The organism is Pseudomonas sp. MWU347 (assembly GCF_017947305.1).
Lineage (GTDB): Bacteria > Pseudomonadota > Gammaproteobacteria > Pseudomonadales > Pseudomonadaceae > Aquipseudomonas > Aquipseudomonas putida_A.
This window is the reverse complement of sequence record NZ_JAFGZB010000010.1, coordinates 226557-284227: the sequence shown is the minus strand read 5'-3', so window position 1 is coordinate 284227 and position 57671 is coordinate 226557. Positions and strand designations below refer to the sequence as shown.

The 57671-nt window shown below is 60.3% G+C and carries 44 protein-coding genes (1 of these 44 only partly in view); 25 read left to right on the top strand and 19 right to left on the bottom strand.

Translation table 11 applies throughout. The features are described from left to right. Window positions 1-79: 79 nt before the first annotated feature. Window positions 80-1531: a pyruvate kinase gene (gene pyk, locus KCG87_RS22045; protein ID WP_003227610.1), complete on the bottom strand. Its 1452-nt coding sequence runs from the start codon at window positions 1529-1531 to the stop codon at window positions 80-82. Window positions 1532-1764: 233 nt separating this feature from the next. Between pyk and KCG87_RS22040 the strand changes: the two genes are divergently transcribed. The 3 genes from KCG87_RS22040 to KCG87_RS22030 all read left to right on the top strand — a co-directional run bounded on the left by KCG87_RS22040 (window position 1765) and on the right by KCG87_RS22030 (window position 3166). After that, window positions 1765-2115, top strand: a complete 351-nt coding sequence (locus KCG87_RS22040; protein WP_135296436.1) for a hypothetical protein — start codon at window positions 1765-1767, stop codon at window positions 2113-2115. 76 nt (window positions 2116-2191) lie between these two features. Then, complete coding sequence (locus KCG87_RS22035) at window positions 2192-2578, top strand: hypothetical protein (protein ID WP_095137006.1); 387 nt, start codon at window positions 2192-2194, stop codon at window positions 2576-2578. Window positions 2579-2806: 228 nt separating this feature from the next. Then, window positions 2807-3166: a PilZ domain-containing protein gene (locus KCG87_RS22030; RefSeq protein ID WP_095137007.1), complete on the top strand. Its 360-nt coding sequence runs from the start codon at window positions 2807-2809 to the stop codon at window positions 3164-3166. Between the two features lie 147 nt (window positions 3167-3313). Here the strand turns inward: KCG87_RS22030 and KCG87_RS22025 are convergent, their stop codons facing one another. Further along, the gene (locus KCG87_RS22025) at window positions 3314-3688 is read right to left on the bottom strand and encodes a DUF6124 family protein (RefSeq protein ID WP_095137008.1); all 375 of its coding nucleotides are present in this window, start codon (window positions 3686-3688) and stop codon (window positions 3314-3316) included. Window positions 3689-4179: 491 nt separating this feature from the next. Between KCG87_RS22025 and KCG87_RS22020 the strand changes: the two genes are divergently transcribed. From KCG87_RS22020 to KCG87_RS22005, 4 genes are read left to right on the top strand one after another with little or no spacing between them, the layout of a single operon-like run. After that, entirely contained in the window at window positions 4180-7704 is a 3525-nt protein-coding gene (locus KCG87_RS22020; protein ID WP_210558816.1) for a carboxypeptidase-like regulatory domain-containing protein, read from the top strand. After that, window positions 7701-11327 (top strand): Tc toxin subunit A, encoded by a 3627-nt coding sequence (locus KCG87_RS22015; protein WP_210558817.1) that lies wholly within the window; start codon window positions 7701-7703, stop codon window positions 11325-11327. Before KCG87_RS22020 ends, KCG87_RS22015 begins: the two co-directional genes overlap by 4 nt. A 46-nt stretch (window positions 11328-11373) precedes the next feature. Continuing rightward, window positions 11374-15450 (top strand): neuraminidase-like domain-containing protein, encoded by a 4077-nt coding sequence (locus KCG87_RS22010; RefSeq protein ID WP_210558818.1) that lies wholly within the window; start codon window positions 11374-11376, stop codon window positions 15448-15450. Then, complete coding sequence (locus tag KCG87_RS22005; protein WP_210558819.1) at window positions 15443-19780, top strand: hypothetical protein; 4338 nt, start codon at window positions 15443-15445, stop codon at window positions 19778-19780. The genes KCG87_RS22010 and KCG87_RS22005 overlap by 8 nt, the downstream gene beginning before the upstream one ends. On the opposite strand, the gene KCG87_RS22000 is transcribed toward KCG87_RS22005, so the two are convergent. The 6 genes from KCG87_RS22000 to KCG87_RS21975 are packed head-to-tail and all read right to left on the bottom strand — an operon-like array spanning window position 19777 to window position 26496. Beyond that, window positions 19777-21108, bottom strand: coding sequence for a DUF58 domain-containing protein (locus tag KCG87_RS22000; RefSeq protein WP_210558820.1), 1332 nt, complete (start codon window positions 21106-21108; stop codon window positions 19777-19779). The genes KCG87_RS22005 and KCG87_RS22000 overlap by 4 nt on opposite strands. Further along, on the bottom strand, window positions 21105-22106 hold the full coding sequence (locus KCG87_RS21995) for a MoxR family ATPase (protein ID WP_007965902.1): 1002 nt from the start codon (window positions 22104-22106) through the stop codon (window positions 21105-21107). Before KCG87_RS21995 ends, KCG87_RS22000 begins: the two co-directional genes overlap by 4 nt. Continuing rightward, complete coding sequence (locus KCG87_RS21990) at window positions 22103-23266, bottom strand: DUF4350 domain-containing protein (protein WP_210558821.1); 1164 nt, start codon at window positions 23264-23266, stop codon at window positions 22103-22105. The genes KCG87_RS21995 and KCG87_RS21990 overlap by 4 nt, the downstream gene beginning before the upstream one ends. Beyond that, complete coding sequence (locus KCG87_RS21985; RefSeq protein ID WP_210558822.1) at window positions 23263-24810, bottom strand: DUF4129 domain-containing protein; 1548 nt, start codon at window positions 24808-24810, stop codon at window positions 23263-23265. The genes KCG87_RS21990 and KCG87_RS21985 overlap by 4 nt, the downstream gene beginning before the upstream one ends. Continuing rightward, entirely contained in the window at window positions 24797-25774 is a 978-nt protein-coding gene (locus KCG87_RS21980) for a stage II sporulation protein M (protein WP_210558823.1), read from the bottom strand. Before KCG87_RS21980 ends, KCG87_RS21985 begins: the two co-directional genes overlap by 14 nt. Beyond that, on the bottom strand, window positions 25771-26496 hold the full coding sequence (locus tag KCG87_RS21975) for an RDD family protein (protein ID WP_098965287.1): 726 nt from the start codon (window positions 26494-26496) through the stop codon (window positions 25771-25773). Before KCG87_RS21975 ends, KCG87_RS21980 begins: the two co-directional genes overlap by 4 nt. 181 nt (window positions 26497-26677) lie before the next feature. Here KCG87_RS21975 and sbcB point away from each other — a divergent pair, with 181 nt between their 5' ends. Next, window positions 26678-28108, top strand: a complete 1431-nt coding sequence (gene sbcB / locus KCG87_RS21970) for an exodeoxyribonuclease I (RefSeq protein ID WP_210558824.1) — start codon at window positions 26678-26680, stop codon at window positions 28106-28108. 103 nt (window positions 28109-28211) lie between these two features. On the opposite strand, the gene mvaT is transcribed toward sbcB, so the two are convergent. Then, window positions 28212-28589: a histone-like nucleoid-structuring protein MvaT gene (gene mvaT, locus KCG87_RS21965; RefSeq protein ID WP_003227581.1), complete on the bottom strand. Its 378-nt coding sequence runs from the start codon at window positions 28587-28589 to the stop codon at window positions 28212-28214. Between the two features lie 338 nt (window positions 28590-28927). Here mvaT and purU point away from each other — a divergent pair, with 338 nt between their 5' ends. Beyond that, window positions 28928-29776: a formyltetrahydrofolate deformylase gene (gene purU, locus KCG87_RS21960; RefSeq protein ID WP_003227580.1), complete on the top strand. Its 849-nt coding sequence runs from the start codon at window positions 28928-28930 to the stop codon at window positions 29774-29776. A gap of 88 nt (window positions 29777-29864) precedes the next feature. Continuing rightward, window positions 29865-30041 carry a hypothetical protein gene (locus tag KCG87_RS21955; protein WP_167734172.1) on the top strand — a complete coding sequence of 59 codons (177 nt, stop codon included), beginning with the start codon at window positions 29865-29867 and terminating at the stop codon, window positions 30039-30041. Here the strand turns inward: KCG87_RS21955 and KCG87_RS21950 are convergent. From KCG87_RS21950 to KCG87_RS21935, 4 genes are all read right to left on the bottom strand, one after another. Further along, window positions 30004-31023: a lysylphosphatidylglycerol synthase transmembrane domain-containing protein gene (locus KCG87_RS21950; RefSeq protein WP_134787191.1), complete on the bottom strand. Its 1020-nt coding sequence runs from the start codon at window positions 31021-31023 to the stop codon at window positions 30004-30006. The two genes, KCG87_RS21955 and KCG87_RS21950, sit on opposite strands and share 38 nt — an antisense overlap. Beyond that, entirely contained in the window at window positions 31020-31796 is a 777-nt protein-coding gene (locus tag KCG87_RS21945; RefSeq protein WP_134787190.1) for a DUF2334 domain-containing protein, read from the bottom strand. The genes KCG87_RS21950 and KCG87_RS21945 overlap by 4 nt, the downstream gene beginning before the upstream one ends. Then, window positions 31789-32880 carry a glycosyltransferase family 1 protein gene (locus KCG87_RS21940; RefSeq protein WP_210558887.1) on the bottom strand — a complete coding sequence of 364 codons (1092 nt, stop codon included), beginning with the start codon at window positions 32878-32880 and terminating at the stop codon, window positions 31789-31791. Before KCG87_RS21940 ends, KCG87_RS21945 begins: the two co-directional genes overlap by 8 nt. 285 nt (window positions 32881-33165) lie before the next feature. After that, window positions 33166-35055 carry a methyl-accepting chemotaxis protein gene (locus KCG87_RS21935; RefSeq protein WP_027612519.1) on the bottom strand — a complete coding sequence of 630 codons (1890 nt, stop codon included), beginning with the start codon at window positions 35053-35055 and terminating at the stop codon, window positions 33166-33168. A 186-nt stretch (window positions 35056-35241) separates the two neighbouring features. Between KCG87_RS21935 and KCG87_RS21930 the strand changes: the two genes are divergently transcribed. Continuing rightward, window positions 35242-36729, top strand: coding sequence for a helicase HerA-like domain-containing protein (locus KCG87_RS21930; protein ID WP_210558825.1), 1488 nt, complete (start codon window positions 35242-35244; stop codon window positions 36727-36729). Window positions 36730-36856: 127 nt separating this feature from the next. Here KCG87_RS21930 and KCG87_RS21925 read toward each other — a convergent pair whose 3' ends face one another. Then, a complete protein-coding gene (locus KCG87_RS21925) occupies window positions 36857-37312 on the bottom strand; it encodes a DciA family protein (RefSeq protein WP_096795098.1) in 456 nt (151 codons plus the stop codon). Window positions 37313-37619: 307 nt separating this feature from the next. On the opposite strand from KCG87_RS21925, the gene secA reads away from it, so the two are divergent. The 4 genes from secA (at window position 37620) to KCG87_RS21905 (ending at window position 43449) form a co-directional block, all read left to right on the top strand. Next, window positions 37620-40355, top strand: coding sequence for a preprotein translocase subunit SecA (gene secA / locus KCG87_RS21920; RefSeq protein WP_027612522.1), 2736 nt, complete (start codon window positions 37620-37622; stop codon window positions 40353-40355). 122 nt (window positions 40356-40477) lie between these two features. Then, window positions 40478-41695 (top strand): bifunctional glutamate N-acetyltransferase/amino-acid acetyltransferase ArgJ, encoded by a 1218-nt coding sequence (gene argJ, locus KCG87_RS21915; protein ID WP_210558826.1) that lies wholly within the window; start codon window positions 40478-40480, stop codon window positions 41693-41695. A gap of 180 nt (window positions 41696-41875) precedes the next feature. Then, entirely contained in the window at window positions 41876-42508 is a 633-nt protein-coding gene (locus tag KCG87_RS21910; protein WP_210558827.1) for a glutathione S-transferase family protein, read from the top strand. Continuing rightward, a complete protein-coding gene (locus tag KCG87_RS21905) occupies window positions 42505-43449 on the top strand; it encodes a Nudix family hydrolase (protein WP_134787188.1) in 945 nt (314 codons plus the stop codon). The genes KCG87_RS21910 and KCG87_RS21905 overlap by 4 nt, the downstream gene beginning before the upstream one ends. 123 nt (window positions 43450-43572) lie before the next feature. On the opposite strand, the gene KCG87_RS21900 is transcribed toward KCG87_RS21905, so the two are convergent. From KCG87_RS21900 to KCG87_RS21890, 3 genes are read right to left on the bottom strand one after another with little or no spacing between them, the layout of a single operon-like run. Further along, on the bottom strand, window positions 43573-44157 hold the full coding sequence (locus tag KCG87_RS21900; RefSeq protein WP_135296427.1) for a cob(I)yrinic acid a,c-diamide adenosyltransferase: 585 nt from the start codon (window positions 44155-44157) through the stop codon (window positions 43573-43575). Window positions 44158-44160: 3 nt separating this feature from the next. Then, window positions 44161-46197, bottom strand: coding sequence for a HAMP domain-containing sensor histidine kinase (locus tag KCG87_RS21895; RefSeq protein WP_096795093.1), 2037 nt, complete (start codon window positions 46195-46197; stop codon window positions 44161-44163). Between the two features lie 45 nt (window positions 46198-46242). Further along, window positions 46243-47160: a putative 2-dehydropantoate 2-reductase gene (locus KCG87_RS21890; protein ID WP_210558828.1), complete on the bottom strand. Its 918-nt coding sequence runs from the start codon at window positions 47158-47160 to the stop codon at window positions 46243-46245. Between the two features lie 140 nt (window positions 47161-47300). Between KCG87_RS21890 and KCG87_RS21885 the strand changes: the two genes are divergently transcribed. Together KCG87_RS21885 and KCG87_RS21880 are read left to right on the top strand one after the other, a co-directional pair. Continuing rightward, on the top strand, window positions 47301-47786 hold the full coding sequence (locus tag KCG87_RS21885) for a YajQ family cyclic di-GMP-binding protein (protein WP_003227548.1): 486 nt from the start codon (window positions 47301-47303) through the stop codon (window positions 47784-47786). A gap of 151 nt (window positions 47787-47937) precedes the next feature. Beyond that, on the top strand, window positions 47938-48780 hold the full coding sequence (locus KCG87_RS21880; RefSeq protein ID WP_027612528.1) for a mechanosensitive ion channel family protein: 843 nt from the start codon (window positions 47938-47940) through the stop codon (window positions 48778-48780). Between the two features lie 244 nt (window positions 48781-49024). Here the strand turns inward: KCG87_RS21880 and KCG87_RS21875 are convergent, their stop codons facing one another. Further along, window positions 49025-50383, bottom strand: a complete 1359-nt coding sequence (locus KCG87_RS21875) for an OprD family porin (protein ID WP_098965276.1) — start codon at window positions 50381-50383, stop codon at window positions 49025-49027. Window positions 50384-51280: 897 nt separating this feature from the next. On the opposite strand from KCG87_RS21875, the gene KCG87_RS21870 reads away from it, so the two are divergent. Next, complete coding sequence (locus KCG87_RS21870; RefSeq protein ID WP_027612530.1) at window positions 51281-51706, top strand: HIT domain-containing protein; 426 nt, start codon at window positions 51281-51283, stop codon at window positions 51704-51706. Between the two features lie 3 nt (window positions 51707-51709). Continuing rightward, on the top strand, window positions 51710-51916 hold the full coding sequence (locus KCG87_RS21865) for a SlyX family protein (RefSeq protein ID WP_210558829.1): 207 nt from the start codon (window positions 51710-51712) through the stop codon (window positions 51914-51916). Between the two features lie 73 nt (window positions 51917-51989). On the opposite strand, the gene KCG87_RS27585 is transcribed toward KCG87_RS21865, so the two are convergent. Then, window positions 51990-52592, bottom strand: a complete 603-nt coding sequence (locus KCG87_RS27585) for a cold-shock protein (RefSeq protein ID WP_027612531.1) — start codon at window positions 52590-52592, stop codon at window positions 51990-51992. Window positions 52593-52902: 310 nt separating this feature from the next. Between KCG87_RS27585 and KCG87_RS21855 the strand changes: the two genes are divergently transcribed. The 6 genes from KCG87_RS21855 to ruvC all read left to right on the top strand — a co-directional run. After that, a complete protein-coding gene (locus KCG87_RS21855; RefSeq protein ID WP_007912745.1) occupies window positions 52903-53373 on the top strand; it encodes a Dps family protein in 471 nt (156 codons plus the stop codon). Between the two features lie 186 nt (window positions 53374-53559). Further along, window positions 53560-53895, top strand: coding sequence for a ribbon-helix-helix domain-containing protein (locus KCG87_RS21850; protein WP_027612532.1), 336 nt, complete (start codon window positions 53560-53562; stop codon window positions 53893-53895). A gap of 133 nt (window positions 53896-54028) precedes the next feature. Next, window positions 54029-54250 (top strand): zinc ribbon domain-containing protein, encoded by a 222-nt coding sequence (locus KCG87_RS21845; protein ID WP_003227532.1) that lies wholly within the window; start codon window positions 54029-54031, stop codon window positions 54248-54250. Between the two features lie 100 nt (window positions 54251-54350). Next, window positions 54351-56126 (top strand): aspartate--tRNA ligase, encoded by a 1776-nt coding sequence (aspS, locus tag KCG87_RS21840; protein WP_003227530.1) that lies wholly within the window; start codon window positions 54351-54353, stop codon window positions 56124-56126. A 127-nt stretch (window positions 56127-56253) separates the two neighbouring features. Then, window positions 56254-57000 carry a YebC/PmpR family DNA-binding transcriptional regulator gene (locus KCG87_RS21835; protein ID WP_007912738.1) on the top strand — a complete coding sequence of 249 codons (747 nt, stop codon included), beginning with the start codon at window positions 56254-56256 and terminating at the stop codon, window positions 56998-57000. A gap of 158 nt (window positions 57001-57158) precedes the next feature. Further along, window positions 57159-57671 carry the 5' portion of a crossover junction endodeoxyribonuclease RuvC gene (gene ruvC / locus KCG87_RS21830; protein ID WP_103303956.1) on the top strand. 15 nt of this gene lie beyond the right edge of the window, so 513 of the gene's 528 nt are visible here — the first part of the coding sequence; the start codon lies at window positions 57159-57161; its stop codon lies beyond the right edge, outside the window.

The window sequence follows — 57671 nt, the reverse complement described above, 5'->3', positions numbered from 1 at the left end:
GATTCGCCCGACAGGTGTTAACGGTAATAAAAAAGCCCCGGCATTCGCATGCCGGGGCTTTTGGTTTTCAGCGAATCACTCAGACCTGCGGGTCGCCAACGTGCAGGATCTTCATGCCGTTGGTGCCACCGGTGGTGTGGTAGCTGTCGCCCTTGGTCAGGATGACCCAGTCGCCTTTTTCCACAACGCCGCGCTTGACCAGCTCGTCGATCGCTTTCTGGCTGACTTCGTTCGGGGCCAGCGAAGCCGGGTCGAACGGAACGGTGTACACGCCACGGAACATCGCCGCGCGGGCCTGGGCTTCGCGGTGCGGGGTGAACGCGTAGATCGGCACCGAGGAACGGATACGCGACATGATCAGCGGGGTGTAGCCGCTTTCAGTCAGTGCGATGATCGCTTTCACGCCCGGGAAGTGGTTGGCGGTGTACATGGTTGCCAGGGCGATGCTTTCGTCGCAGCGCTCGAATTCCTTGCCGATACGGTGGCTGGACGTCTTGCTGGTCGGGTGCTTTTCAGCGCCGACGCAGATGCGCGCCATCGCCTGCACGGCTTCCAGCGGGTACAGACCGGCAGCGGATTCGGCCGAGAGCATCACGGCGTCGGTGTAGTCGAGCACGGCGTTGGCCACGTCGGACACTTCGGCGCGGGTCGGCATCGGGTTCTGGATCATCGACTCCATCATCTGGGTCGCAACGATCACCGCCTTGTTGTGGCGGCGTGCGTGCAGAATGATCTTCTTCTGAATGCCCACCAGCTCGGCGTCGCCGATTTCCACACCTAGGTCGCCACGGGCAACCATCACTGCGTCAGACGCCTTGATCAGGCCGTCGAGGGTTTCGTCGTCGGCCACGGCTTCGGCGCGTTCGATTTTCGCCACCAGCCAGGCAGTGCCGCCGGCTTCGTCGCGCAGTTGACGGGCGTAGTTCATGTCAGCCGCGTCACGCGGGAAGGACACCGCGAGGTAGTCGACTTCCATTTCGGCGGCGAGCTTGATGTCGGCCTTGTCTTTTTCAGTCAGGGCTGGTGCGGTCAGGCCGCCACCGCGACGGTTGATGCCTTTGTGGTCGGACAGCGGGCCGCCGATGGTCACGACGCAGTGCAGCTCGGTAGCGGTGGCGGTTTCGACGCGCATCACTACGCGGCCGTCGTCGAGCAGCAGCTCGTCGCCCACGCCGCAGTCTTTCACCAGATCCGGGTAGTCGATGCCGACCACTTGCTGGTTGCCTTCGGTCAGCGGATGGCTGGTGGAGAAGGTGAACTTGTCACCGATCTTCAGCTCGATGCGCTTGTTGGCAAATTTGGCGATACGGATTTTCGGGCCTTGCAGGTCACCCAGCAGGGCGACGAAACGGCCGTGCTTGGCCGCCAGGTCACGCACCAGCTTCGCGCGAGCCTTGTGCTCGTCGGGGGTGCCGTGGGAGAAGTTCAGACGGGCAACGTCCAGACCAGCCAGAATCAGCTGTTCGAGAACTTCCGGCGAGTTACTGGCCGGGCCAAGGGTAGCGACGATTTTGGTACGACGGACGGACATGCAAAGACTCCTGAGTTCAAGCGCTAGCAGAGGCTACTATGCTCTTGGGGTGTAGTCATTGTTCGTTTGCACTACTTATTGTTTTCTTTATTGAACGTGGTTTTTTTCAACGACTGTGACCGGCAACCGCTACCGCTGGTCGGTACTGGTATTTCTAACAGGTGGCACGCGGTTTTTCGATCGATATACAGATTGAATCCCGCCAATGGTGGCGGGGCTGCGAGGCTAACGACATGACAGCTGAAAAAGAAACACACCAGGCGCTGGAACCGCCAGTGATTGAAAGCCCAAAAGATGGCGACAAGCCAGGTGTCCGTTTTCGAGTGGAGGGAACAGGAACACCCGGAAATTTCTCGATCGCCTACAGCACCAGGGATCCCTTGAATCCGCTGTTTGGCCAATTGATCAGTAGCAACGGGAGATGGAATACGTTCCTGGATCTGAGCAAATTCGGTTTTTATGTCGTTGAAAGAAGCCCGGACGGCACGGTTTCGCCAAGGTCACCGGTAGTGACCATCCATCTGGAGTCAACCCCATCTGCACCGAAGGGCGATGCCAACTCTCCCGAGGACGCCCCGCACTGATACCACGCTGTCGAGGGCGGCATTGAAGATTTTTCGCGCAAGGTCGATACAGACCTCAAGACAGGAGAACCTCCCCATGCGATTGTTGCCCATTGCCGCCCTTGCCCTCAGCGTCCTCGCCGTCACGGGCTGCACCCGTTGGTCGATGAACCATCATTTGAACAACGCCTACAGCGCCTACGACCGGGGCAATTGCGAGCAGGTGATGCTCGAACTGTCCAAGGTCGAACGCGCCAGCCGGGCCCGTCCGTATGTGTGGCCGGAAGTGTCGATGATGCGCGGCCAGTGCCTGGAACGGCAAAAAATGTACATCGACGCGGCGCAGACCTACCAGTTCATCATCGCCTCGTACCCCAACAGCGAATACGCCTTCCGCGCGCGCGCCCGCCTGGAAACCCTGCAGAGCCTGGGACATTACCCGACTCGCAGCGCAGCGGCAGTACCAAGTCCGCAACGTTTCTGATGCTGGTTGTCATACAAACGCTGGCCGACTGTACAAGCTGAGCTATAGTCCAGTGATCCGGTTCAGAGCCTGATTTTGGGCCGGGGGAACACCTGCGACTGGTAGAGGTTGAGGTGATGGCGTATTGGCGACCGTCACACCGGAAGCGGGGAGAGCGCGTCTGCAGGGCAGGCACGTTCCGAAGCAAAGGTGCGGCTCTGTGATGGAGCCTTGCATGGCGTACTGCGCATGTTTACCGATCGTCGAATTGAACGGCACCAGTTGCCGTACTTCCTGCGGGTGTACAACAGCGTCACCGACAAACCCATCGGTTTTCTGGGCAACGTGTCTGAGGACGGGCTGATGCTTATCAGCCAGTTGCCGATGATGATTGGCGTCGATTTCAGTCTGCGTCTCAAACTGCCATTCAGCGACGGCTGCCAGCAGGTCATCGACCTCACGGCGTGCTGCCTGTGGTGCCACGAAGACGCGACGCCCCTGCATTACGACGCCGGGTTCAGCCTGCAGCGTCCGCCCCCGGAATATGCGCAACTGGTCGAGGCGCTGCGTCAGTACTTCAGCTTCCAGCCATTGCCGGCCTCGGCCTGACTTCGGCGACGCTCGCCTAATTGCTATTGCGGGCAAGCCCGCTCCCACAGTGTCCGGGGTTGATCAAAGCATTTGTGCACACCACAAATCACTGTGGGAGCGGGCTTGCCCGCGAAGGCATCAGCCCGGACAACGCTTCTCCAAAGGCTAACCCACAGCAATCGCCCGCTCACTGTCCAGCGTCTTCTCCGCCAGCAATAACCCCATCTCGCTCAACTGATAAATCGCCATCGCCAGATGCCGTGGTTTGTCTTCCAGGCTGTCCGCCAGATCCAGCAACAGAATGCTCACCGACGAAAAGGTTTCGTAGGTCTGGATGGCGATCGCTTCGGGGTTGATGTCAGGCGCGACCCGGAACATCTGCATGCCACGATCCACTGAATTGCGCGAGGGCGGTTCGGGTTTGAGGTAGTGGTCGAGGGCGCGCTCGGCGGCTTCGTGGAGCTTTCGTGAATCGGCGGATTCGTAGGGCGAGGTATCGGCAGGATTTGTTTCGGGCGGATTAGGGGTTGCTTTGAACATGATCGTATTGCCTCTAAGTAGGGCCACGACCGATTCGCGACTAAACGAATTAGGGTGGCGGCTGCAAGCAGGTTAGTCGACCGGGAGGCATACGAAATACCGGCGCGCCCGAGGGCGCCCTGCGAACAGCCACCATCGAGTGCGGGGATAGGGAATACCCGACTTGATGACGCTTGTGCACATTCGTATACCCCCCGGGCGACTAAACCCGACCACTGATTGGCAGCGGCACGGACCACGTTACGGGGCATCGGCAAAGCGCACAAGCCGGCGGATTCTGGCGGATCTGTAGGCAAAGGCGCAAGGCGTTGTAGTTTGCTGCGCGTGTCGAAGTAGGGCGTGGAAAGACTTAGCTGTTCTAGTAATCAAGCAAAGTTTTTTTAGATGAATTGGATCTTTTGGACTGTCAGTTCTGACAGTGGTCGCGTGCAATGAGCACACGTATGTTGATCCCACAACGTGAGCGACCCATTGCCCGGAGCATTGCCGACATGAACGAAACCGTCGAGGACGACGAGAAAGGACGAGCCTGGCTTGATACCGAAAAGGTTCAGACCACTGTCGCTCAGGTCACGAAACTGGCAGACGGATCACTCAAGGAACTGGGCGACGGAGCGCAGTTTTCCGAGGTGTTCTGGGCGGATGCGGTCGAAACATCGCTTTACCAGACTCACCCCCGCGTGCCGCAGCTGCAAACTCAAATGGTGTGCCGGTACAAGTTCGAATCAGGCCGCATCTATGTGAAGACCTTGCGTTACAAGATGACCACGCGCTCCGGGAACTGGAATCGCGCCAATATAGATGTGGGTCTTCAAGCTCGTAACTGGGTTCGGAAGGACTCCCCTGACTCCATGCTTCAGGACACCCAATGGCACGATTACGAAATTTTTCTCGACTCCCCGCTCGGTCCTCCTGATTTTGGCGTGTCGCTGGCAATCCGGGTTAACTACGACGGATCCAACAACGATGTTGAACCCCACGAAGGGTGGGGCCTTGATATTTATCCAGCACAGAAACCGATTATCGAGGTTCCCACTTCCGGAACCTCGATCGATGTCGAGAAGCCGTTCACTGTATCCGGTAGAAACGGGCTTGTCCCCGGCACAATTCATTTGAGGTGGCAGTTTAACAATGCTGAAATTCCAGTGGGTACTGCTCCTGTCCAGAACAACGGGGGGTGGAATACCTCCATCGTGTTGCCGCCCGGCGTTTTGGATTTCTACGCCGTACAAATCATTGGCAACCAGAACTCCGGTAAGTCCAATACCGTTACCCTCAAAAGGTACGTGGCACCACGTATCGACTCTCCGGCAAACACTGCGGTACTCAAGTCGGCCAGTGGATTGCTGATCAAAGGCCGAGGCACGCCAGGCAATGTCATCGATGTGATGACCCCGGGGGGCGCCGTGTTACACGCCACGACAACCGTCAAGCCTGACGAAACGTGGGAAGCATCATTCAACCATTCCAACTACCCTGACGGCGGTCGCGTCGATATCACGGCTGGCCACAGAGACATGAATGATTGGACCGCTGCGCAATTCTTCACCTTGCTTCTGCAGCCGACAATCACGACGCCATCCGAATCAGCGGTGACCGATCCGAGAGGTCCGATAGAAGGGGGGAGAGCTGTTCCAGGTGCGACCGTCGAAGTCCTCAAGGATTTCGAACATTCATTCAAGGTCGGCCAGGGCATTGCTGATGCCAACGGAGGATGGAGGGTTACAACGTTCACCCGCGACATGCCGCCGGGCCGCTTTACGGTTGTGGCGCGCCAAACGGTACCTGGCGGCACTTCGGAAGTGAGTGTGGCCCGTTCGTTCAAAGTCCGCCCCCCAACACCGAGCACAGTCAACTTCACCTACCCGTCCCTCACCTCCATCGAGTTTTCCGGCGCAGGCTTTACCGGCGCCACGGTCGAGATCACGATTGTCCGAGGTCCGACAGGAGCTACGCCGCCACCTGCCGTTGTCGTGACCGCAGGCAGTTGGAGAACGACTTCACAGTACTGGCCCATCGGCGACTACGATCTGAAGATCGTGCAGAAGGTTGACGACAATGCTGGTGGCTGGATTCCCTCGCATGAACACCATTTCAAGGCCTCATCAAAGCTTCCACCGCCCTCTGCAGTGAGATACACCAACGACCTCTACACTCCGACATTCATCGGCGAAGGTATTGCAGGGGCATCTGTCGAGGTCACCGACAAGGCGACCGGCGCTGCGCTCGCTCCATCGACGCAGGTCACGAATCAGGGCTGGTTGACCCGTGCCTTCGAGGCGTGGGCACCGGGTTCGACCCGCACCGTGCGTGTGGTGCAGAGGCTCGGTGCGGCGGTGTCGGACGCTGTTGAGCTGGTCATCAATATCGAACGTTTCCCACCGCCGACCGAGCTGGCTTTTACCGTTGTCGACTACAAGCCGCGTATCACTGGCAGAGGGATAGCCGGCGCCACAGTGCAAGTGACGGACAAGCAGAGCGGCGCCGCCATTGCACCACCCGCGCCCGTGACGGGCCTGGGCTGGACGGCAGAGGCATCGACACCCTGGCAGCCGAATACCAGCAGAATCGTCCTGGTGGTGCAGTCCAGAGACGCTTTCGCCTCCGATCCGGTGGAAATAACCATCTCTGTGCCGCTGCTGGCACCCATCATCACTGCCGTCGAAGACGATGGACTCTCGCCGAAAATCTCCGGCACCTGCTGGCCCGGCGCGACACTGAGCCTGAAGTACAGCGACAGTGCGACCGAGCACAAACCTGATGGAAGCAGTGGCACATGGACCTTCAAGCGCGACGCCGGGTTTGCTCCGGACGAGCAGCACACCGTGACGGTGATCCAGACCGTCGCCGGGCACCCGTCGCCGCCAGCCTCGCAAACGTTCTCGGTCAGCCCTGAGAAACCGGATATCACCGCGCCGGATGAAAACGCAGACACCCACTACGACATGAACGTGCACGGCATCAACGGCTATAACGGTGCCACATTGCAACTGCGGGACGCGCAATTCGGGCGGAATCTGGGTGAGCCGAAACGGCTGACCGCTCATGGCGACTGGTTCATCGAGCTGAAAAAACTCGAGTTCCGCAAATACCAGATCGATGCCGTGCAAACCATCGCCGGCAGACCCTCTCTGCCCAGCGCTGTGCGCAGTTTTTTTGTCGTGCTGGTGCCGCCGGTCATCACGGTGCCGCAGGAGCATCAATCGCTGGCGCGCACCTCGACGCTTCGTGGCACCGGCGAACCCCTTGGCCACGTGACGATCTGGCGTGAAAGTCCGAGCGAAATCCTGCTCGATAAAATCTCGATAGGCGCCAAGGGCGATTGGTTTGCCGACGTAACGTTGCCGGTCGGCAACTACAAGGTAAAGGCCCGGCAATTCTTCGACGATCATGAGTCGAAGGAAAGCCTTGCGCGCAGTTTCAAGGTGGTGCCCGCCGCGCCGGTTATCGAAAGCCCCGGGCGAGGTGTGCACGTCGGTCGTCGGGTTGTTGTGTCCGGCTTCGGCTACCCCGGTGACACAGTGCTGGTGACGCTGACGGGCAGCAAGGGTTCGGTACGCGTAAGCGCTCCGGTGCTCGAGGATCGTACCTGGTCGCTGACGCTTGAAACGGAGCAGTCCGACGGCACTGCGCAACTGGTGGCGGTGTCGTCGTGTGATGGCTTCGAGTCTGCCCCCTCGGCTGCACATCCAGTGGAGCTCGGCACTTACCTGCCCGCTATCGATGAGCCGACGCCGGGAAGCTGGAAAGAAAATCCGCTTCGCTTCCTCGGTAAAGGCCGCACGGGCGTGGGGCGCGTGGTGACCTGGTACGACCCTGATCAAGTCTTGAGCGAAGACATTGCCGTCACCGATCAAGGCTGGCGCGGCGAGGCATCGCACGCCTTGCGTCCAGGCGGCCACTGGTGCCGATTCCAACAGACCATCACCGACGCTGCGGATGGCTCGACCAAGTCCGACTGGGTCGAAAGCAAGCGTTTCGAGGTGATTTCGATTCCACCGGGAGCAAGACCATGACCGAGCCTGTGATCCGTCCAGTGCAGCAGTTGCTGAGACAAGTGTTCAGCGATGAACAGCGCGAAACCTATACCGATTTTTGCAATTACCTCGAAAATGGCGGTTCGATTTTTCCGTTGGTTGAGCAAGGCGTTCGGGGACTGGTCAGCCACTACCGGATGAATCCCGACGACGCGCGGGCCTTTTTACGCAGGGCCAACAGTCTGGCGGTGTTTGTCCGGCGCCAGTTCATCGAACATTCGTTGCGCGGTTCGCAGGCCCGGGTCACGCGCCCCGACAGCGGTCTGTTGTCGATGGTCGCGGGGCCGAGCTACGAGAGTTTGTTCTCGACCCATTTCGATGGGTTGTGCCCACCGCAGGCCCTGGAGTCAATCGCATCTCCGGTGGCTTACCTGATCGAGTTGTTGCGCTGGATCGAGGAGAAAATCCACGCCATTGGCGGCGAGGAAAAACTCGATTTGCATGAGCGCCGTCGGGATCTGAAAAAGCTGCTGGTCGACTTCAATGCCGTGCATCAGGCAGTGTCGGCGCTGGACATCATCGTCCCGGTGCTCGAAACGTTTATCGAGGAAAACGATAGCGCTCCGGATCTCGAAGAGGCACTGATACAGACCCGTTATCCCAACGGTCTGCCGTACTACCAGCATTGGGTCACGCTTGATTTTGTCGCCCGTGAACATGGCTTGTCGGTGGGTAATATCGCCCACATGGTGGATCTGGCCTATCCCTATTTCCTGCAGCCTGAGGCATGGGACAACGATGCCGGGCGCGCCTTTACCCATGCGTCGCGGCTGGGGCCTTATCAGCGTGAATTGCTGACAGAGGCTCCGATAAAAACTGGCGATACCGACGCAAGGGACGAATATTACCAATGCAACTTTGGAGCACCTGGGACCGATTGGCTAAATCTCAATCAGGTGAAATTCTTTGGCGAGCGGACGGGGCTGGACACCCGGGATATCGAGGCGTTGCTGTCGATTCGCGAATTCGCCCCGACGCGTTCGGCCAATGTAACCGTGTATGACAGCGTGCAACCGGGTGCTGACGAGAGCCAGCGATCCGGCTCGGTCTATCTAAACGCCGCGACCATTCCGGCGCTCGACATTGATTACAGGGAAGACAGCGAAGCCTTTCTGCATCGTTTGACACAAGACCCGACCATCATTGACCGCTACGAACGAATGAATCGCAAGTTGCGCCTGGATCGATGGCTGGAGCTGCCCAGCGAGCAGGTGGATGCGTTGTTGACGGCGGCGATCAGGGCAGAGGCCCGTCATGCGACACCGGCAAATCCGTGGTGGATTTCTACCCATCAGGTGCATGCGCTGGGCCTGTTTCAGTCGCTGCGTGAACGCTATGGCTGTTCGGCAGAGGATTTCGCGGCATTTATCGATGAAATCTCGATTTACGGGCGTGCCAATGCCCTGTCACTGTTCGATCGCACCTTCAACGGCCAGGGCAATTATCGCCAGCCCCTGGTGCTGGACGGCGCAACGTTTGCGACGCTGCCGGCGCAGGGTGTCGCGGAGCTGACAATCAGCCAGTTGTGCAGCGGATTGGGCATCGATCTGCAGACTTATGCCTACCTGGCAGTAGCGATCGAACGGGCGCACGGGTTCAGCGGCACGCTGAGGCGCACCACGGCAGTCATATCGAGTTTCTACCGGTTGGTGAAGTTGCCACGGTTGCTGGGGATCACCCCGGTCGAAGGCGTGCTGATGCTGACGCTGTTGGGCGGCGAGAGCTGGGTCGACGGGCTGGCAGGTTTGCCGCGGGTGCACGCACGGCTCAATAGCGAAACCACACCGGACGTGCTCAATCTGATGTATGCCCTGCACTCCTGCGTGTCGTGGTGCAAGGATCGCGAACTCCCCGTGCTGTGGATGCTGCAGCAAGTGGCACCGCTGCAGGCCCTGGCGGTTGCCACACAGGCTGAGCAGCAGTTGTTCGAGCAGATCCGCAACCTGCTGCCTGCCGCGCTGTTCAACAATGCCGGGCTGTCGATGGCTGGCGTTCCCTCGCTGGAGGGGCTGGACTGGCTGCGGTTGTTGACCGAACTGGTCGACCCGACAGGTCTGGTCATCGACCTGCAATTACCCGAGACCGACTACCTGAGCCTTGCCCGGCTAAAGTTCGACCAGGCAATCAGGGAGGGGCTGGGCGAAAACGACGCCAGTGTGCGGGGCATTCTCGTCGAGCGAATGCTCGGCGTGCTGTTGAAGGCGCGGGAGGCGCAGGTCTCGGTCGCCCGGGAGTGTCTGGCGGTGTACACCGGCCTTGATACCGAACGCGGGTTGCTGATGCTGACCTGGGCGCAGTCCACGGTTTATCAGTTGTTGTCGCAGGTCAGCGCGCGTGCCGATGCAACTGAGGCACTCAGTCCCGCTGCACGCACCGCAGAGCAACCCGACCCGCTGCTGAGCTTGCTGGCGGATGTGCGACGTCGCAGTGCTGTGGCGAGCAAGCTGGAACTGTCTGCGGTGTTGCTCGAAGACTTTCTGCAATACGGCCACGAGGCCTGGATGGCTCAGGACGATCGGCACCTGCTGTCGATCCGTACCCTGTATTACCTGACCGCGCTGGGACGGGCCTTCGAGTTGAGCGAGCAACCGGCCGGCAAACTGCTCGACTACCTGCGTCAGGTCAACGCATTGCCCACGCCCCTGACAGGCCATGCGCTGCGGCTGGCACAGGAAGCGGCAGCGTTGCGGCTGGCGGCGTTTTTCGACTGGAGCGTGCAAGAAGTGCGTGAGTGCGTCAGTCGCATCGACCCTGCGCTGAAGATCCTCAAGACTTTGCCCCAGCTCGATTTGCTGATGCGCATCCGCGTGTTGGCCCGGCACAGCGGCATGGACGCCCTGACGATTTTTCTCGTGGGAAATCTGCCGGAGGACGTAGACAAGGACGCTTATCGAATTGCCGCAGAGCGCGCGCTGCTGAGCCTTTCAGATAACCGCGAGTCGGTGGTTGCCTTTGCCGATGAGGTGGCGCAACCACTGGTCACCATGACCTGTGTTGTGGACAAGACCGAGGTGGTGGCCGGTAAACCCGGCGAGAAAGTCCTGTTGACCGTGACGTTGACGGACGCCGATGACAAGCCACTGAGTGGCGTCAATGTGTACTGGCAAGTGAGCCTCGGCACGATTGTGGCCAAGCCCACTGAAGTCAATGGAACGGTGACGGTCGAGTATCTGCCGGGCGAGGTCATGGGGCAGGAAACGCCACTGTTCTGGCTTGACCTGATCGACGCGCAACAGGCTCCGACTATCAATATCTCCGATGACGCCGTGACGCTGTCCTTCCCCGCACCATTAACTGCCCAGGTGCCGCAGCAGCCGATTCCGGCGGGGCAGGAAGTCGAGCTGTACGCCACGCTGCGCGACGCCTATCAAAACCCCGGGCGCAACCGTCTGGTGCGCTGGTCCGCCGAACCTGCGAGCGGCAGTAGCGGCTCGGTGGTGATTCGCCCCGGGCAGAATTACGCCGACTTCGAGGGTGTTACACGGGTTTACGTGTCGAGTTCCTCCGGCGGCAAGTTCATTTTCAGCGCGCATTGCGATGCCAGCGAAAGAGAAACAGTTTTTGACCCTATCACCTTCACCGAAGCACTGACTCACCAATGACCGTGTTGGTTGACGCAGCGTTCACCTCAGGATGCAGGACAAGACCATGACTCAACGCAATCTGGCTCCATTGTTGGAAAAACGCCGCGCAGCACTGGTCGATTACTGCATCGGTCAGGCTGCCAGGACCCGCTACGCCTTCGTGAAAACGCCGCAGGATCTGTTCGAGCTGTTGCGCATGGACCCGCTGGACAACTATCCGGTGCAAAGTTCGTGGGTCGCCGAGGCGACCAGTTGTGCGCAGCAATTCATTCATGCGGCGTATCGCAAGCTTGAGCCGGGCTATAAAAACAAGGCTTTTCCGGCGCAGGACCTGAAACTCTGGGAGCTGTACAGCAATTACCCCGACTGGGCGGCGCTGGCGTTGATCGCGGTCTATCCGGAAAACTTCATCAACCCCTTCGTGCGGCAGCGCAAGACCCGCCTGTTCAAGGCACTGGAAAATGATTTGAATCAGGCGCGGCTGACCGGCGATTCGGTGCAGCGTGCCGCGCAGCAATACCTCAAGGCATTCGAGCAGACCTGCAACCTGGATGTCATCAGCGCCTGTCTGGATGGCGACTTGGCAAGCGATGCCACTTACTATTTCGTCGGCCGGCAGCGGGTGCAGCCGTTTCAGTATTTCTGGCGCAAGGCCGACATCGAGCTCACCGCTTCCGGCAATCCGGTCAACCCGGCGGCATGGAGTGAATGGCAACCTGTCGACATTCCGGTGGGAAACAGGGTTCTGGATATGCGGCCGCTGTTTTGGGGCGGGCGCTTGTGTCTGGTGTGGGCTGAGTGGCGCGATCCGGTGGGTATCAAGGGGAGCGAGGGCTATTTGGCCCCCAGACTGGATATCAACCTGGCGTTCATGAGCCAGAACGCAGAATGGTCGGCACCGCTGAGCTTGTATAGCGCTGATCAGGACACCAACAACAGCGACAGGAGCCTTGATTCCCGGCTGATTGCAACAACGTTTTCCGATGCAATTCACCCCAAGGGTCGCCTGGCCGTATTGCTTATCAGCCCGGCGGGTCTGAGGGTGAGCACCACCCGTGATGTGTTCTTTCGTCCGTTGCCTGAAGACGACGGCAGCTGGCTTGTATATCTGGCCAGTCATCGCTTCACCGATGTCCTGACCTTGCAGCATGCACTGACGCCGAAAAATCAGCCGGTGGTCGAGATCAAGAGTGAGACCTCGGGGGATCTGACGGCTTATTACGGGCTGCAGGCGGTGTTTTCGGAGGTAGGAACAGACGACTTTCTGTGGGTTAGAGGCCTGTGCCGGGCGCGGTCTCCGGTTGGAGGCGCGGAGATCGATTTTACCTTGAAGCTGAACAATCCGGCCGGGGATGACCCGACAGAAACCAAAGGCCAGCAGCCCGTCGCGGGTGGTTGGGCTACTGAGTGGATGAAACTGCAACGCGCGAAAGGCGGATTTACCGGTCTGCCCGAATTTACCTTGAGCGGCACAGGCCAAGGCAGCAAGACCTTTACAGTCTTACTCACCAAGATCACCCGTTTCGTACCGCCGACTCTGGAAAAGAACGCGTTGGATGCGGCGCAGTTCATCGGTTTCAGGCAGCCCGGAATGTTGCAGCGCGCGCGCTTGAACTCGCTGTTCGGCCCGGAGCTGGTGCAACTGAGCAATATTTCCGTGGATGCCGTACTCGACTGGGAGACCCAGTTCCTGACGGAGCCGCCTCCAGCCTCGGGGCCGATCGCCGAGCCGAACGGGGCGTTCGACGGGGCCAACGGTCTGTATTTCTGGGAGCTGTTTTTTCATCTGCCGCATCTGGTGGCGGCCCGTCTGCGGGCCGAGGATCGCTACCTGGAAGCGCAAAGCTGGTCCCATTACGTGTTCGATCCGCAAGATTCGCGAGACCCGGAAAAACCAGGGAATGCGCCACCGAGGCCTGAATACTGGCGTTGCCGGCCTTTGGCCGCTGTGGGGAATGTGGGCGTCGAAGCCTTGCTGCCGACCGATCCGGACGCGATTGCCTATGCCGCACCCCAGCACTACCAGATTCTGGTGTTCACCGAGTATGTGAAGAACCTTGTGGCGTGGGGCGACTGGTACTACCGCCAGCTCACTCGGGATGCCTTGGTGGCGGCGAAACTGTGTTACGTGCAGGCGCAGTTTCTGATGGGCAAGCCGCCTTCCGCCCGGGCAGTAACCCGTTGGCAAGCGCAGACGGTAGAGGCCTTGCTGAACCAGAGCACGAGCCGCCCGGCGCTTGAGCAGTTCGAGCAGGAGCTGCAGTTTTCCCTGGCTGACATTCCTCCAGCCGCCGAAGCGTCACCGTTGATGGGCCTGCTGGCGAACGAGTCGTTCAAACTGCCGATCAATGAGCAGTTGCTTGAGCTGTTCGACTTGCCGGGGCAGCGCCTGAGCAACTTGCGCAACAACCTGACCCTGGACGGCAAGCCACTGGACGTTCCGCTGTTCAGCCCGCCCACCGATCCCAATCAATTGTTGCGCGATCTGGCCGCTGGCGGGGTGGGCATGCCACGGCCGATGGGCGGACGTCTGGTGGTGGGGGCCTTTCGCTGGCGCGTCAGCTACGAGGCGGCGTTGCGCGCCGTGCAGACACTGCAGGAGTACGGCAGCCAGGTATTGCGTCTGCTGGAACAGCGCGACCGGGCGGAACAGGAAGAACTGCAGCAAGAGCACCTCAAGGAGCTGGGCGAATACGCCCGCGCGGTTCAAGAGCAATCCATTGCCCAGCTTGAAGCCAGCCTCACGGCTCTCGGCCAGAGTCAGGCCATGGCCCAGCAACGGGCCGATCGATACAAAGCCTGGTACGACGAACACATCAGCGATGCCGAATATCAGGTCATGGAAAAACTGCAGGCCGTCAAATGGATGAATGCCGGGACGCACGCGATCAAGAGCGGCGGCGCGGTCGTGGGGTCCCTGCCGAGCATTTTCGGCTTGGCCAACGGTAACCATCGTCCGGAGAAAATCGCCGATGCCGTGGTTTTCGGTCTGGAAATCGGCGCGATGCTGTTGCAGATCGACGCGGATAAACAAGCCATCACCGAAAGCTACCGCCTGCGCCGCAGAGAGTGGGAGTTGCAACGAGATCAGGCACTGGCCGAGGTCGGGGCGATCGCCGAGCAGATCACCGCGCAGACATTTGCCCTCGATGCCGCCAGAACGAGTCTGGAGCAAACCCAGCGGGCCAACGGTCAGGCGTTGGCGCTCTACAACTACCTGAAGAAACGCGCGACCAACGCAGAATTGTTCGGCTGGCTGTTGGGCCAGCTCAAGGCCTTGCACTATCAGGCTTACGATGCGGTGGTCAGTCTGTGCCTGAGTGCCCGGTCGTCATTGAGTGCTGAAACCGGCGATTACGAAACCGCTGAGGCCTTGCCGCAGGTCTGGCTGGACAACCGTCATGGACTGACTGCCGGTGAACACTTGCGCGAGTACCTGCTGCGCATGGATCGCCTGTACCTGCAAAGCCATGAGCGCCGTCTGGAGCGGGTCAAGACCATTTCGTTGCGACAGCTGTTCGATGACCAGGTTGATCCGCAGGCGGGATTCTCCGACTGGCCCAAGGCGCTGGCCGAGTTGATCGACAAGGGCGTGCTGGAGTTCCAGCTGACGCAGTTGTCATTTGATCGCGATCACCCGGGGGAGTATTGCCGGCTGCTCAATCTGGTCGAGGTCGACCTGCCCGTACTGCTCGGACCTTATCAGGATGTACAGGCGACGCTGCTGCAGGTCGGCAGCATGACCGCTACCCAGGGCTCGGCGCGCTCGGTCGAGTACCTGCATCAGCCGGCGGGCAAGGTGGCGCCGGTCGAGGTGCTGTTCAATCTGCGCAGTGGCCAGCAGATCGGTTTGTCCGTGGGGATCGCCGACACCGGCATGAACGCCGGCAAACCGGACGAAGGCTTGCTCAACCCTTTCGAGAACACCGGCGCGATCTCGCGCTGGCAATTGCACTTTCCCTGGCCGCAGAGCGAGCGGCAGGCGCCGATGCTCAAATCACTCACCGACATCATTCTGCGCGTCCGCTACACGGCCAAGGCCGGTGAGCCGACGTTTACCCTCGCTGTCAAAGATCTGGTCACCCGGGCGATCACGTCCCGCCAGTCAGGCAATATCAAAGGAGCAGGCCATCATGGTTGAACCCGTCATTCAGGCTAATGACAGTCTGGTGCTCAATGGTGATTTCCGTGAGGCCTTGAGCCATTGGGAAAAGGGGCCGGTTAACAGCCGCTGGGTTACGGTCGTGGGCGAGCCGTACGAAGGCACACAGATCAGGATGCTTTCAGTAGCAAACCTTGCCTCTGCCTTTCAGGAAATGACCGTACCTGTAACGCCGAGCGCCGGAGCCAGGTATGTGCTGAGTTTCCTGTATGAAACGCGGCATACCGAAGCGGGCCGCATGATATTCACTGATGACAGTGGAGCCACCCTTAGAGAAATCCCGTTGCCGCCCGGCAGCCCTCGTAACCTTGAAGAGGACCAGGCACGGATCACTCAAGGGTTGCCGCTGGAATTCAGACCGCTCAAGTACAACGCCGAGCTCGATCTGCCGTTGCAGCGCCAGGACAAGATTCGCGTCACAGTGGTCGCTCCGGGTAATGCTGATCCCGAGGACTATAACTCTCTGGTCTTGGTCACCCGCATTCGCCTGGGCGTGGAACTTGAGCCCGCGCGGATGCAGACGGTGAAGGTGGACGCGGAGCAATCGTCATCCGGCAAGCTGGTTCACCTCTGCCTGGGCGCGGACGGCAGCTTCCAGCACCAGCTTGCGTTCGTACCCGACCCCGACAGCCCCTGGCTGCACACCAAAGCTGCATTGGTGAGCGATGACAATCCACAAGGCGCGGTTATCGCAACGCCTGACTGGGGCGTCGATCAACCGCTGGACTCACCGTGGATGCTGCAGTGTCCGCTGATCGGTGCTCAGGATCCTTACCTGTTCACGGTGCAACTGGTGAACCAGTACACCGCCGAGCCGTATTCGATGCAGGTCTCGCTGGGGCATCACCGGCTGGTGTTCCGTGAGGTGCTGGAGGCCGCGTATTTCCCGGTGCTGGAGTTGACGCAATCGGTGCGTCTGGGGGTGCGAGTGGCCTCCTGGTACACCGGTCAGTTTCTGGCCGGGCGCACGGTGACCTGGACCACCGAAGGGCTGGGGGTGCTGAGCACGACACCGACCGACGCCGAGGGCTGGGCGTATTTCGAGTATCTGCCAACGGCTGCTGGAAAACGTGCTATCCAGGCTTCGGTGGCAAGCCCCTACTATGCCAGTGGGGTGGAAACCACGATGCTGGACGTTCAGGCGCTGGCAACCGATCCATGGAAGGACGTTCTGGCGGTGGTAGACAGCAACGCCTTGCCCTGGGCGCAGAAGACCGGCTATCCCAACCGTGGCTCGACCTATCAACTGAGCGTTCGGGTGCCTGAAGTGTTACGTGGTTCCACGATGGCACTGCGTTGGGATGGCGACAGCGCCGCACAGTTGGGCGTGCAATTGCGCCCGGAGCTGGAAGCCTCAATACCTGTAGGCACAACAGACCTGAACTGGGAGTTGATCTGCCAGGACAAACTCGACGGTCGCTTCCACTTGCAGTTGCTGTGTTCGAAGCTGCTGTTGCCCTCCAGCAGAAAACCGATGTCACTGGCGCGCAATCTGGTGCGCATTGGCGACGTTCAGGAGGCCAACAAATTTCCCGTGGTGGACGAGGGCGAAAGTGTTCTGTTGCGGGTGCAGGTGGTGCATATGGTCACCGGCGGCAACGGCGATCCGGTCAACAATGCACAGGTGGACTGGCAGACTCCCGAAGGCACGATTGCCACCCGATCGGGGATCGGTGGCTGGGCCAGCGTGTTGTATCAACCGAGCCGCGACGGTGAGCTGGTGGTGACCGCCCGCGTGCGGGCGCATGACGAAGCGGTGCCAGTAGAGCGACCGTTTGCGGTCAAGGCACTGCAGAGCAGTCCCTGGAAAAGCAAAATCAACATCCTGTTTGACGGCAATGAGGTTGACCTGACCGAATTGGGCTTGCTGTGCTGGCGCGGAGACCCGCACACCCTGCGGATACAACCCACGCCCGGCAGCTCGCTGATTGGACAGATGATCACGCTGCAATGGCGTGGCGAGCCGCCGGGGATCGGCTTGACCGTCTCGGATATCGGCAAGCCGCTGATGCTTGAGCCATCGGGGCTGGAATGGCGCTTCAGTTCGCAGGTCGCGTCGAGTACCAGCAGCCTGTTCAGCCTGACCTTGAGCAGCCCCGGACTTACCGCGCCCCGGGAGTTGTTCGGTCGGCTGATCTCCACAGAGCTTATGGATGAACTGACGTTGATGCTGGATCAGGTGACTGCGACAAACGCCAGTCAGAGAATGTTTCCTTGCATCGGGGCCACGCACACCTTGCGCTATCTGCCCAATGCCTTGAGCCCGCTGGTGGGTTTGCAGGCAACGCTGGTGTGGCAAGGCACCCCGGCTGATGACCTGGAAGCGAGCATTGAACCGCCACTCGATCAAGCTCAAAAAATCAGTGACGGTGGTGTTGGCTGGAGTCTGGATTTCACCTCGAGCAAGGTCTCCGGCGCCTTTAGTGTGGGGCTTTTCTTGTCTGCCCTGGATCGCTCCATGAGCACCAATCCGATGCAGCTCGCTCACAACAAGCTGCGAATCGAAGACTGGCGTGAGTCAGCGGTTGACGCCGTCATCGGCAAGGATAAAGCCTGGAGCTGGGTCAGGGTGGTTTCGGCATTCACCGGGCAAGCGGTGGCGCAGGTGGCGGTGCAGTGGAAATCCGCTGACAGTTCAGACAGCGTCGTCAGCGACGAACTGGGCTGGTCCGGGTTTGGCCTGGTGCCGAGCAGTCACGGTCAGCAGAACGTCGTGGCCAATGTGCACAGCCCGTTCGATGGCTATGAAGAGCAACGTGCCCTGTCCTTTACGGCGCTTGCCCGTAACCCTTGGGAGGATGTGCGGGTGCGTTTCGATGGGCATGATGACCATCCATGGGGCAGTCACACGTACTTTCCGCGCCGCAATGGCTCACATGCCATCGAAGTACTGCTTCCGGATGGCAGCCCGTTGTTCGACCAGGAACTGACCTTGGGCTTGACCGGCACCGGCCCTGCGGAACTGGGTCTGAGTTTCGAACCTGCGCTCGGCGCATCACGCCTGCCCTCGGCAATCGGTTTGCGTTATTCCCTGCGTTGCGCCGACCTCAAGGACGGTGGCTTCGCGCTGCGCCTGGGAGCGGAGCGCCTCGCCAGCCTGTCACCGGCCAATGCGATGTCGCTGGGGGCGGGGGTGCAGGTGTGGAAACTCCTCACCAGTAGTAGCGTTCAGCAAGTGGTGGAATGGGAGCAGGAACTGGTCGAGCAGGTAAAAGTGGTGTCGTCCGTTTCCGGTCAAGGTATCGCCGGGGTATTGGTGACCTGGCGCAACGCGGATCTGGGGACGGTCACCAGTCTGACCGACTTTTATGGTGTCGCCACTGTGCGCTTCAAACCGCAGACGCCGGGCGCGGCGGTATTGACGGCTACGGTGGGGGATGCGGTTTATTCGGAGTCCATCTCGATCTCGTATTCGCTGAGTGTCCCCCGCGAAATTGTCGACGTCGTGGTGGTGCCTGCGCAGGGATACCCCACTGAGGAAGTCGAGGCGATGGCTACAGTGATTTCGGCATTGACCGGCCTGCCTCTCGCAGGTATTGAAGTCATGTGGAATCTGCCGGGAGCAACGATTGCCAGTGCTCAGAGCGACGCCCAAGGCAGAGCACGGACAACGTTTAAATTGCCATCGCGTAGTGGTGTTCTGGAGGCCATGGTGCGTGGTGGTTTGGGCGGCTGGGATTCTGCTCAGTCGTGGGTCGAAGTCATGGAAGATGAGCCGGTACTGGTGGAGTTACACTCGGATGCATTGAGCGTCTATCAGGGAGAAACATTACCAATATGGGCCCTTGTCAAAGGTCGACATTCCGGGGGGCCGTTTGAGCAAGCGTCCGTTTCCTGGAGCCTTGGTTCACAGATCATTGCACCTTCCGTGACGCAGGTGGATGGCAAAGCGTATCTGATGGCCGTACCCATGGTAATCGGTGACATAACGCTTACGGCCAGCATCCTGGCGGAAGTCGAAAGCAGCCTGAATCTGAACATCAAAGTGTTGGATCCTGCTTCGCATCCTGACCATGCCACGATCAGGGATTTGCGCGAATTGAAAAATCCGATTGACGCGGGCTCGGTTGCGCAGTTCAGAGGCACCGTGGTTTCAAGTGTTTCCGGCCAGCCATTGTCCGGGCGAGAGTTCTATTTCAGCATGAACGGCGAAGCCTTCAAGCTAAGCTACACAAGAGCCAACGGAGAGATCATCGCGGAGTACTGGGCTCATGAGCCGGGTGTGGTCAGCTTTAAAGTGGAAGTTCGAAACCCCGTTGGTCAACCTGAAAAGGCCTCTGCATCTGTACTGGTAATCCGGCAACCCTAAATAACCCCTGCGCGCTTCCAGTCCAGGTAACGATTGACGAGCCTTATGCTCAATTCGTCAGGGCGCACATCCAGCACCTGAACTGCATGAGCATTCAACTGCTCATGCAGCTCGGCCCGGGCATTGAGGTAATCCACCGTGCCGCAATAGGCCAGTGCTTCGGGCAGTGTTTGTACCGGGGCATTGCGCAGGCGGTCGAGGGCTTCCTCGCGCAGGCTGACCACCAGTACTTGATGTTGCTGGCTCAGACGTTTGACGCTGGCGAGCAGGTCTTCGGTGTCCTCGTCACGCAGGTTGGTCAGCAGCACGATCAGCGCCCGGCGTTTCTGCCGGGCCAACAGTTGGCTGGTCGCGGTTGAATAGTCGGCAGGACGCTGACTGCTGTCCAGATCATAAACGGCGTTGAGCAGGACCTTGAGCTGACTGGAACCCTTGATCGGCGCGAGAAAACGCGGTTGCGCGACGGCGAAGGTGCTCAGCCCCACGGCATCGCCCTGACGCAGCGCGACATGGCTCAGCAGCAGACACGCATTCAGCGCATGGTCGAAATGCGACAGCTCGCCATCCTGGCTGCGCATTTGCCGCCCGCAATCGAGCATGAACATGATCTGTTGATCACGCTCGTCTTCATACTCGCGGGCAATCGGCGTGCGCTGGCGGGCGGTGGCTTTCCAGTCGATCTGGCGCAGGCTGTCGCCTTCGCGAAATTCGCGCAACTGATGAAATTCCTGACCCTGCCCGCGACGCTGGCGCTGGCGCACACCGAGCTGGCTGAGCCAGTTGTCCACCGCCAGCAACTGCCCACCGTAGAGCTTTGCGAAGTCCGGGTAGACGCGGATCTCGCCGCTCACGGCGAGCAGGCGTTTGCCTGTCCACAGACCGAACGGGCTGGGCAGGTTGATCTCGCACTGTTCGAAGCTGAAGTGCCCGCGCTTGAGCGGGCGCAGACGGTAGCCGACCGCGCTGAATTGCCCGGGTTGCAGTTCAATCGCCAGCGGCAGGTTTTCGAAGCTCAGGCCCTGTGGCACGTGGTCGAAAATCTCCACCGCGACCGGCTCATTGAAGTCATGGCTGAGCTGCAGCCGCACCTCGCTCCAACGGCCGAGTGCCAGGCTGCCGGGCATCTGCCGCTGGATGCGCGGCGAGGGCAGGTTGTTCAGGCGCAGCGCATCGATGATCGCCAGCACCAGCAGGGCCAGGAGCAAGCCCCAGTTGATCGACAACAGCGTGGCGGGCACGTCGATGTCGAGGGCTTGCAGCGTGCCCAGCAGCGTGCCGACGGCCAGCAGAATCGCGAGCCAGATCAGCAGCAGGCGTGACGGTTTCACAGGCGCGGCGCCGGCACTTGGTCGAGCAATTGTTGCAGCACCTGATCGACCTGCAGACCTTCGATGTCCAGCTCCGGCGCCACTCGCACCCGATGGCGCAGCACCGAGAGCGCGCAACCCTTGATGTCATCGGGAATCACGAACTCGCCGCCGCGCAGCAACGCACGGGCGCGGGCGCAGCGCACCAGCGCAATCGAGGCACGCGGCCCGGCGCCGAGGGTCAGGCCGGGCCAGGAGCGGGTGCTGCGCGCCAGTCGCACCGCGTAATCGAGCACCTGATCGTCGATCGGCAGGTCACTGGCGATGCGTTGCAAGGCCTGCACGTCCTTGGCTTGCAGGACCGTGCGCAACGGCTGCACGTCGAGCATGTCGGCGCGGGTCGAGCGGCTGACCTGACGCACCATGTTCAGCTCTTGCTCGGCCTCCGGGTAGTCCATGCGCACTTTGAGCATGAAGCGGTCAAGTTCGGCCTCCGGCAGTGGATAAGTGCCTTCCTGCTCGATCGGATTCTGGGTGGCGAGCACCATGAACGGCTGGGCGATCGGCAGCGCCCGACCTTCGAGGGTGACCTGGCGCTCCTGCATCGCTTCGAGCAACGCCGCCTGGGTTTTCGCCGGTGCGCGGTTGATCTCGTCGGCCAGCAGCAGGTTGGTGAACAGCGGCCCCTTGCGCAGCTTGAACTGCTCGGTGTGCAGGTCGTACACCGCGTGGCCGGTGACGTCGCTGGGCATCAGGTCCGGGGTGAACTGGATGCGCGCGAACTCGCCGCCGAAGCAGCGCGCCAGCGCCCGCACCAGCAAGGTCTTGCCCAGCCCCGGAACGCCCTCAAGCAGCACGTGACCGCCGGCGATCAGCGCGGTCAGCACATCGTCGATCACGCTGTTCTGGCCGATCAGGGCCTTCTGCAATTCGCCGCGCAGCGCTTGCGCCAACTGGCTGGCACGCTGGCGTTGCTGGGCGGCGTGGCTGGCGCTGCCGGGCTCGATCTGTTCACTCATAGCGTGTTCCTCAAGGTTTGCAGGTGGGCCACCTGGCGACTGAAATCAGCGCTGCTCATGCGCTGTTTCGGCACCGGGCTGAGGGCCTGACTGATGGCGCGGGTTGGCTGGCGGGTCAGGCGCGACAGCACCAGCCATTGCTCGGCCACGTTCAATTGGTCGAAGCCGGGATAGCGGCGGCGGGCGCGGCGCAGCACGTCCTGTTGCAAAGCTTGCAACAGCGTGTGCTGACCGTTGTGGCGCAGGATGAAATCGGCACTGGCGCGCAGGTGTTCCTGCAACTGCCGGCGGCCACTCGGGGCGGGTGCCTGCAGTGGTCCATGGCGCACAGCAACGTGCCACAGGCCGAGGCCGATCAGTGCCAGCAGAGCGACGATGGCTTGCGGGAAGTAACGCCAGAGCAAGGTCAGCAGACCGTCGTGTGCGGTGTTGAAAATCAGCGTGACGTCGGTGTCGGCGCTCAGGTACCAGAGCAGCCAGGCGTTGTCGTGCTTGCTGATGGCCGGGGTCTTCCACAGTTCGGCATCGGTGACCACGGTGATCGAACCGAGGCCGTACGGCAGTTGCATCATGTGCGTGGCCTTGGCGCTGTTGGCCCAGGCCTGGGCGAGATTTTTCGGGTCTTCCAGATGAAACGCGGTGTCGAAACCGGCGTAGGCCGGCGCGTCCTCGTCTTCCAGGTAGAGCTTGGTCAGATTCGGGTACGGATCATCCGCCAGCTCCGCCGGCGGCTCCTTGAGATCCTTGCTCAGGGACTGGTGCAACTGCACCCGGTCCAGCAACAGGTCAGCGCTTTGTCTGGCCTGCTCATCCCACAGGGCTTCGGCGACGAACACCAGCCGCCCACCGGCGCGGGCCCAGTTCAACACCTGATCGACCTGCCGCGGGGTCATGCGCGAACGTTCGCCGAACAACAGCAGGGTGTGCCGACGCGGATCGATGTCGGGCAGCACCGCCAGCGTTTCGGCGTGGCTGACGTTGAGGCCGCGCTCGCGCAAAAACAGTTCTGCCGCCAGATAAGGATTGGCCTGTGCCTGGGGCGAGGGGCCGTGATCGATCACTTCCTGATAGGGCCGGGCCTTTAGGTACAGATAAATGCTCAACGCCGCGAGCAGGGCGACGATCAGCCCGCCGAGCAGCCACGCGTTGCGCCGGTTCAAGCGCGCGCTCCTGAGCCGAACAGGGCACGCCAGCCGTCACACAGTTCCTGTTGCAGATGTGCCGCCGGTACGCGGTGCCCATAGGCCATGTTCTGCCAGTGCTGTGTCAGGGTGCGACTGAACGCCAGCAGTTCAGGGCGCTGCAATTGCTCGACCCGCAGCAGCACCTGATGCTCGGTGTCGGCGGGTTTCAAGGTCAGGGCAAACTCGTGCAGCAGACGGCTGAGCAAGCCGCGATAGAGCAGGCCCAGCGCCGCGCGCGGCTGGGTCTGCCAGAGTTGTTCGGCGCTGGCGGCGATGTCGTCAGGCAGGGTTTGCGGGCTCAGGTCCAGGCCAAATGCTTGTTGCGGCGCAGGTGGCCTGAAGCGGGCGCGCAACTTCGGCCGGCGACTGACGAAGGTGCGCAGGAACTCGCGATAGCGCCAGATCAGCCAGCCCACAGCGGCGATCAATGCTCCCCACAACAACACTTCAATCAGGCCGGCCAGCGCATTGAAGCGCTGACTGTCCAGCCAGCCGAGCAGGGTTTTCAGCCATTGCGGCGCCTCGCCGGGTTTGGCTTCGGCCGGGGCTGCCGGATCGTCGCCAAAGCTATAGCGGGTCACGCTTTCCTTGTTCTTGAACGGTGGTTGTTCGAGCAGCGCCTTGATGCTGTCGTGCGCAGCCTGACTGGTCAGCGGTTGGTGCAGCAGGCGGGGTGCCTCCGGTGCGCTGGCGGGATCGGCTGCAGCCCATACGGGTGGCACCGCCGGCAGCAAAAGACAGACCGTCAACAGCAAACCCAGAGCGCTGCTGTTCAGGCGTTGGCGCAAACGGCGGAACACCAACTCGATGTCCCACGCCTCCAGTGCGGTGCGCCGGTTCAAATACAGGCTGAAACCGCAGGCGACATAAATCGGTTCCCAGACCACCAGCACCAGCGCGTAGAAGGCGTTGGTCAGGTGCTCCAGCCAACGCCAGTGGTGATCGGCGTCGAGGATCAGCGATTGCCAGTCCCAGTCGGTTTCGATCTGCTGTGGCAGCAGCATATAGAACAGCACCATCAGGCCGATCCACAGTGCGGTCTCCAGATGCATGCCGATGATCGTCAGCCATTGCGCGGCGCCGGCATTGCGTTGCAGCAACACTTGCAAGCGTTGCTGGCGAGCGGTGCCGTCGAGGCCTTCGAGTTGCACCACCGGCAGCAGGAAGCTGCGACTCAGGCTCAGCCGGCGCCAGGTCAGGCTGGCCAGCCATTGTAGTTTGAGCAGTCGAGGAAATTCGCGCAGGGCCTGTTTCAGTGTCGGTGTTTCGCCGAACAGGGCTTTGGACAGGATGTACAGCGGCAGGCGTTCGTAGGCTGGTTTCAGCCACCAGAAAATGAATACTGCCAGCGACGGCGAATCCCATAGCAACAACGTCAGCACCGCGAACAGCGGCAGGGTGACGATGGCCCAACTGGTCATCAGCAGGCGTCGATGCTGCTGGCTCATGAGCACGCCAAGGTCCATGGCTTCCCAGGTGCTGCGCGGACGGATCGCCACGGTGGCATCACTCAGGCGCATGGCGTGTCCTTCCGGCGAACAGCAGATAGGCCGCTACTGCGAGCCACAATGCGGCACCGACCGCATATTTGATCGGCGGTGTGACCCCGGTCTTCGACGACCAATACGCTTCGATGAACGCTGCGATCAGTAGGAACAGCATGACCCCACACACCAGCAGCACGCTTTTGCGCGCCGCCTGCACCAGCGCTTCACCACGGGTCAGCCGCCCCGGTGCGATCACTGCCCAGCCGAGCTTTAGCCCCGCCGCGCCCGCCAGGGCAATGGCGCTCAGCTCGAAGGCGCCGTGGCCGATCACGAACGACCAGAACGTCTGGCCAAAACCGATTTCGGTCAGGTGCCCGGCCACCGCGCCGATGATCAAGCCGTTATAGAACAGGAAGAACGCGCTACCGACGCCCAGCAGCAAACCGCTGGCGAAAGTCTGAAAGGCGATGCCAATGTTGTGCATCACGTAATAGCCGAACATCACCCAGTCTTCGCTGGCCGCCCGTTCGGCCGAGCGCCCGAGGTGCCCGGCCACCGGGTCGTACATGCTCTGCATGTCGCGCACCTGTTCGGCGGGGATCAGGTTGTAGATCAGTTCGGGAAAGGCATACACCAGCAAGGCAAAGCCGATCAGGCTGCCGAAAAACACCAGACCAGCGGCCAGCACAAACGGCCATTCGGCACGCACCAGTCGAGGAAAGTCAGCGAGGATGAAACCCAGGAGGTTGGCGCCGAATCGACTGCGGTGCCGATACAGCTGCTGGTGGCCGCGCAACACCAGTTGTTGCAGCGAGTCGATCAGAAAACTGCTGTAGCCACGCGCCTGTGCCAGCGCCAGATGCTGGCAGAGGCGTCGATAAGCCTTGGGGAAACTGGCTGCCTGCGAGGTGTCCTTGCCATGTTCGAGGCGTTCGAGGGCCAGGGTGAAGCGCTCCCATTCGGCCTTGTGGCGAGTTTCGAAAAGACTCTGCTTCATGTCGGCCCCAACAAGCCGCAGGCGATACCGTTGAGTTCGCTGACCGCTTTGGGCGCCGAGATGTGCAGCGGTTGGGCGAGCAGCGCGGCCAGCTCATTGACCCGCGCCGGCGACAGTTCAGCCTGACGTTCGGCGAAGGCGAGCAAGGCGCGTTGTTCGCCGAGGTTGAGCGGCACGGGCGAGCTGCGTGGCTGGGCGTCAGGTAACTGCGGGCGGAGCAGGGCGCGTTCGCTGTAGACCACCAGGGTGCCGGCTGCGATGTCGCCCAGGCGCTTGAAGGTCGGGTGTTGCAGGCAACTGATGGCGCCGAGGAAATAACCGAACGGCAGCAGGTCGACAAAACGCAGCAGGTTGCGCAGCAGCGAGGCCGACCAGCCGATCGGTGTGCCGTCATCGTGGATCACCCGCAGGCCCATCCATTGCTTGCCCGGCGAACGGCCCTGACGCAACACTTCGAACAGCACCATGTACCACCAGCTGACGGCAAACAGCAGCAGCGAACCCAGACCCATGCCGAGCTGGCCGAGAAACGCCAGCAGCAGAAACAGCACGCCGAGGATGGCCCCGCGAATGCCCAGGTCGATACCGAAGGCGAGGCTGCGCACCATCAGACCGGCCGGGCGCAACGGCAGGTCGATGCCCTCCGGGGTTTCCACTTGATAGCGGGTATCGAGTGGCGGGTTCAGCGGTGCTTTCCGTGGCAGTGCTGTGTTCTCGAGCATGGGCTACCTGATGGGGCCGGATCGGGATGCGAAGTCGGTCCGATGCTAGCAGCCTCTTGGGGGAAAACGACATAACTATGTATTGCACATCGTGTGATGCGCGGTGGTTGAATGACACAGCGCTGGCCGCGACCGCGGTTCAACGCCTAGACTTTGCCGATCTTCAGTTCAGGAACCGCCCGTGACTTCAATCTTCTGGTACGACTACGAGACCACCGGCATCAATCCGCGCAACGACCGTCCGCTGCAGGTCGCCGGGATTCGCACCGACCACGACCTCAATGAAATCGACGAACCGGTCAACCTCTACTGCCAGCCCAGCGAAGACATCCTGCCGCACCCGGCGGCGTGCGCCATTACCGGTATCACCCCGAGCTGTCTCGCCGAACAGGGTTTGAGCGAAGCCGACTTCATGACCCGCGTACACGCGCAACTGGCGGCGCCCGGCACTTGCGGTGCGGGTTACAACACCTTGCGTTTCGACGACGAGATGACCCGCTACAGCCTGTACCGCAACTTCTTCGACCCGTATGCCCGCGAATGGCAGGGCGGCAACAGTCGCTGGGACCTGATCGATGTGGTGCGCGCCGCGTATGCGTTGCGCCCGGATGGCCTGGTCTGGCCGACCGACGACGAAGGCAAGGTCACCCTCAAGCTCGAACGCCTGACGGCGGCCAACCACATCGACCATGGGCATGCGCACGAAGCGCTCTCGGACGTGCGCGCCACCATTGCGCTGGCGCGGTTGATCCGCGAGAAACAGCCGAAGTTGTATGACTGGCTGTTTCAACTGCGCAGCAAACAGAAGGTCATGGATCAGATTCGTCTGCTGCAACCGCTGGTGCATATCTCCGGACGCTTCTCGGCGGCGCGGCACTATGTCGGTGTGGTGCTGCCGTTGGCCTGGCATCCGCGTAATCGCAATGCGCTGATCGTCTGTGACCTGCACCTTGATCCGCAAGGCTTGCTGGACCTGGACGCCGAAACCCTGCGCCGGCGCCTGTACACCCGCCGCGACGACCTCGCCGAGGGTGAACTGCCGGTGCCGCTGAAACTGATTCACATCAATCGCTGCCCGGTGGTGGCGCCGTTGTCGGTGTTGCGTGCCGACGATCAGCAGCGTCTGGGCCTGGACATGGCGCTGTATCAGGCACGTGCACTGCGGCTAAGTGACGCACAACAAGTTTGGAAAGATAAAGTCGCGGCGGTTTACGCCAGCGAAGACTTCACGCCCAGCGAAGATCCGGAACAGCAGTTGTACGATGGATTTATCGGTGATCGCGATCGGCGTCTATGCGAGCAAGTGAGAACGGCGGATCCGGCGCAATTAGCGCAAGAGCACTGGCCGTTCGATGATGAACGTCTGCCGGAATTACTCTTTCGATATCGCGCACGCAACTTTCCCGACACGTTGAATTTCGAGGAGCAAGAACGCTGGAGAATATTCTGTCAGCAGCGTTTGTCCGAGCCGCAAATGGGCGCGCCTAATACCCTGCAATCTTTTGCCGAGGCCGCGCAGCAATGGGCGCTTAGTGCTACGCCGATACAGAATCAAGTGCTCAATGAGTGGCAGAATTATGTCCAGGCATTGCGCAAACGTTTGAATCTTTGAAATCGAACATAGTGTGCCCATGAAATGCCGGGCATAAAAAAACGCCAGCGTATGCTGGCGTTTTTCATGGGCCGCAGAATCAGTCTGCGACAGGCGTTGCGGCTTAGCCCAGCAGGGTAGCCCAGCCTTCAACCACGTCACCGCCCCACTTGGCTTTCCACTCTTTCAGAGTCTTGTGGTTGCCACCTTTGGTTTCGATGACTTCGCCGTTATGCGGGTTTTTGTATTGTTTAACTTTGCGCGCGCGCTTGGTGCCGGTAGTTTTTACTGCGGCGCCACGGGTGCCTTTGGTTTTCGATTCCGGATCCAGCAGGGCGATGATGTCGCGCAGGGACTTGGAGTATTCGCCCATCAGGGTACGCAGTTTGCCTTCGAATTCCAGCTCGGCTTGCAGTTTGTCGTCTTGCGACAGGTTCTTCAAACGCGCTTGCAGCTCTTTGATTGCTTCTTCGGTGGCGCGATATTCGTTGATCAAGGACATGGTAACTACCTTATGCAGATGTGTTGAATGGCAGGGGACAGTGCCGCAATAATAGTCAGGCTGTTTCATCAAGTAAACATTTAACCGGTTTTTTTATTTGAATTAGTTGCAAGGAATAACCGGTAAATTGAATGGTCATTTAAATAATGTGATGCAGTCATCACGAATATTCACAATTATCTGGCCGAACAGCTTCACTGCAGGACTATGGTTTCGCCGCGCGTGGCTTCAGACGCCGCGAATCGGGCCTGCCTGCGGACATGTGGTCATCAATACTGCAGTTTCCGCGCACAGTCGCTAGAATGGCCGCCTTTGCGAAGTTCTGGAGTTTTCCCCCCATGCGCACCTTTCGGTTGGTGATTTCCTGCCCTGACCGCGTTGGCATCGTTGCCAAAGTCAGTAACTTTCTGGCATCCCACAACGGCTGGATCACCGAAGCGAGCCACCACTCGGATAATCAGAACGGCTGGTTCTTCATGCGTCACGAGATCCGCGCCGATTCGCTGCCGTTCGGTATTGAAGTGCTGCGCGAGAAGTTTGCGCCGATCGCCGAAGAGTTCTCGATGGACTGGCGCATCACCGACACCGAGCAGAAGAAACGCGTGGTGCTGATGGCCAGCCGCGAATCCCACTGCCTGGCCGACTTGCTGCACCGCTGGCACAGCGACGAGCTCGATTGCGAAATCTCCTGCGTGATTTCCAACCACAATGACCTGCGCAGCATGGTCGAGTGGCACGGCATTCCTTATTACCATGTCCCGGTCAATCCGCAGGACAAGGAGCCGGCGTTCGCCGAAGTCTCGCGTCTGGTCAAACAGCACGATGCCGAAGTCGTGGTGCTGGCGCGCTACATGCAGATCCTGCCGCCGGCGCTGTGCCGCGAATACGCGCACAAGGTGATCAACATTCACCACAGCTTCCTGCCGTCGTTCGTCGGCGCCAAGCCGTACCATCAGGCGTCGCTTCGCGGCGTGAAGCTGATCGGCGCGACTTGCCACTACGTGACCGAAGAGCTGGACGCCGGTCCGATCATCGAGCAGGACGTGGTGCGTGTCAGCCACAGCGACAGCATCGAAGACATGGTGCGTTTCGGCCGTGACGTCGAGAAGATGGTGTTGGCCCGAGGCTTGCGTTATCACCTCGAAGACCGTGTGCTGGTGCACGGCAACAAGACCGTGGTGTTCTGATCGAACCTGCGCGTACTTGAATAAAGAAGGGCCTGGGCGTTCAATCGTCCCAGGCCCTTTTTTCGTTTCAGCCCTTGAGGAACTGCCCGTGAGCGACCCATTGGACAAAGCCACTTCGAAAGCGCCGGCCACCCTGGGGGAGGGCTGTTTGAGCCGCTACGACCCGGAGGACCTGAGCCCGGAAGACGGCACCGAGTTTCCCGGCGCCGCCGAGCTGTGGGAGCAGCTCAAGGAGCAGGCGGACGAACCTGAGAAGCCTGCCTGATCTTCAACAGCTTCTTGAGCAGCGGCCGCCCCAGCATCAATAGAAACACCGGGCCGCCCACCACCAGATAGAAATAGAACGTCACCACCCGCCAGATCAGAATCGCTGCCGCCGCAGTGGATTTGCCGACCATCGGCGCCAGCAGCGCCGCCGAGGTCAGCTCTGCGGCGCCCGCACCACCGGGCAACAGGCTCATTTGACCAGCCCCCAGCGATAGCATCTGCACCAGAAAACTCCAGGCCCACTGCAGATCCGCGCCCAGTCCGCGCAGGGCCAGATACAACACGCTGTAGCGTAGCAGCCAGTGCATGCAGGTCAGGGCGAACACCTTGACCAGGGTTTGCCACGGCAACTTGAGGGTGTCGATAAACGCGTCGAGAAAATGCAGCAGCTTGCGCGCCCAGCGCCGACGCGTGGCCGGTTGCACGTTGAGGCGGGCAAGCAGGCGTCCGCTCAGAAGGATCAGGCGGCGGTGGTAGCGCGCCAGCAGCACGCAACTGAACAGCCCACCGAACAGCGACACGGCGCTGACCATCAGCAACCACTCCAAGCGGTCACTGAGATGCTGAAACAACGCGTAAATCAGGATGCCGCTCAGGGCGCAGAGAAAGAACAGCAGATCGCTCAACTGATCCATGGCAAACACTGCGCTGCCACGGGCCGGGCGTACGCCGCAGCGCGCCAGCAACGCCATGATCGTCAGCGGTCCGCCACTGCCGCCGGGGGTGGCGCAGTAGGCGAACTCGGCGGCCATGACCACGCCGAGACTTTTCAGCGGCGTGACCCGATCGCGCTGATCACCCAGCAGCAGGCGCAGACGCAGGGTGTTGATGCCCCAACAGAGCAGAATCATGCCGAACATGATCAGCAGCCATTGCAGGGGGAAATTTTGCAGGCGCGCACCGATCTCGCCGCCGCCGAGCAACACCGGGATCAGTACAGCAGCGAGCAGGCCGATCAACAACACAATGCCGCGACTCATGCAGCGCGCTCCATTCGCCCGCGGTGCTCGGTGAGCCAGTCGATTTTGGTCATGGGCGTGCGTCCTTCTGCCAGCAGCCGTTCAAGGGTTCGTAGCCAGTAATCACGTGCGAAGGCGTGGCGCATGTCTACCGGGTGCAAGCCTAGACGAATCACCGGCGCGTCGCGCCATTGCTGTTCGCGTTGGTCGCTGACGAGTTTTGACAGACCCCGGCGCCAGGCGCTGCGCGCACTCCACACCAGACCCGGGGCGTTGATGGCGGTGAAATCCGGTAATTGATAAAAATGTTGCGGGTCGCTGGTGTAGCTCAATGGTGTTTCGCGAAGGGCCTGGCGCGTGCCCTCGCTCATCAACCAGGCCGGGGCGACGAAGCCGTGCAACGGCCAGCCATTGCGCCGGAACAGTTCGATGCCGTCGCGCAGTCGCGCCAGGGCGGCTTCGCGGGACAGGCGATAAAACTCCCCTTCGTGGGTGTAGATTCGGCGCATGAACCAGTCGCGGGGTGTGGCTGGCGCTGGCTCGCGGTCGTCATGGTAATAGCCGTGCAAGGCCAGTTCATCGCCACGGGCCAGCCGCTCGCCGAGCATTCGGCAAAACGCGGGATGATCCTCAAGCGCGTCGTGGCCATGGAAATCCGGAACGACCAGCCAGGTCATCGGCACGCCGCCCATTGCGTCGACCGCCTCGACAAATGGCCGATAATCCGCCCACGTCGACGGTGCCACGTCGTGCAGCACCAGCAGCACTGCGCGGTCATTCAAGGAATCAGCCATTGGCCACCCTTGGCAGCGAGTGACCGAGCACCGCGTGATAGTGACCGAGCAAGCTGTCGACCACACTGTCCCAGGAATAACGCCGTTCGACGTGTTGCCGCGCCTGTTGGCCGAGTTTCACACAGCCGCGACTGAACAGCTCGCGCACGGCATTGGCCATGGCTTGCGGGTTGTTCGGCGCACAAAGCAAGCCGCAGTCTTCGGTGACGATCTCTTCAAACGCCCCGGCCGCCACGGCGACCACCGGAATCCCGCAGGCCATGGCTTCAAGGATCACCAGGCCGAAGGTTTCCTGGTCACCGGCATGGATCAGGGCGTCGGCGCTGGCCATCAACCGGGCCACGGTGGCGGCGGGACAGAACCCGTCGATCACGCTGACATTGTCCGGGACCACGGCCGGCATCGATGAGCCAACCAGCAGCAGGTGATAGCGTGGGCCGAGGCGCTGCATGCATTTGAGCAGCACCGGCAGGTTCTTCTCTTTGGAACCGCGCCCGGCAAAGATCAGCAGGCGCGTGTCTTCGGCAATTCCCAGTTCGGCGCGCAGGCCGTTGTCGCGGGCGTCAGGGTGAAAGGTTTGCAGATCCACGCCCAATGGCTGCACGAATACATTGCGCACCCCCAAACCGGTGAGCTTGTCGGCCATCACCTGGCTGGGCGCCAGCACTCGATCGAAGTTGCCATAGAGCTTGGTGACGTACGCCTCGACGTTCGGCGTGACCCAATGGCCCATGCGATTGCCGACCAGTAGCGGCAGGTCCGAGTGATAAAAGCCGATCACCGGTACATCCAGCTGGCGCCGTGCATCCAGCGCCGCCCACGCGGTGAGGTACGGGTCGCCGACTTCGATCAGATCTGGCTGCAGATCCTGCAGGACGTTGCGCCAAGGGGCGAGACGCACGGGGAAGCGATAACCCTTGCCGAAGGGCAGGGCAGGTGCGGGCACCGTGTAGACGCCATCGTGTTCACTCAAGTGCGCGCCAGGGATCAGCAGGCTGTGGCGAATGCCCGGTTTGACGCCCAGCCGACGATGCTTGGCGTCCAGATAGGTGCGTACGCCGCCGCTGGCCGGGGCGTAGAACATGGTGATGTCGGCGATATGCACAGTGATCAACCCTCCGCTGCGTTCCACTCCCTTGGTTGACCTTCATCCAGAATAGATGTTCGGTCGGGAATACGCGGTAGAGCTGAAACGGCCCTCACCCTAACCCTCTCCCTGAGGGAGAGGGGACTGACCGTGGTGTTTTGGCTTGATACATCGACCTGAAAGTCGGAGTCGAACTCAGGTCTTGAAAAGCTTGAAGATCGGCTCCCTTTCCCCTCGCCCCTTGGGGGGAGAGGGTTGGGGTGAGGGGGGAGGCTTTTGATCTTAGATGCGGAAGCTACCGACCAGCTGCTTCAGGCGCGAAGCCTGCTGCTCCAGATCCGAACAGGCGCGCAACGTCGCCTGCAGGTTCTCGACGCCTTCCTGGTTCAGCGTATTGATCTCGGTGATGTCGACGTTGATGGATTCCACCACCGCGGTCTGCTCCTCGGTCGCTGTTGCCACCGACTGGTTCATCCCGTCGATTTCGCCGATACGCTGGGTCACGCTGTTGAGGCGTTCGCCGGCGAGGTTGGCGATTTCCACGCTGTCCTGGCTGTGGCGCTGGCTGTCGCTCATGGTGCTCACCGATTCACGGGCGCCGACTTGCAGCTCCTCGATCATGGTTTGCACCTGCTGCGCCGATTCCTGAGTGCGGTGCGCCAGGTTGCGCACTTCGTCGGCGACCACGGCAAAACCGCGTCCGGCCTCACCGGCACGCGCCGCTTCGATGGCGGCATTGAGCGCCAGCAGATTGGTCTGCTGGGAGATGCTGGTGATCACTTCGAGGATCTGCCCGATGTTCACGGTTTTGCTGTTCAGCGACTCGATGTTGCTGCTGGAGGCGCTGAGCATGCTCGACAGTTGATTCATCGCCTTGATGCTGCGATCCACCACTTGCTGGCCGTCTTCGGCGAGGCCGCGGGCGTCACTGGCCTGGTTCGAGGCTTGCGCGGCGTTGCGGGCGATTTCCTGGGCGGCGGCGCCCAGTTGATTGATCGCGGCGGCGACGCTGCTGGTGCGCGAGGCTTGCTGGTCGGAGTTGTACATCGACGAGTTGGACGCCGCGACCACGCGCAGTGCGACCTCGTTGACCTGGCCGGTGGCCGACGACACTTCGCGGATCGAACCGTGAATACGCTCGACGAAACGGTTGAACGCGGTACCCAGCACGCCAAACTCATCGTTATTGACGATGGTCAGGCGCTTGGTCAGGTCGCCTTCGCCGTCGGCGATGTCTTCCATGGCGCGGGTCATGACGTGCAGTGGCTGGATCAGCAGGCGAATCAGCATGCCCAGCAACGCGATGATGATCACCACCGCAATCACCGTGGCAATCACCGCCGAGGTGCGGAACTCACTGAGCATCGAGAAGGCTTTGTCCTTGTCCACCGACAGCCCGATGTACCAGTTGACCGACGGCAGGCCTTTGATCGGCGCGAAGCTGACGATGCGGGTCTTGCCATCGACGGTGATTTCACTGAAGTCGCTGCTGATGCGCGGGGTGTCCTGCGGATAGGCTTCTTTGAGTGATTTCATCACCAGTGCCTTGTCCGGGTGCACGAGGATCTTGCCGTCGGCGCTGACCAGGAAGGCGTAGCCCATGCCGGAGAAGTCCCGGGCGGTGAGGGTGTCGACCAGGGTTTGCAGGCTCAGGTCACCGCCGACCACGCCAACGCTCTGGCCGGCCTTTTTCGAGGCGGTGGCGATGGAGATTATCAACTGGCCGGTGGCGGCGTCGATGTACGGTTCGGTCAGGGTCGACGCGCTGCTGCTCTCGGCCCCTTTATACCAAGGGCGCACCCGAGGATCGAAACCGTCCGGCATCTTCACGTCCGGACGGATGGTGAAGTGACCGGTGGCATCACCCAGGTAAGTGGCCATAAACGTCGAGGTCAGGGATTTCTGTTCCAGCAGGCTGGCGACGTTGGCCGGGTCCGGATTGATGGCAATATTCTGGGCGGCGTTCTCGACCAGCAGAATGCGCCCGTTGAGCCAGGTCTGGATGTTATCGGCGGTGACTTCGCCCATCTCGTTGAGATAGTTGTTCAGGTCATCGCGGATCGCGTTGCGTTGCAGCCAGTCGTTGTACAGCGTGAACGAGGCGAAAGCGGCGATGACGATGAGGGCGGCGGCAAGCAAAATTTTATGGCTGAAGCGCAGGTTTTTGTTCATGGCTTGGGGTTCCGCTAAGGTCTTAATGTCCTGGGCGTGCTTTTATAAAGACGCGCAATATGGGCAAGGGTGAAACAAACTGATATTTCCGACTCTCCTTAGGGAAATGTCCGACCGACTTTTCAGTCAGGTTCTCGCCCTTATCTATCGGCCACAGCGGATTAAAGATTAACCATAGGTGACAAAATGCCTGACACATCGCAACTCGTTATCGGCGCCGATCTGGCGGGGCAACCGATTGCTCAGGCCATGCGCCTGGCCAACCGCCACGGGCTGATCGCCGGTGCGACCGGGACCGGCAAGACCGTGACTTTGCAACGCCTTGCCGAAGCATTCAGTGACGCCGGGGTCGCGGTATTCGCCGCCGACATCAAAGGCGACCTGTGCGGCCTGGGCGCTGCTGGCAATCCGCAGGGCAAAGTCGCCGAGCGCATCGCCGGGATGCCCTGGCTCGACCACAAACCGCAGGCTTATCCGGTGACGCTGTGGGATATTCACGGGAAATCCGGTCATCCGTTGCGCACGACTTTGAGTGAAATGGGCCCGCTGCTGATCGGCAGCCTGCTGGAACTGACCGACAGCCAGCAGTCGGCGCTGTACGCGGCGTTTAAAGTGGCCGATCGCGAGGGCCTGTTGCTGCTGGATCTGAAAGACCTCAAGGCGCTGCTCAATCACCTCAAGGACAACCCGCAGCTGCTCGGCGAAGACGCGGCGCTGATGACCACCGGTTCCAGCCAGGCACTGTTGCGCCGGCTGGCGACCCTGGAGCAGCAGGGCGCTGAAGCGTTGTTCGGCGAACCGGCGCTGCAACTCGAAGACATTCTGCAACCGGCCGCCGATGGTCGTGGGCGGATTCATTTGCTCGATGCCAGCCGTCTGGTGCATGAGGCACCGAAGGTCTACGCGACGTTCCTGCTGTGGCTGCTGGCCGAGCTTTTCGAGCAATTGCCGGAGCGCGGCGATGCCGACAAACCGCTGCTGGCGCTGTTCTTCGATGAAGCGCATTTGTTGTTCGGCGATACGCCCAAGGCGTTGCAGGAGCGTCTGGAACAGGTGGTGCGGCTGATCCGCTCGAAAGGTGTCGGCGTGTATTTCGTCACCCAGTCGCCGGGCGACCTGCCGGATGACGTGCTCGCGCAACTTGGCCTGCGGATTCAGCACGGCTTGCGTGCGTTCACTGCCAAGGAACAGAAATCCCTGCGAGCGGTAGCCGATGGCTTCCGGCCGAATCCGGCGTTCGACACCTTGTCGGTACTGACCGAGCTGGGCATCGGTGAAGCACTGGTCGGGACGCTGCAGGAAAAAGGCACGCCGGAGATGGTCCAGCGGGTGCTGGTGGCGCCGCCACAGTCGCGGATCGGGCCGTTGAGCGAAACCGAACGCACGATGCTGATCGCCGGGTCGCCGTTCAAGGGGCGTTATGACAAACCGATCGATCGTGAGTCGGCATATGAAATCCTGATGGGCCGCAAGGATCTGGCGCCGGAGGCGGATGCGCCAGCGGGTAAGCCGGCAGCCGAAGAGCCGAGCCTGGCTGATCGTGCCGGAGAGTTTCTGGGCACGGCGGCGGGGCAGGCGTTGAAGTCAGCCATGCGTCAGGCGGCCAACAATCTGGGTAAACAACTGGTGCGCGGCTTGATGGGGTCGTTGCTCGGTGGCAGCAAACGGCGTTGATCCAAACTGTGGGAGCGGGCTTGCTCGCGAAAGCGGTCTGCCAGTCAACAATAATGTTGACTGAAAGGCCGCCTTCGCGAGCAAGCCCGCTCCCACATTAGATAAGTGGCAGTTTTCTGGATTGAGATCAGGATTTGTCTTTGGCGTGTGCCGCCAGGCGCTCAAGTGCCGCACGCAGAGCGGGATCGCTGATCCCGTCGGCCGTGGACTGAATGGTCGCCGCCGCATTGCTCGACAGGTCCATCGTGTGCCCGACAGCCCCAGGCTGGACGATCGGTGGTCGCACACTGAATTTGATTCGCGTCAGGTTGGCGAACTCTTCGAACAGCTGCAATTGCCGTTGCAGGCGTTTTTGCTGGTAGCGCAGGCGTGTCGCCCAATGGCCGTCGGTGACCACCAGCGACAGTTCGCCTTCACGCCACTTGGCGACATGACAATGTGCGCGGGCGGCAGGTTGCAGCTGGCTTTCAAGCAGGCGTTGCAGATGAGCGAGGCGTTGGGCATGACCAAGAATGGCTTTGAGCGGCTTGGCTTCGCGTAGCAGAACGGCGGGCGCTCTGGCTGTAAGGGGGCGAAATGCCATGATCGAACACCTGAAGTAACAGAAGCGCCATGTTAGCAGAAAGCAACGGAACCACTCGCCCATTGCTTTTGTCCCTGCTTTACCCATTAAATCAACAACTAACTTCTTGCCTTGATGGGTTGAAGTTGAGCAAAACGCCCTTATTTTAAGTGAGCCCCGTCAAAGCGCAGTGCCAGCATCGTGGAATATCGCCACTTTCCTCACCACCGTTTCCGGGTAGAATGCTCGTTCGCATGCGGCCATGAGGGCTGCACGGGCGACTCACGGGGCCGCCCTCCATCCCTTTAGTGTGGAAGATCCTGCCGATATGTTTGCGCCTTTGTTAAAGAAACTTTTTGGAAGCAAGAACGAGCGTGAAGTCAAACGCATGCTCAAGACGGTGCAGCTCGTCAATGCCTTCGAAGAGCAAATGGTGGCCCTTTCGGACGATCAATTGCGCGCCAAGACCAATGAGTTCAAGGCCCGTATCGCCAAAGGGGAATCCCTCGACAAGCTGTTGCCTGAAGCCTTCGCGGTCGCCCGTGAAGCCGGCAAGCGCGTCATGGGCATGCGCCACTTCGACGTCCAGTTGATCGGCGGCATGACCTTGCATGAAGGCATGATTGCCGAAATGCGTACCGGTGAGGGTAAAACCCTCGTAGCGACCCTGGGCGTTTACCTCAACGCGCTGTCCGGCAAGGGCGTGCACGTTGTAACCGTGAACGACTACCTGGCCCGCCGTGACGCCAACTGGATGCGTCCGCTGTATGAATTCCTCGGCCTGACCGTCGGCGTCGTGACGCCGTTCCAGCCGCCGGAAGAGAAGCGCGCCGCCTACGCTGCCGACATCACCTACGGTACCAACAACGAATTCGGGTTCGACTACCTGCGCGACAACATGGCGTTCAGCATGGAAGAGAAATTCCAGCGCGAACTCAATTTTGCCGTGATCGACGAAGTCGACTCCATCCTCATCGACGAAGCCCGTACCCCGCTGATCATTTCCGGTCAGGCCGAGGACAGTTCCAAGCTGTACATGGAGATCAACAAACTGATCCCGCAGCTGGAACTGCACGTTGAAGAAGTCGAAGGCCAGGTCACCAAGGCCGGTCACTACACCATCGACGAGAAGACCCGTCAGGTCGAACTCAACGAAGCCGGTCACCAGTACATCGAAGAAATGCTCACCGGCGTCGGCCTGCTGGCCGAAGGCGAGAGCCTGTACTCGGCGCATAACCTGGGCCTGCTGACCCACGTCTATTCGGGTCTGCGTGCGCACAAGCTGTTCCATCGCAACGTCGAATACATCGTGCAGGACGGCCAGGTCGTACTGGTCGACGAACACACCGGCCGCACCATGCCGGGTCGTCGTCTGTCCGAAGGCCTGCACCAGGCCATCGAAGCCAAGGAAGGTCTGAACATTCAGGCCGAGAGCCAGACTCTGGCTTCGACCACGTTCCAGAACTACTTCCGTCTCTACACCAAGCTGTCCGGCATGACCGGTACCGCCGACACCGAAGCGTTCGAATTCCACCAGATCTATGGCCTGCAGGTCATGGTGATCCCGCCGAACAAGCCGTTGGCGCGTAAAGATTTCAACGACCTGGTGTTCCTGACCGCCGAAGAGAAATACGCGGCGATCATCAACGACATCAAGGAAGGCATGGCCCAGGGCCGTCCGATCCTGGTGGGCACCGCGACCATCGAAACTTCCGAGCATGTGTCCAACCTGCTCAACAAGGAAGGCATCGAACACAAGGTGCTGAACGCCAAGTTCCACGAAAAAGAAGCCGAGATCATCGCGCAAGCCGGTCGTCCGGGCGCCCTGACCATCGCCACCAACATGGCCGGTCGTGGTACCGACATCCTGCTGGGCGGTAACTGGGAAGTGGAAGTCGCGGCGCTGGAAAACCCGAGCCCCGAGCAGATCGCCCAGATCAAGGCCGACTGGCAGAAGCGTCACCAGCAAGTGCTGGAGTCCGGCGGTCTGCAGGTGATTGCCTCCGAGCGTCACGAATCCCGTCGTATCGACAACCAGCTGCGTGGCCGTGCTGGCCGTCAGGGCGATGCCGGTTCCAGCCGCTTCTACCTGTCGCTGGAAGACAGCCTGATGCGCATCTTCGCCTCTGACCGGGTGAAGAACTTCATGAAAGCCCTGGGCATGCAGCCGGGCGAAGCGATCGAGCACCGCATGGTGACCAACGCGATCGAGAAGGCGCAGCGCAAGGTGGAAGGTCGCAACTTCGATATCCGTAAACAACTGCTCGAGTTCGACGACGTCAACAACGAACAGCGTAAAGTGATCTATCACATGCGTAACACGTTGCTGGCCGCCGACAACATCGGTGAAACCATCGCCGATTTCCGTCAGGATGTGCTCAACGCCACCGTCAGCGCGCACATTCCGCCGCAATCGCTGCCAGAGCAGTGGGACGTGGCCGGTCTGGAAGCGTCGATTGCCAGCGACTTCGGGGTGAAACTGCCGATCCAGCAATGGCTCGACGAAGACGATCACCTGTACGAAGAGACCCTGCGCGAGAAGCTGATGGTCGAGCTGATGGCGGCGTACAACGAGAAAGAAGATCAGGCCGGTGCCGAAGCACTGCGCTCGTTCGAGAAACAAATCGTTCTGCGCGTGCTGGACGACCTGTGGAAAGACCACCTGTCGACCATGGATCACCTGCGTCACGGCATCCACCTGCGTGGCTACGCCCAGAAGAACCCGAAGCAGGAATACAAGCGCGAGTCGTTCACGCTGTTCTCCGAGCTGCTGGATTCGATCAAGCGCGACTCGATCCGTGTGCTGTCGCACGTTCAGGTGCGCCGCGAAGATCCAGAAGCCGAAGAGCAACGCCTGCGTGAGGAAGCCGAAGCACTGGCCGCGCGCATGCAGTTCGAACACGCCGAGGCCCCTGGTCTGGAGCAGCCGGAAGTATTGGGTGAAGAGGTCGATGTCGCCCTCGCCACCGCGCCGGTGCGCAACGAGCAGAAGCTGGGTCGCAACGAACTGTGCTACTGCGGTTCGGGCAAGAAATTCAAGCATTGCCACGGGCAGATCCAGTAACCCCCGTTTCAATCGCTGAAATACCCGCGCCGCGACCGGCTCCTGCCGTCGCGGCGTTTTGCCATTTACACCACCGCCATCCCTGTGAGCGGTGCTGACATCATTGAGTAAGGAGCGCATTCATGGCTGTTGGTCTTGGTCCTTTGCCAACGTTGCACCCGGTTGCCGGTTTTGAACTCGGTATTGCCTCGGCCGGCATCAAGCGCCCCGGGCGCAAGGATGTGGTAGTGATGCGCTGCGCCGAAGGTTCGACCGTGGCCGGTGTGTTCACGTTGAACGCCTTTTGCGCCGCGCCGGTGATCCTGGCGAAAAAACGCGTGCACAACGACGTGCGTTACCTGCTGACCAACACCGGCAATGCCAACGCCGGTACCGGTGAGCCGGGCCTGGCGGCTGCCGAGCGCACTACGGCGAAACTGGCCGAGCTGACCGGTGTCGATGCCAGCCAGATCCTGCCGTACTCCACCGGCGTGATCGGTGAGCCGCTGCCGGTCGAGAAAATCGAAGGCGCACTGCAAGCGGCGCTGGATGATCTGTCGGAAAACAACTGGGCAGGCGCCGCCACCGGCATCATGACCACCGACACCCTGCCCAAGGGTGCCAGCCGCCAGTTCGAGCATGATGGCGTGACCATTACCGTCACCGGCATCAGCAAAGGTGCAGGCATGATTCGCCCGAACATGGCGACCATGCTCGGCTACATCGCCACCGATGCCAAAGTTTCCCGCGACGTACTGCACAACCTGATGCTCGACGGCGCGAACAAGTCGTTCAACCGCATCACCATCGACGGCGATACCTCGACCAACGACTGCTGCATGCTGATTGCCACCGGCAAGGCTGCACTGCCGGAAATCACCCGTGCCGAAGGCGAGCTGTTCAACAAGCTGAAACAGGCGGTGTTCGAAGTGTGCATGGACGTGGCCCAGGCCATCGTGCGTGACGGCGAAGGCGCGACCAAGTTCGTCACCGTTGAAGTCAACGGTGGCGGCAATCATCAGGAATGCCTGGACGTCGGTTACACCGTGGCCCACTCGCCGCTGATCAAGACTGCGCTGTTCGCCTCCGATCCGAACTGGGGCCGCATTCTCGCCGCCGTCGGCCGTGCCGGCGTGCCGGATCTGGATGTGAGCAAGATCGACGTGTTCCTCGGCGACGTGTGTATCGCCAGCCGTGGCGCACGCGCAGCGACCTACACTGAGGCACAGGGTTCGGCGGTGATGCAGCAGGAAGAGATCACCATCCGCATCGAGCTGGGTCGCGGCGACTGCAGCGAAACCATCTGGACCACCGATCTGTCGCATGAGTACGTGAAGATCAACGCCGAATACCGCACCTGATCCAAAGGGTGAGGGTGGGCTGCCGGCCTCTTCGCGGGCAAGCCCGCTCCCACAGGGTTCTGTGGTGTACACGACATTTGTGCACGACCGAAACTACTGTGGGAGCGGGCTTGCCCGCGAAAGCGTCGGCCCAGTCACTCTAAGTCTTGAAGCTTTCCACTGACGAAAAGGCGCCACACCATGTCCCTGCACCTGATCATCGGCGACAAACTGCTTTCCTCCTGGTCCCTGCGCGCCGCTCTGGCGCTGGAGCTGACCGGCGCACCCTACAGCGAAGAACTGATCAAACTCGGCAAGCCCGACACCCGCGAGCGGCTGCTCAAGCATTCGCCGACCGCCAAGGTGCCGCTGCTGCAAACTTCTCGCGGCACCATCGCCGACTCTCTGGCGATCGCCGAATACCTGGCCGAGCAGTTTCCGTCCGAACAGCTCTGGCCAATCGACCTGTTTGCCCGTGCCCAGGCGCGATCCGCCTGCGCGCAGATGCACAGCGGCTTTTTCGCCATGCGCAATCACATGCCGTTCAACCTGAGCCACGATGCGCCGCTCAACCCGGTGCCGCCAGAGGTGAAGGTCGATATCGAACGCATGCTCGCGCTGTGGGCTGAATGCCGTGCTGCCGCCACGGAGCCTGGGCCGTATCTGTTTGGCCGGGTGAGCCTGGCTGACGCGTTCTTCGCCCCGATTGCCGTGCGCCTGCGGACTTACCAGGTGCAGTTGCCGGCGGTTGATGAAGCCTATGTTGAAACCGTCTACCAATGGCCCGCCTTCAAGGCGTGGCAAAAGGCTGGACTGGAGGAGTTGAATCCGTGAAACGCGTACATGTCGCGGCTGCCGTCATTCGTGACGACAGCGGCAAAATCCTCATCGCCCGTCGTGCCGACACCCAGCATCAGGGCGGCTTGTGGGAATTTCCCGGCGGCAAGGTCGAGGCTGACGAATCGGTCGAAAGCGCCTTGGCGCGCGAGCTGCACGAAGAGCTGGGCATTGTCGTCGGCGCCGCTCGTCCACTGATCAAGGTGCGCCACGATTACCCGGACAAGCAGGTACTGCTGGATGTCTGGGAAGTGTCGAGCTTCAGCGGTGAGCCGCACGGTGCCGAAGGTCAGCCACTGGCCTGGGTGACCGCCAAGGATCTGCTGAACTACGAATTCCCGGCGGCCAATCAGCCGATCGTGGCCGCGGCGCGTCTGCCCGGCGAATACCTGATCACCCCGGACGATCTGGAAGCCCCGGCCTTGCTGCGCGGCATTCAGAAGGCGATTGCCGGCGGGATCAAACTGATCCAGTTGCGCGCGCCGAACGGCTATGACCCCAAATACCGCGATCTGGCGGTGGATGCAGCCGGTCTGTGTGCCGGCAAGGCGCAGTTGATGATCAAGGGGCCGTTCGAATGGCTCGGCGATTTCCCGTCGGCCGGTTGGCACATCACCGCCGCGCAACTGCGCAAATACGCCGCAGCAGGGCGACCGTTGCCAGCTGAGCGTTGGTTGGCCGCTTCGTGCCATAACGCCGAAGAGCTGGCGCTGGCTGAGCAGATGGGGGTGGATTTCGTCACCTTGTCGCCGGTTCAACCAACCTTGACCCATCCGGATGCGCAGCCGTTGGGCTGGGAGCAGGCTGCGGCGTTGATCGAGGGCTTTGGCAAGCCAGTGTTCTTGCTCGGCGGGGTTGGCCCGGCGGAGCGCGAGAAGGCTTGGGGTGTTGGCGCGCAGGGTGTGGCGGGGATTCGGGCGTTCTGGCCGGAAGCTTGATTATGTTGTGAGGCTGATGGCCTCTTCGCGAGCAAGCCCGCTCCCACATTTGACTGCATTCCAACTGGATGAATGCAATCAACTGTGGGAGCGGGCTTGCTCGCGAAGGCGTCCTTACAGGCGCTAGATTTCTGAAGGCTTCGCAGCAGGCTGCCACAAAATCTCCGCAATCCCCTGCCGCCGCGCAATCAACCTTGCGGCGACGAACAACAGATCCGACAACCGATTGATATACGCCAAACCAACCCCGGCCAATGGCTCAATTGCATTCAAATGCTGACAACGGCGCTCGGCACTGCGCGCCAGACTGCGGCACACATGGGCCTGGGCGATCAGCATCGACCCACCGGGCAGAATGAAATTCTCCAGCGGCCCCAATTCCTCGTTCCACACATCAATTGCCGCTTCCAGGCGCTCGATTTCTGCCGTGTTCAGCGCCTGATATTCCGGCATCGCCAGCTCTCCGCCGAGGTCAAACAACCGATGCTGACAGGGGGCGAGCACGTCGATCAGTTCATTCAATCCCGGGAACGCCTCGCGCTCGGCGATCAACCCGGCCAGCAGCACACCGACCTGACTGTTCAGCGTATCGACTTCGCCAATCGCTTCGATCCGCGGGTGATCCTTGGGGACGCGGCGGCCATCGCCCAGGCCGGTTTCGCCGGTGTCGCCGGTGCGGGTGTAGATCTTCGACAAGCGAAAGCCCATGGGTTACCTCGGTAGTTGATTGGTTTCGGCGGCGATGGCCGCCGGTTGGGTCAGTGGCAGGCGCAAGGTGAAGCAGGTGCCCTGGCCCGGCGCCGATTGCACTTCCATCTGGCCTTTGTGGTTGTTGGTGATGATGAAGTACGACACCGACAGCCCCAGCCCTGTGCCCTGGCCGATTTCCTTGGTGGTGAAGAACGGCTCGAAGGTGCGCTTGCGAACGCTCTCGCTCATGCCGATGCCGTTGTCCTCGACCTGGATCTCGGCCCATGGCGGGTTCAGTTTGGTGCGCAAAATGATCCGCCCCGGCTCGCTGTCATCTTCGCGCTGGTGAATGGCTTGTGCAGCGTTTTTCAGCAGGTTGAGCAACACTTGTTCCAGTTCGTTGGCGGTGCCCGGTACCGGGCCGAGCGCCGGGTCGAACTGGCGGATGATCGCCTGGCCCTTGAAGTCGAAACCGATCGCCAGATCGAAGTCGTTGCCGGCAATTTCCACCGCTTGATCGATCAGTGCGGGCAGATCGCACGGGGCCATTTGCCGGGTGCTGCGGCGGCTGAAACTGAGCATGTGCGTGACGATTTTTGCCGCGCGGGCGCCGGCCTGCTGAATACCGTCGAGCAGTTTCGGCACTTCGCGGCTTTGCAGGTAACGGTTGACGGTGTCCAGTTCGATGCCGAGCTGTTCGGCGGTTTCGAGGTTCTTCGGCAGATCCGCCGACAGCCGCCGGCGAATGTTCTGCACGTTGTGCAGGATCGCGCCCAGCGGGTTGTTGATCTCATGGGCCATGCCGGCGGCGAGGCCACCGACCGAAAGCATTTTTTCCGACTGCACCATCATTTCTTCCAGCGACAGGCGCTGGGTGATGTCGTCGATACGGATCACCACACCGCGCCCGGCGCCGCCCATCAGCGGATAAAAGGTCAGGGCGTAGTGCTTGGGTTCGTCATCCTTGAACCAGGTCACCCGTTCGATCTTCGCCACGGTGTGCTCTTCCACGGTCTGCTTGAGTTGCGGCAGAAACGGCTTGAGCGGTTCGAAGGCGAGGAAGATCGGTTGGTTCAGCGCCTCATCCAGGCGCGTTCCGGAAAGGGCGCTGGCCTCCTGGTTCCACTGGGTCACGTAGAGCTGTTCGTCGAGAGCGATCAGCGCCGAGGGCATGGAGTCGATGATGCTGTTGAGGTAGTTCTGGAAACCGGTGAGCTTCTTCTCGATCTTGCTCCGAACCTGGACTTCCAGTTCCAGCTTGCGGTTGGTGTGGCGGGTTTCTTCGGCCAGGCCCTGGGCCTGATCGTAGGCGGCCTGCGAGTCATCGCGGGCCCGCTTGAGCTGCTGTTCGCGAGCCTCGATGCGCGAGAGCATGGTGTTGAACGCCTCGGCGAGGCTGCCGATTTCATCGTGGTTACCGCGTGAGGCGCGCAGGGCATAGTTCTCTTCGCGAGTGACCTGACGCGACAGTTCTTCCAGCTCATGGATCGGGCGGGTGATCAGGCGTTTGATCTGCCGCGCAATCACCAGCCACAGCAGCACACTGAAAATCAGGATGCCGAGACTGGCAGTCAGGGTGCCGGTGTAGAACGCCATCGGCAGTTCACTGCTGGCGACCAGCAGCAAGTGCCCGGGCGCGGTGCCGGGACGGGGCAGGGTGATCAACTGATTGCTGCGAAACTCGGTGAGCTGCCAGGCTTCGACGTGTCGATAGCGTTCCGGCAGATTGAGCTTGTCGCCACGCTGCACCTGGGCGATGCGGTCACCCTTGCCGTCATACAACGCCGCCGCGCGCAGCGGCGAATAGCTGTCGAGTTCCTTGAGCAGGCGTTCGGCGCTTTGTGGCGACTCGAGGGCTTGTGCGACCAGGCTCGGGTTGGAGATCAGCCGGCCGATGGTCTGCAAAGCTTGCGGCGCCATGCTTTCCTGGGAGATGTAATAGGCGGCGCTGATAAAGGTCAGGTTGGCGACCAGCAGGACGGTGGTCAACAACACCAGCAGGGCGGCCAGCAGTTTCTGGCCGACCGGCAGGTTTTCAAGGCGCTGGCGCAATGGCATCAGGTTTATCGCAGCAAAGGAACAAGTGGGCAGCGTAGCCGCTGCTCAGTCGCTGGGCAATCCAAGGCTGTGCAGATGAGCGATCAGACGCTGCTGCAATTGATTGAGGTGTGGCAGGTTCAACTGGTGACGGGTGGCGACTTTGCAGGCGTGGCCCAGCAGGTAACTGATTTCGGTGCGGCGCTGGTTCGCCACGTCCTGATACATCGACGAGTAGTTGGCTGCGGTGGCGTGGATCACCCGCTCGACTTCCTGTTGCAGATTGACCGCGGCTGCCGGTTGACCGCAACGCTCCAGCAATTCGGCAAGCTCCGCACACAACGTGGCGACTTCGCATTGATGCTGCTCCAGCCCGCCGTTACGGCAATCATGGAGCACGGTCAGCGGATTGATCGCGCAATTGAGCGCCAGTTTGCGCCACAGCCGGGTGAGGATGTCAGTGCTCCATTCGTGGGGTATTTTTGCTGCGTCCAGATCGTCCAGCCAGATTGGCGCTACCGGATGGCTGGCATCGCCCAGCCAGGTAAAACCATGGCCGGCAAACACCACGCGCCAGTCGCCGTCGCGGAACGCGCCTTCGGTGCTGGAGGCGCTGATGCAGCGTGCCTGCGGAACCAACGCTGCGACCGCGTCCTGACTGCCGAGACCGTTCTGCAGCAGGATCAGCTCGGCATCTGCGCTCAGGCGCGGGGCGAGGCGGGCGACGGCGCTTTCGGCGTCATAGGCTTTGCAGGCGACCAGCAGGCGGCGGATCGGCTCCGGGTCGTCCGCCGTTTGCGCAGGGACGGCATAGGTCGTGGCTGCGCCGTGTTCGACCAGCGTCAGGCCGCCGGCCACCTGATACCTGCGCAAGCGCTCGGCATCACGCACGATCAGCCGCACCGGCAGCCCGGCCCGGGCCAGACGGGTGGCCCACAGGGTGCCGAGGCTACCGGCGCCGAGAACGTGCCAGGGGGTGGACATCAGTTTTTCACTCGGTAAGGTACTGGCATGCAAGGCTCGCCGTATCGGTGGGAAAAGACCCGTTATAATGAGCCGGATTTTAACCGCAAGCCAAGCGCGCTCCCTCCTTATCGAGCGCGCCTTTTTATTGGAGAGACTACATGCCGTCGTTCGACGTGGTATCCGAACTGGACAAACACGAGCTGACCAACGCGGTCGAGAACGCCGTGAAGGAACTCGATCGTCGCTATGACCTGAAAGGCAAGGGCAGCTTCGAGTTCAAGGAAAAGGACCTGACCGTCAACCTGACCGCTGAAGCCGGGTTCCAGCTGGAAGCGATGATCGAGATCCTGAAGCTGGCCCTGACCAAGCGCAAGATCGATGTGCAGTGCCTTGAAGTAAAAGACGCTTACGCCTCGGGCAAGCTGATGAAGCAGGACGCGATCCTCAAGGAAGGCATCGACAAGGAGCTGGCGAAGAAGATCGTCGCTCACATCAAGGACGCCAAGCTCAAGGTACAGGCCGCCATTCAGGGCGAGCAGGTGCGTGTGACCGGCAAGAAGCGTGATGACCTGCAGGAAGCCATCGCGGCCCTGCGCGCCAAGGAATTCGGCATGCCACTGCAGTTCAACAACTTCCGCGACTAAGTCCGGTCAAATGGCTGTGGGAGCGGGCTTGCTCGCGAAAGCGGTGTGTCAGGCAACTCATTGTTGAATGACACAGCGCTTTCGCGAGCAAGCCCGCTCCCACTTTTAATTTGTGTACAGCCCCGGGTAGCCGGACATCAGGAGATGGAAGATGGATTTGAATGCTGAGGTAGACAACCTGGTCAAGGCGTCCCAGGCGTGGATTCCGATGATCATGGAATACGGCAGCCGCGTGCTGCTGGCGGTGATTACCCTGGCCATTGGCTGGTGGCTGATCAACAAGGTCACGCAAAAACTCGGCGGTCTGCTGGCCCTGCGCAATGCCGACCTGGCGCTGCAAGGCTTCATCAGCAGCCTGGCGAACATCATCCTCAAGGTGCTGCTGATTGTCAGCGTCGCCTCGATGATCGGCGTGGAAACCACCTCGTTCGTGGCCGCGATTGGTGCTGCCGGCCTGGCCATCGGTCTGGCGTTGCAGGGCAGCCTGGCGAACTTCGCCGGCGGCGTGCTGATTCTGCTGTTCCGTCCGTTCCGTATCGGTGACTGGATCGAAGCGCAAGGTGTGGCGGGTACTGTCGACAGCATCCAGATTTTCCACACCGTGCTGCGTACCGGTGACAACAAGACCATCATCGTCCCGAACGGCAATCTGTCGAACGGCATCATCACCAACACCAACCGTCAGCCAACCCGCAAAGTGGTGTTTGACGTGGGTGTGGATTACGAAGCTGATCTGCAAAAGGCCCGTCAGGTGCTGCTGGATCTGGCCAAGGATGAGCGCGTATTGCAGGACCCTGCGCCACAAGCGGTCATTTCGACGTTGGGTGACAGTTCGATCACTGTTTCCCTGCGTGTGTGGGTTAAAACTGCAGACTATTGGGACGTGATGTTCATGTTTAACGAACAGTCGCGTGACCGTTTGAAAACTGCCGGTATTGATATTCCGTTTCCACAGCGGGTTATTCGAGTAGTTCAGGAATCGGCTGTTCAGTAATACCACTGATACTTGGCCTCGCGGTCAGTTAATGAGTGGACTAACCCAAGAGCTGTCCGCACTCTTGGGTTTTTTATGTCTGATCTAGATGTTCGTTGGCTAATAAGTAGCTAGCTACTATTGTTTGTACGGTCAGAAACAGGAAGGCAGGGCAAACTTGATTCATAAAAAAACCGCTCACCTGAGTCAGGTGAGCGGTTCTTGTTAGAGCAAAGCTCTACAGTACGTCAGCTGCATATCCCGATTAGAGGATGTTCAGTGGGTACTCGACGATCAGACGGGTGTCGTTGTTGTCAGACGCGTAGCCGCTGTACGCGCCGTTCGAACGGTACATGGCGTAACGCAGACGGAACGACAGATCCTTGGCTGGACCTTCCTGGATCACGTACTTGGACTCGGCGTTCCACTCGTTTTCTTTACCTTCACCCAGACCGTTGGTCTTGATGTTGTCACCCTTCACGTAGCGGGTCATGAAGCTCAGGCCAGGAACGCCATAAGTCTTCATGTTCAGGTCGTAACGAGCTTGCCAGGAGCGTTCTTCACGGCCCACGAAGTCGGAGATCTGAATGGAGTTGGCAACGAAGATGGTGCTGTTGCCGTCAACGCCATAGTAGTAGGCATTGTCGCCGCTGGAGCGCTGGTGAGCGATGGTGAACTTGTGCGCGCCGAGGCTGTAGGCTGCTGCTAGGGACCACAGTTTGTTGTCTACGCCACGGGTGTCGTTGTCAGGGGTTTCGTCGCCAATGGCGCTGACCAGGTTGCCACGCTTCTCGCCTTCGGTTTTATAACCGTTGAAGTCGAAGTTCAGCGACTGGTCTTCGGCGATAGGCAGGGTGTAGTTCAGATTGATGTATTGCTTCTTGAAGTACTGGTCGGCATCCGAAGCGGCCAATGCACCGGTGAAATTGTCGGTGAAGGCATAGCTGGCGCCGAAGATGTTGATGCTGGTCAGGCCCTTGCCACCGTTGCCGTTCTCATCAGGCAGGCCGCCGATGCTGTCGCGGCCCATGCCGGTTTGCTTGCTCAGGGCGGTGAAGCGACCTGCGCTCAGTTCCAGGCCTTTGATCTCTTTGGAAGTGATCAAGGTACCGGTAGCCACTTCTGGCAACAGACGACTGTCGTCAGTGGCGAAGACCGGGCTGGCAACGAATTGCTGACCGTATTTCAGCACAGTGTCGGAAACGCGGAATTTGACAGCGCCGCCGATCTTGCCTTGGGATTTCTCTTCGTTGCCGTCGCTATCAATCGCGAACAGGCCGTTACCACGACGACCCGAGCCACCGTCCAGCTTGACCGAACCCATGGCCATGGCGTCGAGACCGAAACCTACGGTGCCTTGAGTGAAGCCCGATTCGTAGGTCAGCAGTTGGCTGACACCGGTGTCCTGGCGATAGCCGCTTTCAAAACCCGGGGTGCCGTCTTTCTTTGCAACGTTACCGGCACCATTTTTGTAATCGCGGTTCATGTATTCCATACGAGTCTTCAGTTTCAGACTCTGGTCTTCCAGGAACCCTTTGGCGTCATCCTGCGAAGATGCCATTGCGAACTGCGAGGTGCCTGCTGCAACAGCCAGGGCGATCATGCTCCACTTCATCACGCGCATCGTGATTTGCTCCTTTGGTTTTTAGAAGAGTACTGCCGTCCCACCTGTTTTATTATCTGGGCGGCTCTTTCTTTTTGTGTCGGCGCAAACTTATATCACGCCGACAATGTTGGCGATACTTGCTAATCCAACCTTTCACCTTCTTTACGACGCTGTCGCAGATGGCTTTGTAGATGTCGCAAATTCACAGTACCGATGCAATCGGATCGACAACTTTCTCGCTGTTTTTCTAGCCTTTCGCATCGCTAAAAAAGAGTCCCTGGCAAAACACTTGAATCTCCATCGGGCAACCCTGCCACTGTTTTTGTTGGGCCTAAGGCTCCCACTTCCCGTGGTGCGCTTATAGTCCATATGGGTACGAATGCAACAAGCGTGCACAAACCGCGTTCTCTACGCGGTTATTTTTCTGAACACTCGTCACTCGCTGTAAAAACCTCATAAATACTGGGCCTCAAGCCCTTCTTTATCAGGGCTTGACGCCATCCCTCGCTTGGTGTTGTCGAGCAGGTTCGTGCGCGCGACAACGAAAAACGTTACCGGTTCACCCCGCCAGTGAGTATTCGGCGGATGCCCGACGCACTGAGCGTAGACGCGCTGTGCGGTTTTGGTGCAAAAAATTTTCCAGTTGTTCCGGATTCATACAGTTTGAGCGGGAGCAGGGGATGAACGCTTTGGGCTTTTCTGGTCATTTCATTGTGCTGCACCGCGCAGTCGGTTCCGTCATGGTGCGTGCCGCCCGAAAATGTCGCATGCAGGAGCGTTGAGCAATGTCTATCCTGGCACGCTCATCGTGAAGCCCGGCGCATTCGCAGGTATGCTGCCTGCCTGTCGCTTGGCGTCATGCCTGTCTGGATGGCCGCTAAGCTGAATTGTGTAGATCAGCCGGGAGTGCACGCAGTGTTTGCTTTAGATTCACGACTTCAACAGGACACCCTGACCATCGGCGATTTCCCGCTCTGCCGGCTGCTGCTGTCCAACGATGCCAATTACCCGTGGTTCATCCTGGTGCCTCGTCGCGACGATATCAGCGAGTTGTTTCAGTTGGATGTCGCCGACCAGCAGCAGTTGTGGCAGGAAACCACGGCGCTGGCCGAGTTGCTCAAGGACTTGTTCGATGCCGACAAGCTGAACGTCGCGACGCTGGGCAACGTTGTCAGCCAGTTGCATATGCATGTGATCGTGCGCAAGCGTGACGATGCGGCATGGCCGGCGCCGGTCTGGGGCAAACACCCGGCCAAACCCTACAGCGCCGAGCAGGTCGCGAGCATTCGTGAGCGGCTGCGTCTGGTGCTGACCGAACACTTCACGTTTCTGGAGGGGTGAACCATGAACCTTGAAGAACGCGTCACCGATCTGGAAAGCCGTCTGGCTTTTCAGGATGACACCATTCAGGCGTTGAACGACGAACTGGTGGCGCAGCAGCGGATGATCGAGCGCCTGCAGTTGCAAATGGCGGCGTTGCTCAAGCGTCAGGAGGAGATGGTCGGGCAGTTCGATTCTTTCGAGGAAGAGGCGCCACCACCGCATTACTGATGCCGACACCTTTATGCAGGCGTAAAAAAAACCGCGAGCAGCCTGGCTGTTCGCGGTTTTTTATTGCCTTGGATCAGCGACGCGGCAGGGCGGCGATCACGTCCTCGGCTTGCAGGCCTTTGTCCCGATTCATCACCGAGAACTCCACGCGCTGGCCTTCGACCAGTACGCGGTGGCCTTCGCCACGGATTGCACGAAAGTGCACGAAAATATCATCGCCGGAATCCCGGGAGATAAAGCCGAAGCCTTTGGAGGTGTTGAACCACTTGACGGTACCGGTATCGCGGTTGCTCATGTCATAGGTAGTCGGTGCGGCGGCCGGTGAAGACTTGTAGAAGCTGATGGCCAGATGCAGGACCACGGCAACCAGAGCGATCACCAGGCTGAACAACACCGCCGGTTGACCGGCGATGACTGGCATCGGTGCGATCAGGGTCAGGGTTTGCAGGACGACAGTCAGCACGAGAAGAGCGCTGACCAGATTTTGCAGATGCTGGCGCGGGCCTTTGTTCCAGTAAGGAATCACTGGAGCGATGACCAGATTCAGCAGGCCGAAAAAGGCCAGGTAAAGTGCATCGGGTTGTTGCAGGTAAGGAACGGCTTCGGATTTCAAGCTAGGTATGAACGACAGCAGCAAGGCCGCTGCGCCCATTAGCAGGTGGACGATTTTCAACATTTTGATTGGCTCACGTTATGACGGCTCACAAGGAAGAGCTGAAGGCGCACGGTTCGCTTCGAAACAATAAAGAGGCGTTGGACACGTGCCCGGCATCAGCCTATGCGCGACACCCCCGAAAAATGGGGCGTAGCGACACACTGCCTATTTAACAGCAAAGCCTGCGGCTACTCAAATTACCCCGGCCAGCGGCACGTGCCCGGTCGATTTGTCGCATGGCGAGTGAAGATTGCCGGCTGCGAGGTGGCGGCTGCCTTGCTAGAGTGGGTCTGCACCTGTTGGATGAATTCAATCGCCTTAGGGGGTAAACATGGCAATCGATATCGGTATCAGTGAAGAAGATCGCAAGTCCATCGTCGAGGGGCTGTCGCGGCTGCTGTCGGACACCTACGTGCTGTATCTGAAAACCCATAACTTCCACTGGAACGTCACAGGTCCGATGTTCAGGACCCTGCATCTGATGTTCGAAGAGCAATACAACGAGCTGGCGCTGGCGGTGGATCTGATCGCCGAGCGTATCCGCGCTCTGGGTTTTCCTGCGCCGGGTGCCTACGCGACTTACGCGCGTCTCTCCTCTATTAAAGAAGAAGTCGGGGTGCCAAGTGCCGAGGACATGATCAAGCAGTTGGTCGACGGCCAGGAAGCGGTCACTCGCACCGCTCGCGGCATCTTCCCGCTGTTGGACAAGGTCAGTGACGAGCCGACGGCCGACTTGCTGACCCAGCGCATGCAGGTGCATGAGAAGACCGCGTGGATGTTGCGCGCGTTGCTCGAGGCCTGATAGTCCGGTGCGCGGACGTCCGCAGGTGTGGATGTCCGCATACTGTTTCAAATCTTACTGAACATGTCGGCTTATCCTACGCTGCTGGGCAACTAGTCATCTGGCGCTGACTTTGCGTCTGCGTTTTTATGAAGGCACAGGATGTTGTCTTTATAAAAGCAGCGATGACAAAGGAGTGTCAGCGATATGGTAGGTGGAGACAGGCGATGCGAGCACGTCGGTTCGCAACGGGAAATGAAGGTCGATCCGTTTGTCAGCGATTTCGATTTTGAGCTGATCCGGCCGCTGGCCAGATCAGTGCGTTTGAACGGCTTTGCCACTTGCTTGAGGCTCGAGCAGGTTTACTGGAACATTCTTGGTGACATGGCCGGGCACAACGGCTGTTCGGTCAGCACGCTGCTGTCCCATGTGGACCGCGAAGTGCACCTGCGCCACGGCGGGGTGAAAAACTTCAGTGGTCTGGTACGGGTGGTGTGCGTGATGAATGGCCTGCGCGATACCCCGGCGGCCGTCATGCCCTGAACGGGCAATACTTGAAATGACGTGGCGGGCTGTGCAGTCTTACGGCTGCACAGCCCGCATTTAATGGATATAATCCCGCTCTTTCGCCGCAAAGCCCTGCGCGCGGTGGCAATCTGATCGCCGAGACACCCCCATGCCGATGTACGATTATCAATGTGCTTCCTGTGGTCATCAGTTGGAAGCCATTCAAAAGATCAGCGAGGCACCGCTGGTCGACTGCCCTGCCTGTCAGGCGCCAGAGCTCAAGAAACAGCTGTCCATGCCGGGTTTTCGCCTCAGCGGCAGCGGTTGGTACGAAACCGATTTCAAGACCGGAGCCAAGAAGAATCTGGCCGGTGGCGACAAATCTGACTAGGGTTCAGGCCCAGGTCGAACGACACGCGTGAGATTTCGCAGTGCTTGAGTGCGACGGGATCTCCACCGAATTTCGAATTACGAGAAGCGAAACCACTACCATGATGCGCAGCCATTATTGCGGCCAACTGAACGAAAGCCTGGAAGGCCAGGAAATTACCCTTTGCGGATGGGTTCACCGTCGTCGCGACCACGGCGGGGTGATTTTCCTCGATATCCGTGATCGTGATGGTCTGGCTCAGGTGGTGTTCGATCCGGATCGCGCCGAGAGCTTCGCCGCCGCCGATCGCGTGCGCAGCGAATACGTCGTGAAGATCACCGGCAAGGTGCGTCTGCGTCCGGCCGGTGCGACCAACGCCAACATGGCGTCGGGCATGATCGAAGTGCTGGGCTACGAGCTGGAAGTGCTGAACGAGTCGGAAACCCCGCCGTTCCCGCTCAACGAATACTCCGACGTCGGCGAAGAAACCCGCCTGCGCTACCGCTTCCTGGACCTGCGTCGTCCGGAAATGGCCGAGAAGCTGCGTCTGCGTTCGCGCATGACCACCAGCATCCGTCGCTTCCTCGACGAGAACGGCTTCCTCGACGTGGAAACGCCGATCCTCACCCGCGCGACCCCGGAAGGCGCCCGCGACTACCTGGTGCCGAGCCGTACTCACGCCGGTTCGTTCTTCGCGCTGCCGCAATCGCCTCAGCTGTTCAAGCAACTGCTGATGGTTGCCGGTTTCGACCGTTACTACCAGATTGCCAAGTGCTTCCGCGACGAAGACCTGCGTGCCGACCGTCAGCCTGAGTTCACTCAGATCGACATCGAGACCAGCTTCCTCGACGAAAAAGACATCATGGGCCTGACCGAAGGCATGATCCGCAACCTGTTCAAGGAAGTGCTGGATCTGGAATTCGGCGAATTCCCGCACATGACCTTTGAAGAAGCCATGCGCCGTTACGGTTCCGACAAGCCGGACCTGCGTAACCCGCTGGAACTGGTCGACGTTGCCGATCAACTCAAAGAAGTCGAATTCAAGGTGTTCAGCGGCCCGGCCAACGATCCGAAATGCCGTATCGCTGCACTGCGCGTTCCAGGCGGGGCGAGCATGCCGCGCAAGCAGATCGACGACTACACCAAGTTCGTCGGCATCTACGGTGCCAAGGGCCTGGCGTACATCAAGGTCAACGAGCGCGCTGCCGGTGTTGAAGGTCTGCAATCGCCGATCGTGAAAAACATCCCTGAAGCCAACCTGAACGTGATCCTCGATCGCGTCGGTGCGGTTGACGGCGACATCGTGTTCTTCGGTGCCGACAAGGCCAAGATCGTCAGCGAAGCCCTGGGCGCGCTGCGTATCAAGCTCGGTCACGACCTCGACCTGCTGACCTGCAAGTGGGCGCCAATGTGGGTCGTCGACTTCCCGATGTTCGAAGAAAACGACGACGGCAGCTTCTCGGCGCTGCACCACCCGTTCACCGCGCCGAAGTGCTCCCCAGAAGAGCTGGAAGCCAATCCGGCCGGCGCTCTGTCCCGCGCCTACGACATGGTGCTCAACGGCACCGAGCTGGGTGGCGGTTCGATCCGTATCCATCGCAAGGAAATGCAACAAGCGGTGTTCCGTCTGCTGGGTATCAATGAGGCGGAACAGGAAGAGAAATTCGGCTTCCTGCTTGACGCGCTGAAGTACGGTGCACCGCCGCACGGTGGTCTGGCTTTCGGTCTGGACCGTCTGGTGATGCTGATGACCGGCGCCCAGTCGATCCGTGAAGTGATCGCCTTCCCGAAAACCCAGAGCGCTGCGGACGTCATGACGCAAGCCCCGGGTGTGGTAGATGCCAAGGCACTGCGCGAGCTGCACATTCGTTTGCGCGAAACGCCAAAGGCTGAGTAAGACGGGCCTGAAGGCGCATCTTCGGATGCGCCTTTTTTCTTTCTATAGAGAGCAGGTCGAGATTTTTTGTTGGCTGGCCGCTGCGTGAGCAGGGCGGGCAACGTTTCAAGAGAATTCGGAGCGAGTTATGGCAGGTCATTCCAAGTGGGCGAACATCAAGCACCGCAAAGAACGTCAGGATGCCAAGAGAGGCAAGATCTTCACCAAGTGGATCCGTGAGCTGACCGTTGCGGCGCGTCAGGGCGGCGGCGACCCGGGTTCCAACCCGCGTCTGCGCCTGGCCCTGGACAAGGCCCTCAGTGCGAACATGAGCCGCGACATCATCGACCGCGCCGTTGCGCGTGGCGCCGGTGCGACCGAAGCGGACAACGTTGAAGAGCTGACCTATGAAGGTTACGGCCCGGGCGGCGTGGCGGTGATGGTCGAGTGCATGACCGACAACCGCAACCGTACCGCAGCTGCCGTGCGCCATGCGTTCAGCAAATGTGGCGGCAACCTTGGTACCGACGGTTCGGTTGCGTATCTGTTCGAGCGCAAGGGGCAGATCAGCTTTGCCCCGGGCGTCGATGAAGACGCGCTGACCGAAGCGGCGCTGGAAGCGGATGCCGACGACGTGGTCAGCCATGAAGACGGCTCGATCGACGTGTTCACCTCGTTCACCAGCTTCTACGCGGTGCGTAACGCGCTGGAAGCGGCCGGGTTCAAGGGTGACGACGCAGAAATCGTCATGCAGCCGACCACCAGTGCCGAACTGGATCTGGAGGGCGCGGAGAAGGTGCTCAAGCTGATCGACATGCTCGAGGATCTGGATGACGTGCAGAACGTCTACTCCAACGCGGACATTCCGGAAGATGTGGCCGCTCAGCTCGGTTAAGAGCGACTAGGCTTCAATGTGGGAGCGGGCTTGCTCGCGAAGGCGGCGTATCAGCAAGCATCAATGCTGAATGACACACCGCCTTCGCGAGCAAGCCCGCTCCCACATTGGTTATTCGCTGTTTTGAATTTCTTGTTTTTACCGACTCCGCAGGCGTTATGACTTTAATTCTGGGTATCGACCCCGGCTCGCGCATCACCGGTTACGGGGTTGTTCGCGATACAGGCCGCGGCGGCTGCATCTACGTGGCGTCGGGCTGCATCCGTACCGGCGCCGGCGAGCTGCATGAGCGGCTGCAAATCGTTTATCGCGGCGTGCGTGAAATCATTCAGACCTATGGCCCGGTGACCATGGGCATCGAAAAAGTGTTCATGGCGAAAAACGCCGACTCGGCGCTCAAACTTGGGCAGGCTCGTGGCGCGGCGATTGTGGCTGGCGCTGAAGAGTGCCTGGAGATTGCCGAGTACACCGCCACCCAGGTCAAGCAAGCTGTGGTCGGCACCGGCGCCGCCAATAAAGAACAGGTGCAGATGATGGTCATGCACATGCTCAAGCTGACCAGCAAACCGCAGATCGATGCCTCGGATGCCCTGGCCATCGCGATTTGTCACGCGCACACCCGTTCCAGCCTGCTGCCGCATGGCCTGGGAACCGCACGCAGTCGTGGCGGG

Coding starts and splice junctions, on each gene's coding strand:
- pyk (WP_003227610.1), bottom strand. CDS start 1,531: ATGTCCGTCCGTCGTACCAAAATCGTCGCTACCCTTGGCCCGGCCAGT.
- KCG87_RS22040 (WP_135296436.1), top strand. CDS start 1,765: ATGACAGCTGAAAAAGAAACACACCAGGCGCTGGAACCGCCAGTGATT.
- KCG87_RS22035 (WP_095137006.1), top strand. CDS start 2,192: ATGCGATTGTTGCCCATTGCCGCCCTTGCCCTCAGCGTCCTCGCCGTC.
- KCG87_RS22030 (WP_095137007.1), top strand. CDS start 2,807: ATGTTTACCGATCGTCGAATTGAACGGCACCAGTTGCCGTACTTCCTG.
- KCG87_RS22025 (WP_095137008.1), bottom strand. CDS start 3,688: ATGTTCAAAGCAACCCCTAATCCGCCCGAAACAAATCCTGCCGATACC.
- KCG87_RS22020 (WP_210558816.1), top strand. CDS start 4,180: ATGAACGAAACCGTCGAGGACGACGAGAAAGGACGAGCCTGGCTTGAT.
- KCG87_RS22015 (WP_210558817.1), top strand. CDS start 7,701: ATGACCGAGCCTGTGATCCGTCCAGTGCAGCAGTTGCTGAGACAAGTG.
- KCG87_RS22010 (WP_210558818.1), top strand. CDS start 11,374: ATGACTCAACGCAATCTGGCTCCATTGTTGGAAAAACGCCGCGCAGCA.
- KCG87_RS22005 (WP_210558819.1), top strand. CDS start 15,443: ATGGTTGAACCCGTCATTCAGGCTAATGACAGTCTGGTGCTCAATGGT.
- KCG87_RS21995 (WP_007965902.1), bottom strand. CDS start 22,106: ATGAGTGAACAGATCGAGCCCGGCAGCGCCAGCCACGCCGCCCAGCAA.
- KCG87_RS21985 (WP_210558822.1), bottom strand. CDS start 24,810: ATGCGCCTGAGTGATGCCACCGTGGCGATCCGTCCGCGCAGCACCTGG.
- KCG87_RS21980 (WP_210558823.1), bottom strand. CDS start 25,774: ATGAAGCAGAGTCTTTTCGAAACTCGCCACAAGGCCGAATGGGAGCGC.
- KCG87_RS21975 (WP_098965287.1), bottom strand. CDS start 26,496: ATGCTCGAGAACACAGCACTGCCACGGAAAGCACCGCTGAACCCGCCA.
- mvaT (WP_003227581.1), bottom strand. CDS start 28,589: ATGTCCTTGATCAACGAATATCGCGCCACCGAAGAAGCAATCAAAGAG.
- purU (WP_003227580.1), top strand. CDS start 28,928: ATGCGCACCTTTCGGTTGGTGATTTCCTGCCCTGACCGCGTTGGCATC.
- KCG87_RS21950 (WP_134787191.1), bottom strand. CDS start 31,023: ATGAGTCGCGGCATTGTGTTGTTGATCGGCCTGCTCGCTGCTGTACTG.
- KCG87_RS21945 (WP_134787190.1), bottom strand. CDS start 31,796: ATGGCTGATTCCTTGAATGACCGCGCAGTGCTGCTGGTGCTGCACGAC.
- KCG87_RS21940 (WP_210558887.1), bottom strand. CDS start 32,880: ATGTTCTACGCCCCGGCCAGCGGCGGCGTACGCACCTATCTGGACGCC.
- KCG87_RS21935 (WP_027612519.1), bottom strand. CDS start 35,055: ATGAACAAAAACCTGCGCTTCAGCCATAAAATTTTGCTTGCCGCCGCC.
- KCG87_RS21930 (WP_210558825.1), top strand. CDS start 35,242: ATGCCTGACACATCGCAACTCGTTATCGGCGCCGATCTGGCGGGGCAA.
- KCG87_RS21925 (WP_096795098.1), bottom strand. CDS start 37,312: ATGGCATTTCGCCCCCTTACAGCCAGAGCGCCCGCCGTTCTGCTACGC.
- secA (WP_027612522.1), top strand. CDS start 37,620: ATGTTTGCGCCTTTGTTAAAGAAACTTTTTGGAAGCAAGAACGAGCGT.
- argJ (WP_210558826.1), top strand. CDS start 40,478: ATGGCTGTTGGTCTTGGTCCTTTGCCAACGTTGCACCCGGTTGCCGGT.
- KCG87_RS21910 (WP_210558827.1), top strand. CDS start 41,876: ATGTCCCTGCACCTGATCATCGGCGACAAACTGCTTTCCTCCTGGTCC.
- KCG87_RS21900 (WP_135296427.1), bottom strand. CDS start 44,157: ATGGGCTTTCGCTTGTCGAAGATCTACACCCGCACCGGCGACACCGGC.
- KCG87_RS21895 (WP_096795093.1), bottom strand. CDS start 46,197: ATGCCATTGCGCCAGCGCCTTGAAAACCTGCCGGTCGGCCAGAAACTG.
- KCG87_RS21890 (WP_210558828.1), bottom strand. CDS start 47,160: ATGTCCACCCCCTGGCACGTTCTCGGCGCCGGTAGCCTCGGCACCCTG.
- KCG87_RS21885 (WP_003227548.1), top strand. CDS start 47,301: ATGCCGTCGTTCGACGTGGTATCCGAACTGGACAAACACGAGCTGACC.
- KCG87_RS21880 (WP_027612528.1), top strand. CDS start 47,938: ATGGATTTGAATGCTGAGGTAGACAACCTGGTCAAGGCGTCCCAGGCG.
- KCG87_RS21875 (WP_098965276.1), bottom strand. CDS start 50,383: ATGCGCGTGATGAAGTGGAGCATGATCGCCCTGGCTGTTGCAGCAGGC.
- KCG87_RS21865 (WP_210558829.1), top strand. CDS start 51,710: ATGAACCTTGAAGAACGCGTCACCGATCTGGAAAGCCGTCTGGCTTTT.
- KCG87_RS27585 (WP_027612531.1), bottom strand. CDS start 52,592: ATGTTGAAAATCGTCCACCTGCTAATGGGCGCAGCGGCCTTGCTGCTG.
- KCG87_RS21855 (WP_007912745.1), top strand. CDS start 52,903: ATGGCAATCGATATCGGTATCAGTGAAGAAGATCGCAAGTCCATCGTC.
- KCG87_RS21850 (WP_027612532.1), top strand. CDS start 53,560: ATGGTAGGTGGAGACAGGCGATGCGAGCACGTCGGTTCGCAACGGGAA.
- KCG87_RS21845 (WP_003227532.1), top strand. CDS start 54,029: ATGCCGATGTACGATTATCAATGTGCTTCCTGTGGTCATCAGTTGGAA.
- aspS (WP_003227530.1), top strand. CDS start 54,351: ATGATGCGCAGCCATTATTGCGGCCAACTGAACGAAAGCCTGGAAGGC.
- KCG87_RS21835 (WP_007912738.1), top strand. CDS start 56,254: ATGGCAGGTCATTCCAAGTGGGCGAACATCAAGCACCGCAAAGAACGT.